Below are 55307 nucleotides of genomic sequence, written 5' to 3'. Positions count from 1 at the left end.
CGTCGAGCAGCCCGCGCACGAGCTGCGCGGCCTCGATCATCGTGCTCCACGGCAGCGCGGGATCCGGATCGAGGTCGAACACGATCCGGTCCGGCCGCTCGATGTTCGACGCGTGCGCGTTCCACGTGTGCAGCTCGATCGTGCCCATCTGCGCGGCGCCGAGCAGCGCGTCGACGCTGTCGAGCGACAGCAGCGGACCATGGCCCGGATCGAGCCCTTCGTGTTGCGTGACGAACGGAATCTCGCGGCGCTCCGCGTGCTTCTGGAAGAACAGCTCGCCGGTGATGTCGCCCGGTGCGCGCACCAGCGACACCGGCCGGCCCTTCAGGTCGCGCAGCAGCCACGGCGCGACCCACTGCCAGTAACGTGCGAGATCGATCTTGCGCGTGCCGCTGTGCGGATCGATCACGCGATCCGGATGCGTGATGCGCACGCGGCCGAGCTGATCGGGGCTGCTGTCGCTCCCCGCGTCGGCCGTGGCCCGTGACGACGTGCGCGACCGCGCGTGCGGCTTGCGGTCGTCCGTGTCGCGAGTCGTGCGCGCGGCGTGCTTGCGCTTGCCGTCATGCGTGGTCTGACGCTGGTCCATCGGTATCTCCGTTTCCGTATGCTTCGGCACTTCGCGCACGATCTGCGACGCGGGCTTGTCTTCGCGCAGCGCGATGAATGCGGCCTGCCGCACGATGCCGTCGCCGGTCCATTCCGCGAATTCGCATTCGGCGACGAGCGTCGGCTCGATCCAGTGCACCGGCGTGCGCGAGCGCTCGCGCGGCGGCGGATCGAACGGCGTCGCCGCGCGCTCGTGCTTGCGCAGGATCGGCGCGAGCTTGTCGAGCATGCGCGTATCGAAGCCCGTGCCGACACGGCCGACGTAGCGCAGCGGCCCCGGCCCGCGCGACCGCTTGCCGCTGCCCGCCGGTTCGTGCACGCCGAGCAGCAGCGCGCCGAAGCCGCTGCGGCTGCCCGACGGCTCGGTATAGCCGCCGATCACGAACTCCTGACGGCGCCGGCACTTGAGCTTGATCCACGCAGGCGAACGGCCTGCGCGATAACGCGAATCGGCGCGCTTGCCGATCAGTCCTTCGAGCCCGGTGTCGCATGCGCTCGCGATCAGCGACGCGACGTCTTCGCCGAGATCGGGCGAGAAGCGCAACCGCGCGGGGTCGCTGTCGGCGAGAAGCGGTTCGAGCAGCGCGCGGCGCGCGGTGAGCGGCGCGTCGCGCAGGTCGTAACCGTCGAGATAGGGCAGATCGAATACGAACAGCGTGACCTCGTCCGAGCGCCCTGCGCCGAGTGCGTTCTGCAGCGCCTGGAAGTCGGGCAGACCGTTCGGTCCGAGCACGACGGCCTCGCCGTCGAGCCATGCGTCGTCGACGTCGAGCGCCGCGAGCGCGTCGCGCTGCGCGCGCAGCTTCGCGGTCCAGTCGCGGCCTTCGCGCGTCATCAGCGTGACGTGCCGCCGCGTGCCCTTCCCCGCAATGCGCGCAAGCATCCGGTAACCGTCGAACTTCAGTTCGTAGCACCAGCCGCCCTGCGTCGGCGGCGCATCGACGAGCGTCGCGAGCTGCGGCGCGACACGTTCGGGCAGCGGCGCGCGCACCGCGCCGTCGACGTCGGACGGCTCGGCGGGTGCGCTCGCGTCGGCATCGGCATCGGCGGCGTGATCGTGGCCGTCGTGCCGCCCGGCGCGCGTACCGCGTTTGCGAGCCGGATCGGCCTTGCCGGCCTTGGCGGCCTTGCCGGCCTGGTCGCCCCGGCCGCGCCGCGCACCGCGCGCGCGCGCCGAGCCGCCGTCCGCGTCCGCCCGTGCCGAAGGCGCGGCACCGTCATGCACGCTGCCCGGCCGCTCGCCGACGACGTCGAATTCGTCCGCGCTGCGCGCAGCGTCGTCGCGCTCCTTGATCAGCAGCCACTGCTCCTGCCGCCCTTCCTGCCGGCCGCTGCGCACGAGCGCCCAGCCGCCGTGCAGCTTGTGGCCGTCGAGCCGGAATGTCAGCTTGCCGGCCCGATAGCCTTCGCGCGCGTGCGCGAGGCCGCCGTCGGGCGTCCACGTGCCTTCGTCCCACACGACGACCGAGCCGGCGCCGTAATGCCCGGCCGGAATCTCGCCTTCGAACGACGCGTATTCGAGCGGATGGTCCTCGACGTGCACCGCGAGGCGCTTCACTGTCGGATCGAAGCTCGGCCCTTTCGGCACGGCCCACGATTTCAGCGTGCCGTCGAGTTCGAGCCGGAAGTCGTAGTGCAGCCGCCGCGCGTGGTGTTCCTGGATCACGAAGCGCAGCGGATGTCCCGTACGCGCGGCCGGCCGCGCCTCGGGCTTCGCGGCCGCCTTCGTGCGGCGCCGGCCGTGCGCGCCTTCGGGCTCCGGCGTCGCGTCGAAGTGGCGCTTGCGGCGATACGGATCGAGCTTGCCGGCCATCGTGTCACCTCGCGTTGCGCGGCGTCATCCGCGCTCAGGCTGCGTGCTTGCGGCGCGCGGCGGTCTTCTTCGCCGCATGCTCGCCGCCGCCCGCACGTTTCGCGGCCGGCCGCTTCGCCGCGGTCCTCGCGGCCGCGCCCTTCGCCGCGGACTTCGCGGCCGGCTTGCGACGCGCGCCGCCGCGCGACGACGCAGACGAGGATTCCGTGTCCTCGTCCTCTTCCGCCTCGCTGCGCGCGTTGCGTTCGTTGCGCAGATCCGCGGCCCGCGCGCCGGCACCGCCCTTCAGGCTGCGCTTCAGCAGCTCGGTCAGGTCGACCACGTTGGTCGCCGCGCGGCCGGTCTGCGGCGGGCGCTCCTCGATTTCCTCGATCTTGCCCGCGCGCACCTTGCGCTCGACGAGTTCGAGGATGTCGTCGCGGAACGTGTCGTGATACTCGTCGGGCGTCCATTTGCCGGACATGTCGTCGATCAGCTTCCTCGCCATCCCGAGTTCGCGCGCCGTCACGCCCGCGCGCTTCGCGTCGTCGGCCGGCACCTGCAGCTCGTCGAGCGGACGCAGCTCCTCCTGCCAGCGCAACGTGTCGAGTGCGAGCATCGGCCCGACCGGGATCAGCGCACCGAGATGCTGCCGATCGCGCATCACGACGAGCGCGATGCCGATCTTGCCGCTGTCCTTCAGCGCGTCGCGCAACAGCGCATAGACCTTCTCGCCCTTGCGGTCCGGCACCAGGTAGTACGGCGTGTCGAGATACAGGAACGACACCGCGTCCTCGTCGACGAACGTCAGGATGTCGACGGTCTGCGTCGACTCGGGGTTCGCGGCGCGAATCTCCTCGTCGGTCAGCACGACGTAGCGCTCCTTCTCGTACTCGTAGCCGCGCACGATGTCCTCGCGCGCGACCTCCTTGCCGGTGCGCTTGTTGATCTGCCGGTAGCCGATCGGGTCCATCGAGCGCTTGTCGAGCATCCGGAACGACGGCTTGACGGTGCGCGTCGCCGGGAACAGCTGCACCGGCACGTGAACGAGCCCGAAGCTGATCGCGCCTTTCCATATCATCCGCGGTGGCATGCCAGTCCTCCTTTGCTGCGGACGCGCCCGCCGCCCGACGCGGCGGGCCGCGCTAGGCCGGCAGCTCGGCTGCCTGCTGCTCGCGCGCCCACACGCGATGCCGGCCGATCTCGCCGGAAAACGCGCCGAGCACCGCGTCGAGATCGACCGCTTGCCCGACGCACACGCCTTCGGCCGGGTCCGGCAGGTGCGCGGCGCTCAACAGTTGGCGCCCCGAGCCGACCGCCGCGATCGGCTTCAGGTGCTTGAACGCCTCGCGCACGAAGTGCCGCGCATCGGCGCTGTGCGTGAGATCGTGTCCGTCGCCGCCGCACACGAACACCGCGTCGAACATCACCGACGGCATCCCGGCGAGCGTCGCCTGCGGCACGAGGCTGCCGATCGGCGCGAGCGTCGGCGCGACGATCGTCAGCACCGCGCCGGCTGCCGTCAGTGCACTGCGCACCTGCTCGACGAGCGCCTGGTTCACGCCCGGCGTCGCGACCAGCGCGATCTTGCGCGAGCGGACGTCCGGCTTCGACCGGCCGATCAGGCTCAGCGACGGCGCGCGCTGCCTGACGGCCGGCGTCGTGGCCGTTTGCGGCGCCGGCAGCCCGAGCCGCTCGGCGACCTGCGCGGCGAGCCCCGCATCGAAGCGCGCGAGGATCTCGTTGACCACGCGCTCGCGGATCTCCGGCTTCGTCACCTTGCCGAGCTCGAAGCAGTACGCATCGCGGATATGCCGCTGCTCGATGTCGGTCATGCTCTGATAGAACATCGCCGGCTGCGAGAAATGATCGGCGAACGATTCGCTGCGCACGCGCACCTTGTCGCCTTCGAGCGGCTCGTGCACGGTCTCGAATCCGCCGCCCGACGGTGCGGGCGGCGTCTCGCGCGGCCAGCCGCCGTTCAATGAATTCGGTTCGTACGACGCCTGCCCGACCGCGATCGTCTGCCGGTGCATCGCGTCGCGCTGGTTGTTCGCGAACGGGCACAGCGGCCGGTTGATCGGCAGCTCGTGGAAGTTCGGGCCGCCGAGCCGGCTCAGCTGCGTGTCGGTGTACGAGAACAGGCGCCCCTGCAGCAGCGGATCGTTCGTGAAGTCGATGCCGGGCACCACGTGCCCCGGATGAAACGCGACCTGCTCGGTTTCCGCGAAGAAGTTGTCGGGGTTGCGGTTCAGCGTCATGCGCCCGATCGGCTTCACCGGCACGAGTTCTTCCGGCACGAGCTTGGTCGGGTCGAGCAGGTCGAAGTCGAACTTGCGCGCGTCGGCCGGATCGATCAGCTGCACGCCGAGTTCGAACTCCGGATAGTCGCCGCGCTCGATCGCCATCCACAGATCGCGCCGGTTGAAGTCGGGATCGTGGCCGGCGATGCGCTGCGCCTCGTCCCACAGCAGCGAATACGCGCCGCTCACGGGCCGCCAGTGGAACTTGACGAAATGCTCGGCGCCGGCCGCGTTGACGAAGCGGAACGTGTGCACGCCGAAGCCGTCCATCGCGCGGTAGCTCGCGGGCAGCGCACGGTCGGACATCAGCCACAGCACGGTGTGGGTGGTCTCCGGCACGAGCGACACGAAGTCCCAGAACGTGTCGTGCGCGGACGCGCCGGTCGGCATCTCGTTCGGCGCCTCGGGCTTCACCGCGTGCACGAAGTCGGGAAACTTGATCGCGTCCTGGATGAAGAACACCGGCATGTTGTTGCCGACCAGATCGTAGTTGCCTTCTTCCGTGTAGAACTTCACCGCGAAGCCGCGCACGTCGCGCACGGTGTCGGCCGAGCCGCGCGGGCCCTGCACGGTGGAAAAGCGCACGTAGACCGGCGTCTCGGCGGCCGGATCCTGCAGGAACGCGGCCTTCGTATAGGCGGCCATCGACTCGTACACGCGGAACACGCCGTGCGCGGCCGAGCCGCGCGCATGCACGACGCGTTCGGGAATCCGCTCGTGATCGAAGTGCGTGATCTTCTCGCGCATGATGAAGTCTTCGAGCAGCGACGGACCGCGCGCGCCGGCGCGCAGCGTGTTCTGGTTGTCGGCGATGCGCACGCCCTGGTTGGTGCGCAGTGCCTGGCCGTCGGGCCGCAGCCGGTTCTCGTCGAGCTGGCGCGACTTCGCGCTGTCGGGTTGCGGCGGATTGGACGGCGGCTGGCCGGATTGAGGGGGATTCGTCATCGGCGAGTCCTCGTTGTCGGTTCGGTGAAGCGCGGCTGCATCGCGACGCGCACGCGTGCCGGCGCGGAAAATGGACGAGCCGGGCGGCGCGCGCAGCCACGGCCCGCCGGTGTCGCCGCAGGCGACTGCGGCGTCAGGGCGCGCGCAATGCGCGCTCGAACTCCGCATGCGTCACGTCAAGCGCGACGCTGCATTCGATCGCGGCATCCTCGACGCGCGGCTTCTGCTCGTCAACCGCGCGCCGCGCGCGGTCGCACAGCTGGGTGCGCACGCGCAGCCGGTCCGCTGCACCGAGCGACGCGTAGCGTTCGAGCACGTCGGGGTCGAACCGCATGTCGACCGCACAGCGCCATGCACGCGCGCTGTCCTCGGCGGGCACGCGCACCCACGACACGTGAATCGTCAGCCGGCCCGACACGTCATCGGCATCGGAAACGACCGTCGACTCGGACGGAAAGCCGTTCGCGAGCGCCCCCTCGAGCTCGGCGATGCGCTGCGAACGGTCGGGCATGGCCGTCATCGGCGCACGACTCCCAGCAGCAACGTGACCAGGAAGATCACGACGAAGATGTAGAACAGGATCTTCGCGATTTCGGCCGCGCCGGCCGCAATGCCGCCGAAGCCGAACACGGCGGCGATGATCGCGATGACGAAGAAGATGAGAGCGTATCGAAGCATGAATTCCTCCTGGAGAACGGTGACCGTCGGCGCCCGTCGCCGGCGATCAAGAATCGTGCTTGTGCCTGGGTTTGCCGTGGGTCGGCGTCGAAGCCATTTTTTCGAGCTCCTTCTCGCTCATCGATTTGGCCATCGACTTCGAAGGCGGCTTCAGGTCCTTCATTTTGGTGTCGCCGCGCTTGGCCGACAGGGCGGCCCCCGCGGCGCGCTGCTGTGCCTGGGACTTGGCTGGCATGGCTTTCCTCCTTTCGGTGACGCGCGCGGGCACCGCGGCTCGCGGGCCGCGCGCGGTTCGAACGGTATCGTCATGCGGCGTCGCGCCGGCGCAGTTCGGCCGGCGGGATCTTCATCGCCTGGCGATACTTGGTGACGGTACGACGCGCAAGAAGGATGCCGCGGCCCGCGAGATTCTGCGCGAGCGCGACGTCCGACAGCGGATCGGTGTGCCGCTCGCTCGCGATCATGTCGCGGATCAGCACCTTCGCGGCGGACGCCGAGCACACGCCCTTGCCGGCCGCCTCGAGCTTGCGCGGGAAAAAGTGCTTGAACTCGAACGTGCCGTGCGGCGTGGCCATGTACTTGTTGCCCGTCGCGCGCGACACCGTCGATTCGTGCAGGTCGAGTTCCTCGGCGATGTCGCGCAGCACCAGCGGCTTCATCGCGATCTCGCCGTAGCGGAAGAAATCGCGCTGCCGCGCGACGATGCATTCGCCGACGCGCTGGATCGTGTCGAAGCGCTTCTGCACGTTGCGGATCAGCCAGCGCGCCTCCTGCAGCTGCTGGCCGAGCGGCGAATCGCGCTCGCCGCTCGACTGCGCGAACAGCGTCGCATAGCGCTCGTGCAGCCGCGCGCGCGGCAGCACCGCCGGGTTGATCGTGACGATCCACTCGTCGCGCACCTGGCGCACGATCACGTCGGGCACGACGTAGTCGCCGCGCGTGCTGCCGTAATGGTTGCCCGGACGCGGATCGAGCCCGCGCACCAGCGCGCACGCGGCCTGCATGGTCGCCTGGCTGCAGCCGACGCGCCGCTGGATCTCGGCCGTCTCGCGGCGCGCGAGCCGTTCGAGATGTTCGCGCGCGATCACCTTCGCTTCCGCGAGCGCCGGCGTGCCGGCCGGGATCGCGTCGAGTTGCAGCCCCAGGCATTCGGACAGCGAACGCGCGGCGATGCCCGGACGATCGAGCATCTGCACGAGCCGCAGCGCGACGGACAGATCCTGCTCGGACAGCAGCAGCGCGGGATCCGCGGCGGCCAGCAGTTCGCCGAGTTCCTGGCGCAGGTAGCCGTCGTCGTCGAGCGCGTCGATCACGAGACGCGCGGCCTCGCGGTCGCGCCGGTTCAGCGGATACAGACGCAGCGCGTCGTGCAGCTGCTGGTGCAGCGACGGCTCGGCGGCCATCCATTCGCCGGGCGACAGGTCGCCGCCGTCCTCGCCCTGACGGCCCGCGCCGCGCGGCGCGGGCGCCGCCGTGTACGACACGTCGGCATCCGGCGGGCGGACGTCGTCGGGTTCCGGCGCCGGCTCGGGCGCCGTTGCTTCGGGCGTCGCCTCTGGCGCATCGGCGACGACTTCGTCGTCGCCCTGGCCATCTTCGAGAAATGGATTCGAGTCGAGCGCCTGCCGCAATTCCTGCTGGAATTCGAGCGAAGACAACTGCAGCAGGCGAAGCGACTGCTGAAGCCTCGGCGTGAGTGCCAGATGCTGTCGCATCTGGAGCGCAAGCGTGACGGACATCGATGCCCTCCTGACAGTGTGCGGAATTCGTATGCAGGAATCGATGCAGCTTCCGTGCCAGCGCGCCGAAGCGCCGTAGGGCGCGGTTCTCCGGAGTTCGGTCCCCGATATGGGCAGCCATTGAAGCCGCTTTTTTACAAGCGCCGGGAAGTTAGGGGGCACGGAATTCGCGCAGCAGCCGGCGGCGCCGCTGCGGCGCGCGCCGTCACGACCGCCGTTGCGCGCGCCAACGTCGCTTCATGCGCCGTGACGCATCGATGCAACCGCCGACTCACCGCTTCGCGTCGCTGCGATCGACCGCCGAGCGGTCGAGAAACGCGGTGGTCAGCGCCGGCAGATGACGCAGCAGCCACGCCGCCATGTCGTGTTCCTCCTTCAGGATCCGTTCGCAGCACGCGCGGATCTCTTCCTCGCCGGCCGCGCGGGCCGCCGCGACCAGCACGGTATAGGCGGCGATCTCGACCTGCTCGAACGCGTAGACCGCCATCGCGCCCTTCACCGCTTCGTCGCTCGCCATCATCTCGCCCGCGACCTGCCCGTATCCGGCGATCCGTGCCGCGAGATCCTTGATCGCGGACGGCGCCGTGCCGAGCCGCTGCAGGCACGCGTCGACGAGCGCCTGCTGACGCCGCGTAGCGTCGAGATGCACGCGCAAGCGATCCTGCAGCGCCGGGTAGTGCGCGACGCGTTGCGCCTGCGCGTCGAGCAGCGCCTCGGCCTGGCGCTCCATCGCATACGCGTCGCGCAGCCAGTCCTCCAGATGGACATGCGGGTTCGCCATCGCGTGCCTCGGGCTCCTGCCGTCACGATGCGGCGGGGCCCGCATCGTGACGGCGGCGTTGCATCAGATCAGTACTGCATCGGCGGCGGCGTGCCCGGCAACGGCTTGTCGCCCTGCGCGCCGTTCGATTGCGGCGGCGGCGCATCGGCTGCCTCGCCGCCGGCCGCGCCGGCCGGCATCGTGGTGTGCGGCGACGGACGCGTGTCGTAGCGCGTGTTCGCGTCCGGCATCGTCGTGGTCGGCGACGCGCCGGTGCCGTCCGGCGGCGGTGGCGGCGCACCGCGCGTACCGTAGGGGCCCTGCGGTTGCGTGCACGCGGCCAGCGCGCACGCGGCCGCGAACGCACACGCGCCCACGCGTATCGTCTGGATCGGTTTCATCGGAATCCTCCGTGGAGTCGGCGGCAACGAGCCGGCCGTCCGGCACGGCTCACAGCCGGTTGAAATGGAAATCGCCCGCATACGCGGTCGGCGCACGGCGCGCCATCATCGTGTCGAACTCGGCGGCCACGCGCGTGAGAGCGCCGCGCTGCCGGCCGATATCGGCGCGTTCGAGCGCCGCGAACGCGTCGGCGTCGAACGTCACGGTCAGCGACGCCGGGTGCCCGTCGACGCGAAAGCCGAAGTGCAGCGCGCCGGCCGGCTGCTCCTCGGCATGAAACGGCATCGCGCGCGCCTCGAAGTGGCGGCCGAGCGTCTCGGCCACGTCGCGCAGCAGGCCGGGTTTCACGCGGATGCTCATCGCAGGCCCTCCTTGAAGCGGGTGAACGCGACGGGCGGCACGCCCGTCGGCACGGCATGGATCGGCGGTTGACGCGCCGGCGGCTCGCGCTCCGGCGGCGGATGGACAGGCGGGTCGCCCTCCGGATCGTGAAACGGCTCGGGCACGCCGGGCGGCACGTCGGCCGGCACGGGCACGTCGGGGTCGGGGTCGACGTCGGGCACCGGCGGCTCGGGCCGGTGCAGCGATCGGGCGGGGTCTCGGTTCATGGCATTCGACCGTCGTTGCGTTGTACTCGCGGCAATCGGACCGGCAGCGCCGCGGGCGCGCCGTCCTCTGCTTCGCGCCTGGATGGCCGCAATGCATGTGCCGCGTTGCCCGTCGCGTTTGCGCGCGGCGACGTACGCAGATGCATCGCGCAGCGCGACGCGCCATGCATTCGCTACACCGCACGCTGCAATTCTTTCAACTGCATCGCATCACGCTTCGTACGCGGCCATCACGAGCCACAGCTCGCGGCCGTCGTCGCGCACGCGAGCGGCAAGCGCGTACGGATCGGCCGGCTCGCATGCGCGCTGCAGCGCGAAGCGCGCCGGCTCGGTCGCGCCGAACGTCTCGTCGAGCGGCCGCACGTCCGCCTTGCCTTCGAACATCCGGCGATCGGGTCGATAGATCAGCGGCTCCTGTTTCCATGCGCTGAAATGGTTCTTCACCGATTCGAACCCGCCGCCGCAGACGTTGACCTCATAGCGCACTCCTGGTTGTCGTTTCGGAATCGTCATCGTGCCTCCCGCTTCGTGTTGGTGGCCGCGCGCGCATGACGCCGCGCCGTGTGGTGTCCATCACAGGCGCACGCGGCAAGTCGCGTGCCGCCGCGCACTGCGGGCACGCTCGTTGCGGCAGTGAACGCGTGATGTCACCGACACGGAGCCCTGCCATGAAGGATTCGACCCGGTCCGGCCGCGACGCGCCGGCGCACGAGCGGCACCCGGACCCGACGCCGCCGCTGAAGGACCAGGACCAGACGAAGACGCGCCATTCGGAGCGTCATATCGACAAGCAGCTCGAGGACACGTTTCCGGCGAGCGACCCGCCGGCGACCGGCGGCGTCACGCGCATCGAGCCCGACACGCCGCCGGGCACGCACGACGGCGGGCCGTGGGAAGACCCGGCGAAGCGCCGCGACGAATGAAGGATGGCGGCCCGGCTCGTGCCGGGACGGCGCGCCAGCGGCACGCCGCTTGCTGAACCGGACGGCCCTGCATTCAACCCGCAAGGAGGACTACATGCATCGCGTCAACGAAATCATGTCGCAGGACGTCGTGCGCATCGCGCCGACCGATTCGATCCGTCATGCGGCGCAGCTGATGGAGCGCTACGACATCGGCGCGCTGCCCGTGTGCGACAACAACCGGTTGATCGGCATGGTCACGGACCGCGACATCGCGGTGCGCGCGATCTCGGCCGGCAAGCCGCCGGAAACGCGGGTTCACGAAGTCGCATCGGGCCCGATCGAATGGTGTTTCGAGGACGATTCGCTGGAAGAGATCCAGCACTACATGGCCGACGCGCAATTGCGCCGCCTGCCCGTCGTCGATCACGACAAGCGCCTGGTCGGCATGCTGTCGCTCGCGGATATCGCGACGCGCACGGCCGGCCCCGCGCGCGACGACGTCGCGAACACGCTCGAGGGCGTGTCGCAACCGAAGCAGACGTGACGGGGCGATCCTCGCTCCGCCCGACAACCCGCGCGACCCCCAGGGCCCCCAGGGCACGGTCGCGCCTCACGCAGCCAGGAGGACAACCATGCAGACTCCCGATCAAGGACAGACCCGCATCGTCGGCAAGGGCGCCGCGACCGCAGCCGGTCCCGGCCCGGACGTGATGGCGGCCGACACGCTGGAAGGCAACAAGGTCTATACGACCGATGGCGACGATGTCGGCAAGATCAAGGACATCATGCTCGACGTGCGTTCGGGTCGCGTCGCGTATGCCGTGCTGTCGAGCGGCGGCCTGCTCGGCATCGGCGACAAGTTGCTCGCGATCCCGTGGAGCGCGCTCACGCTCGATACCGAACGCAAGTGTTTCCTGCTGTCGGTATCGTCCGAGCGCATCCGCAATGCGCCGGGCTTCGACAAGGATCACTGGCCGGCGATGGCCGACCCGCAATGGGCCGCGCCGCTGCACGAGTATTACGGCAGCACGCCGTACTGGAGCGCGGGCGACGAGCTCGGGCTGACCGATCCGACCGAGGACCTGAACGATCCGCGCACGCGCGGCCCTCACTGATCGTTCGACTCATCGCTCACGATTTGCCGGCGTTGTCGTAGCCGACGAGCCCCGCGGAATGCGGGGCTTTTTTTCGACCGGAAGGCATGCGGCACGCGTCAGCGCCGCGGCGGCGGATAGCGCAGCGCGTCGACCAGCAGCGCGAACGCAGGGGTCGGCTGACGGCGGCTCGGGTAATACAGGTGGTAGCCGGAAAACGGTTCGCACCAGTCTTCCAGCACGCGCACCAGCCGGCCGTCGGCGAGGAACGGCTCCAGTTGCCCCTCGGTCAGATACGCGAGCCCGCGCCCGGCGAGCGCAGCCCGCAGAATCAGCGTGCTGCTGTTGAACACGAGCTGGCCGTCGACCCTGACGTTCAGTTTGCGCCCGCGTTTTTCGAACTCCCACGCATAGAGCCCGCCGTGGCTGGACAGGCGCAGGTTGATGCAGCTGTGCTCGGTGAGCGCCTGCGGCGTGCGCGGCGGCTTGCGGGTCGAGAAATACGCCGGCGATCCGGCAACGGCCATCCGCATCGGCGGCCCGATCCGCACCGCGATCATGTCCTTCGCGATGGTTTCGCCCGGCCGCACGCCGGCATCGAAGCGATCCTTCACGATGTCGGTCAGGCCGTAGTCGACCTGCACCTCGACCTTGATGTCCGGATAGTCGTCGACCAGTCGCGCGATGGCCGGCCACAGCACCGCTTCGGCCGCGTACTCGGTGGCGGTGAGGCGGATCACGCCGGACGGCTTGTCGCGCAGTTCGCTGAGCTGCGCGAGTTCGCGCTGGATTTCGTCGATGCGCGGACCGATCGACGCCATCAGGCGCTCGCCCGCTTCGGTCGGCACGACGCTGCGCGTCGTGCGGGTCAGCAGCCGCAGCCCGAGCCGCGCTTCGAGCGCGCGCACCGTCTGGCTCAACGCCGACTGCGACACGCCGAGCCGCTTGCCGGCGCGCGTGAAATTCCGCTCCTGCGCGACGATCAGGAAGGCCGACAGGTCGTTCAGGTTGTCACCGGCCATTAAGAAGCTCCTCTTATCGGTCCAATCTGATTCTAGCAGCTAGTTTCTCATTGCCCGCGCCTTTACATTGACCGGGTGCGCTGGCCGCCGTCCGATCGGGCTGCGGCCGGCAGTCATCGGAGGTCACCATGAAACACGTACTCGCGGCCGTCGCCACGGCGGCCGGCATGACGGCAGCGCCCGTCGCTGCCGACAGCGGCATCGAAATCCGCCATGGCTCGGAAGTGCCGGTCACGGCGGGCCAGCCGCGCAACTTCACCGGCGACGCCGGCGTCCGGCCGCTGCTCGCGCCGAACGATGCGACGCGTGCCAGCGTCGGGCTGGTCGACTTTGCGCCGAGCGCACGCACGGCCTGGCACACCCACCCGGCGGGCCAGTTGCTGATCGTGACGGCCGGCATGGGCTGGATTCAGCAGGACGGCGGCAAGCGTCGCGTGATCGAGTCCGGCGACGTCGTGTGGATTCCGGCCGGCGTCAGGCACTGGCACGGCGCGACGGACACGACATCGATGAGCCACGTCGCACTCACGTACGTGCTGGATGGCAGGAACGTCGACTGGCTCGAGCCCGTGTCGGACGGCCAATATCGCAACGAGGAAGCGAAATGAACGCAACCGCAACGGCAACGACCACGGCAGCCATCGCGCTGGCCCTTTCACTCGGCGCGGCCGACACGCCGGCGGCGCCCGGCTCGCAACGCGGCACGCTGTCGGAAGCGGACGTCCGCTCGGTATCGCCCGCGCTCGACCGCTACGCGACGGACACGCTCGCGAACGACCTGTGGAAGCGGCCCGGCCTGTCCGCGCGCGAGCGCAGCATCGTCACCGTCGCGGCGGTGATCGCGCGCAACCAGGGCGTGCTGATGTCCGAGCAGTTCGCGCTCGCGCTGGACCACGGCGTGACGCCCGCCGAACTGTCGGAAATCATCACGCATCTGGCCTTCTACGCCGGCTGGGGGAACGCGATTGGCGCGACCGCCATCGCCGGCCGGCTGTTTGCCGCGCGCCATATCGCGCAGGACCGGCTTCCGCGCGCGTCGGTCGAGCTGCTGCCGCTCGACGAGCATGCGGAAGCCGACCGCGCCGCACGTGTCGCCGCCAGTGCGGGGCCGGCATCGCCGGGCCTCGTGCGCGACACGAGCGACGTGCTGTTCAAGAACCTGTGGCTGCGCCCCGGCCTCGCGCCGCGCGACCGCAGCCTCGTGACGGTCAGCGCGCTGATCGCCAACGGCCAGGTCGCGCAGATCCCGTTCCATCTGAACAAGGCGATGGACAACGGGCTGACGCGCGAACAAGCCGGCGAGGTCGTGAACCAGCTCGCGTACTACGCGGGCTGGCCGAACGCCTTCTCGGCCGTGCCGGTCGTGCGCGCGGTGTTCGACGAGCGCGGCCTGAAGTAGCCGCATCCAACCCGGAGGAATCGAATCATGTCATCAGGTATCCAAAACAAGGTCGTGGTCATCACGGGCGCCAGCAGCGGCCTGGGCGAGGAAACGGCCCGCCATCTCGCGCAAGCCGGCGCGCGCGTCGTGCTCGGCGCGCGCCGCATCGAGCGGCTGGAGGCGCTCGCGCACGCGCTTCGCCTGGACCCCGCCGCGATCCAGAAAACGGACGTGACCGACCGTGCGCAGGTGCAGTCGCTCGTCGACCGCGCGGTCGCGCTCCACGGCCGCGTCGACGTGCTGCTCAACAATGCCGGCCTGATGCCGAGCTCGATGCTCGACAAGCTGAAGATCGACGAATGGGATCGCATGATCGACGTCAACGTCAAGGGCGTGCTGTACGGCATCGCGGCCGTGCTGCCGCAGATGCAGAAGCAGATGGCCGGGCACATCATCAACGTGTCGTCCGTTGCCGGCCACAAGGTCGGCCCCGGCGGCGCGGTGTACGCCGGCACCAAATGGGCCGTGCGCGCGATCTCGGAAGGGCTGCGCCAGGAGGTCAAGCCTTGGAACATCCGCACGACGATCGTGTCGCCGGGCGCCGTCGCGACGGAGCTCACCAGCACGATCACGGACCCGGACGTCGCCGCCGGCATGGCGAAGACCTATGAAAAGGCCATCGCGCCGACTGCGTTCGCGCGCGTGGTCGAGTTCGCGATCAGCCAGCCGGAAGACGTCGACATCAACGAGGTGCTGTTCCGGCCGACGAGCCAGGCGTATTGATGATGCAACAACCTGCCGCTGCCGGGCCGCCCCGGCCCGCACCAAACCCGTGGAGATCGACGCGATGCCGCATGTGATCGTCAAGGCATGGCCCGGAAAGACCGACGAACAGAAGCGGAAACTGGCGGAGGCGATCACGCGCGACGTGATGTCGATCCTCGGATACGGGCGCGAGTCGGTATCGGTCGCATTCGAGGAAATCGACGCCAGCCGGTGGAAGGACGACGTGTACGTCCCCGACATACAGGGTCGTCCGGACATCCTGTTGAAGAAGCCCGGCTACCGGATGTAGGACGCACTGCCATGTCACGTTCGTATTCGCCCGTCGCGCGGGAAGACGCCGTGCTGCGCGCGCTGATGCCCGTCATCGCGGCCGTGCTCGCCGGCTTCGCGATCATCGGTGTCGCGCTGCCGGTGCTGCCGCTGCACGTGCGCGACGGCCTCGGCTTCGACACGTTCGTCGTCGGGCTCGTCGCGGGCGCGCAGTTCGGTGCGGCGCTGCTGTCGCGGCTCTGGGCGGGCGCGTGCTGCGACCGTCATGGCCCGAAACAGGCTGTCGTCGCAGGGCTCGTCGGCGCGGTCGCGGCCGGGCTGCTGTATCTGCTGTCGCTGGCGTTCGTCGCGAGCCCGGTGCTGTCCGTGTCGATCCTGATCGTCGGACGCGCGATGCTCGGCGCGGCGGAGAGCTTCATCATCACCGGCGCGGTCGCGTGGGGACTCGCGCGCGTCGACGACCGGCACGCGGGCAAGGTCATCGCATGGGTCGGCACGGCCATGTTCGCGTCGATGGCGCTCGGCGGCCCTGCCGGCACGATGCTTTATGCGCGCGGCGGCTTCATCGCCATCGCACTGGTCACGATGCTGCTGCCGCTTGCCGTTCTGCTGTATCTGGTCCGCGTGCCGGCCGTGGCACCGCATCCGCACGCCGCCCGTTCGTCGCCGTGGGCCGTGATGCGCGCCGTCTGGCTGCCCGGCGTCGGCGCCGCGTTCGCGAGCATCGGTTACTGCGCGATCCTCGCGTTCGGTTCGCTGTTCTACACCGACCGGCACTGGCATCCGGTGTGGCTGGCGTTCACCGCATTCGGCCTCGCGCTGATGCTCGCGCGCACGGTAGCCGGCCATCTGCCCGACCGGTTCGGCGGCGCGAGGACCGCGCTCGCATTCGTCGTCATCCAGGTGGCCGGGCTGATCCTGATGGGCGTCGCCGGCACGTCGCGCGTGGCATCGGCCGGCGCCGCGCTGTCGGGCTTCGGCTATTCGCTCGTCTATCCGGGCCTCGGCGTCGAAGCCGTGAGCGGCACGCCGGCCGCGAACCGCGGCCTGGCGATGGGGTTCTACACCGCGTTTCTCGACGTCGCGATGGCGGTCGGCAGCCCGGCGCTCGGCTGGGTCGGCGGCCATGCCGGGCTCGGCGCGATATTCACCGCCGCGGCAGCGGTCGCCGCGTGCACCGCCGGGGTCGCCGGCCGGCTGCTGTACGTGAAGCGGGCGTAGCGCGGCGGCGGTGGTCATCAAGCGATTCCGCGCGGCGGCAGGCGGCCGGCCCCTCGCCGCCACCGAAAGCCGCGCGCCGCACCGCCTGCCGGCTCGCCTGCTTGCTTGCCTACCTGCTTGATTGATAACCAAACAACATCAATCGATCCAAAAATCGCACTTATCGTTTCTCCGTCTCCGGGCGAACATTGCCGAAACGACAAACGACGGCTCCCCGCGCATTTCCCGATTTCCTGGAGACACCCTGATGCACCCCTCGCCCAGCCTTCCGACCGGACGTTCGAAGGCCGCCGCGGTATTCCGCGTGACGGCCGGCAACTTCCTCGAGCAGTTCGACTTCTTCCTGTTCGGCTTCTACGCAACGCAGATCTCGGCCGTGTTCTTCCCCGCCGCGAGCGAGTTCGCGTCGCTGATGATGACGTTCGCCGTGTTCGGCGCCGGCTTCCTGATGCGGCCGCTCGGCGCGATCGTGCTGGGCGCGTACATCGACGACGTCGGCCGCCGCAAGGGCCTGATCGTCACGCTGGCCATCATGGCGAGCGGCACGATCCTGATCGCGTTCGTCCCCGGCCATGCGACGATCGGCCTGCTCGCGCCCGTGCTCGTGCTGGTCGGGCGTCTGCTGCAGGGCTTCTCGGCCGGCGCGGAGCTCGGCGGCGTGTCGGTCTATCTCGCCGAAATGGCCACGCCCGGCCGCAAGGGCTTCTTCACGAGCTGGCAGTCGGCGAGCCAGCAGGTCGCGATCGTGATCGCGGCCGGCCTCGGCTTCGCGCTCAACCATTGGCTCAGCGCCGCGTCGATCGCTGCATGGGGCTGGCGCGTGCCGTTCTTCGTCGGCTGCATGATCGTGCCGTTCATCTTCATGCTGCGTCGCAACCTCGAGGAAACGCAGGAGTTCAAGGCGCGCCGGCATCGCCCGGGCATGAAGGAAGTGTTCGGCACGCTGGCGCGGAACTGGGGCGTCGTGGTCGCCGGCATGATGCTGGTCGCGATGACCACGACGAGCTTCTACCTGATCACGGTCTACGCGCCGACCTTCGGCAAGACCGTGCTGCATCTGAGCACCGCCGACAGCCTGCTCGTGACGCTGTGCGTCGGCGTGTCGAACTTCGTGTGGCTGCCGATTGGCGGCGCACTGTCCGACCGGATCGGCCGCCGGCCGCTGCTCGTCGGGATGACGGTGCTCGCGATCGCGACCGCCTACCCGGCGCTGTCGCTGCTCGCGCACGCGCCGTCGTTCGTCAACATGCTGCTCGTGCTGCTGTGGCTGTCGTTCATGTACGGGATCTACAACGGCGCGATGATCGTCGCGCTGACGGAAGTGATGCCGGTGGAAGTGCGCGTCGCCGGGTTCTCGCTCGCGTACAGCCTCGCGACGGCCGTGTTCGGCGGCTTCACGCCCGCGATCTCGACCGCGCTGATCCACATGACCGGCGACAAGGCCGCACCGGGCTACTGGATGAGCCTCGCCGCGGTGTGCGCGCTGCTCGCGACGTTCGCGCTCTATCGCCGCCACCCGGCGACGCTGACGCCCGCGCACTGACGCATCGCGCACGATCCCGGCCCACTACTCCGATTCCGCACGACCACGACCATGACAATGAAAAGCCTGCTGCTGAAACTGTGCGCGACCGCGCTCGTCGCCACCTCCGCCGTCGCCGCGAACGTCCACGCCGCCGAGCTGCACGTGATGAGCTCGGGCGGTTTCACCGCCGCGTACAAGCTGCTCGGCCCGCGCTACGCGGCGCAGTCGGGCAACACGCTCGACACCGCGCTCGGCCCGTCGATGGGCAAATCGCCCGAAGCGATTCCGAACCGGCTCGCGCGCGGCGAACCGGCAGACGCGGTGATCATGGTCGGCTACGCGCTCGATGAACTGATCAGGCAAGGCAAGGTGATTCCCGGCTCGCGCGTCGAGCTGGCCGATTCGCGGATCGGCATGGTCGTGCGCGAAGGCGCGGCCAAACCCGACATCAGCACGGCCGACGGCCTCAAGGACGCGCTGCTGCATGCGAAGTCGATCGCATACTCGGACAGCGCGAGCGGCGTCTACATCGAGCGCGAGTTGTTCAGGAAGCTCGGCATCGAGGATCAGGTGAAGTCGAAGGCGACGATGATTCCGCGCATTCCGGTGGCATCGGTCGTCGCGAACGGCGACTACGAAATCGGCTTCCAGCAGGTGAGCGAACTGCTGCCCGTGAAGGGCGCGACGTACGTCGGCAAGATTCCCGAAGCGCTGCAGTCCGTCACGCGCTTCGCGGCCGGCATCCCCGTCGGCGCGCAGCATCCGGCCGAAGCGAAGGCGCTGCTCGACTATCTCGCGTCGCCGGACGTGCAGCCGGAAGTGAAGTCGACCGGGCTCGACTCCGTCGCCGCCCATTGAGCGCCCACGACGGGAACGCGTGCGTCAGGCCGCGTTCCCGTCGCGCCCGCTATCGGCCGTGCCATCGGCCCCCGCATCGCCTGCGCCGTTCGGGCACGCAGGCCCGCTCCCGCTCAGCACGCGTGCGAGCTGCGCACGATCGCATGCCCCTTCCCACGACGACACGAAGATCACCGCGCACGCATTGCTGATCACGCTCGTCAGCGCGCGCGCCTCGGACATGAAGCGGTCGATGCCGACCAGCAGCGCGACACCGGCCACCGGCAGGTCGGGCATCACCGCGAGCGTCGCGACGAGCGCGACGAGCCCGCTGCCCGACACGCCGGCCGCCCCCTTCGACGTCAGCAGCATCACGGCGAGCATCGCCGCGATCTGCGGCCCGGACAGCGGCGCGTCGCACGCCTGCGCGATGAACAATGCGGCGAGCGTCAGATAGATCGCGGTGCCGTCCAGGTTGAACGAATAGCCGGCCGGCAGCACGAGGCCGACGACGCCCTTGTCGCAGCCGAGCGCCTCGAGCTTGACGATCAGCCGCGGCAGCACCGGCTCCGTGGACGACGTCGCGAGCACGATCAGCAGTTCCTCGCGGATGTAGCGCAACAGCCGCCACAGCGCGAAGCCGTGCACGCGCGCGAGCGGCGCCAGCACCAGCGCGACGAACAGCACGCACGCGACGTAGAACGACGCGATCAGCCGCGCGAGCGAGCCGACCGAGCCGATGCCGAAGCGGCCCACGGTGAACGCCATCGCGCCGAACGCGCCGAGCGGCGCGAGCCGCATGATCATCGCGAGCACACGAAAGACGACCTGCGCGACGCCGTCGATCAGCGCGAGCACGGGCCGGCCGGCCTGCGGATACGCGTTCAGCGAAAACCCGAACAGCAGCGACAGCAGCAGCACCGGCAGCACCTCGCCCTTCTGGAACGCGCCGAGCATCGTGTCCGGGATCACGCTCAGCGCGAATTCGACGAACCCGTGCGGCTGCGCATGCCGCACATATTGCGCGAGCAGGCTCGCATCGAGATGGCGCACGTCGACGTGCATGCCGGCGCCGGGCCGCAGCACGAACGCGGCGGCGAGCCCGAACGCGAGCGCGGCGGCGGTCAGCAGATAGAACAGCACCAGCGCGCGGACGATCGTGCGCCCGATCGCTTTTCCGTTCGCGAGCGACGTGATGCCGGAGACGATCGTGCAGAACACGACCGGCGCGATCATCATCCGCACGAGGCCGACGAACGCATCGCCGAGCGGCTTCAGCATCGCGCCGATGGACGGCCAGAAGTGGCCGACGCTCACGCCGAGCGCCATCGCGAGCAGCACCTGCACGTACAGCGAACGCAGCGGTCTTGCGAGCGTCACGATGCGGCCGTCCGCGAGGTGCGGGTTCCGATCCGAGTGCGCGTGCGGCTCGTCATCGTCGGGTTCGTCGCGTGCGTCATTTCGCTGCGGCGCGGGTGGCGGCGGTGGCGGCGGCGCCGCGCTTCGCGTCGACGATCGCCTGGTGGAACGCTTCCGCGGCCGGCGTCAGCGTGCGCCCGCGCCGCTTCACGATGCCCACGCGGCGCTTGACCACCGGCTCGACGAGCGGCACGCTCGTCAGCAGCGGATGGTCGTGGCCGGGCATCGCCATCGACGGCACCGCGGCGACGCCGAGGCCCGCTTCGACGAGCCCGAGCATCGTCGTCACGTGGCGCGTCTCGCACACGCTCGGCGTGCGCGGCGCGACGGCCGTCAGCGCCTGGTCGAGCAGCAGGCGGTTGCCGGACGTCTTGTCCACCGACACGTACTCGTACGCGTAAAGTTCGTCCCACGTCACGCGCTTCTTGCGCGCGAGCGGATGATCGCGCCGGCACGCGGCGACGAACCGTTCCTGCAGCAGCAGCCTGAAGTCGATCTCGGGCTCCTGGCTGCCCATGAAGCTCACGCCGAAATCGGCCTCGCCGCTGATCACGGCGCTCAGCACCTCGTTCGCGCCCGCATCGAGCAGCTTCACGCGGATGCGCGGAAAGCGGCGGTGATAGCTCGCGATCACGTTCGGCAGGAAGTAATACGCGACCGACGGCACGCACGCGATCGTCACATGGCCGAGGCGGCTCGACGACACGTCGCGGATGCCGAGCAGCGCGACGTCGAGATCGTCGAGCAGCTGCTCCGCGCTCGGCGCGAACACGCGGCCGACGGTGGTCAGCGTGACGCTGCGCGTCGTGCGCTCGAACAGGCGCACGCCGAGCGCTTCCTCGAGCTTGTCGATCCGGCGACTCAACGCGGGCTGCGAGATGCTGATCGACTCGGCGGCCTTGCGGAAGCTGCCGAGCTCCACCACCGCGCGAAACGCCTGCAAGTCGGTCAAATCGAAGTTGATTCCCACGGGCCCCGTCTCCGCATGTCAGATGGCCGGTATTGTGCATGATTCGACGCGGCGGACCCAGCCGGGAAGATACGGGCGCGGGCGCCGGGCGCCGGGCACCGGGCACCGGGCGCCGGGCACCACACGCCGCTAAGCCCGATGCCGCAACGCGTCGATCACGATCGAGAACGCGCGCGACGCCTGGCGGCGGCTCGGGTAATACGCGTGATAGCCGGGAAACACCGGGCACCAGTCGGGCATCACGATCCGTAGCCGGCCGCGGCGCACGTGTTCCAGCACGATGTCCTCGGTGACGAACGCGATCCCGAATCCGTCGAGCGCCGCCTGCAGCAGATGCGGCTGCGTATTGCAGGTGATGCGGCCGTTCACGCGTGCCTGGATCGCGTTCCTGCCTTTCTTCAGTTCCCACGCATAGATGCCCTTCGCGGTCGCGAGCCGCAGCGTCACGCAGTCGTGATCGAGCAGGTCCTGCGGCGTCTTCGGCGGCTTGCGGCCGTCGAGATACGCGGGCGACGCGACCATCGCCATCCGGATGTCCGGGCTGATGCGCACCGCGATCATGTCCTTCGCGACCTGGTCGCCGTAGCGCACGCCGATGTCGTAGCGCTCCTCGACGATGTTCGACAGCCCGTAGTCGACCGACAGCTCGACGCGGATGTCCGGGTAAGCCGGCAGCACCTGCCTGAGCTTCGGCCAGATGATCGTGTCGATCGGATGCTCGGTGGCCGTGATCCGCACGACGCCGGCCGGCTTGTCGCGGAAGTCGGACACCGCCGCGAGCTTCATCTCGATCTCGTCGATGCGCGGCGCGACCGCCTGGAACAGTTCCTCGCCGGCTTCGGTCGTCGACACGCTGCGCGTCGTGCGCGTCAGCAGCCGCACGCCGAGCCGCGCTTCGAGATCGCGCACGGTCTGGCTCAGCGCCGACTGCGACACGCCGAGCCGCGCCGCCGCACGCGTGAAGCTGCGCTCACGCGCCACCGCGATAAACACCAGCAGATCGTTGAGGTTTTCGCGCGGCATGTCGGCGGCTCCAGTCGAAACGGACGCTCATCGTAGCATCGGCGGCGGCGCGTACCGCCCCGCGCGACGCCGTGCCGATTCATCACTCCAGCTTATCAGTCCAAGCGTGCCGCACTACTTAATCGATCGGCTGCACACCGATAGACTGCGAAGCCTTCAGGTTCCCGCGCGCCCGTGGCCGGTGTCGGGAATCGCCCACGCATGCTTTCTGGAGCCCACCCGATGAAATCCGTTGTTCGCCTGTTCGCCGTCGCCGCCGCCCTCTCCACGCCGTTGTTCGCCCATGCACAAGGCCTCACGCGCGAGCAGGTCCGCGACGACATGGTCCGCTACGAAGCCGCCGGCTTCAATCCTGCGCGCGCCAATCCGCGCACGTGGGTCGAGGACCTGCAAGCCGCGTCGGTACGCGTGACCGCCGCGCACGACGGCGACCGCCGCACGCATCTCGCCGACCGCGGCACGGTTGCCGCGCGCTGCGACTGACGCACGCGCCGCCGTCGCCACCCACCCGCACCCATCCGATTCAACGATGCACGCTGCTGCTCCTTCCCGTCGCGGGCCCGCGCCCGTTCACACCGCCGCCTGGGGTGCCGTCCTCGCGATGGCGCTCGGCGCGTTCGCGCTCGTCGCGTCCGAATTCATGCCGGTCAGCCTGCTGACGCCGATCGCCGGCGACCTGCGCATCAGCGAAGGCCAGGCCGGGCAGGCCATTTCCGTGTCCGGCGCATTCGCGCTGGTGACGAGCCTCGTGATCGCGTCGCTGGCCGGGCGGCGCGACCGCAAGCGGCTGCTGCTCGCGCTGACGCTGCTGATGATCGCTTCCGGCACGGTGGTCGCGTTCGCGCCGAACTACGCGGCCTTCATCGCGGGACGCGCGCTGATCGGCGTCGCGATCGGCGGCTTCTGGTCGATGTCGGCCGCGACGGCGATGCGGCTCGTGCCCGACAACCAGGTGCCGCGCGCGCTCGCGATCGTCAACGGCGGCAACGCGCTCGCGACGGTCGTGGCCGCGCCGCTCGGCAGCTTTCTCGGCGGCATCGTCGGCTGGCGCTGGGCGTTCTTCTGCGTGGTGCCGGTCGCCGCGATCGCATTCGGCTGGAAACTCGTGAGCCTGCCGTCGATGAAAGCCGTGCCGCACGCGGCGACCCGCAACGCGCTGAAGCTGCTCGCGCACGCGCCGGTCGCACTCGGGATGGCGGCCGTCAGCGTGTTCTTCATGGGACAGTTCGCGCTGTTCACGTACCTGCGGCCGTTCCTCGAGACGGTCACGCAGGTCGGCACGACCGCGCTGTCGCTGATGCTGCTCGCGATCGGCGTGGCCGGGCTCGCCGGCACCGTGCTGATCGGCGCGTTCCTGAAGAACGGGCTCTACCGGACGCTGGTCGTCACGCCGCTGCTGATGGCCGCGATCGCGGTCGCGCTCGTGTGGTGCGGCGCATCCGTCGCGGCGACCACGGCGCTGCTCGCGCTGTGGGGACTGACCGGCACGGCGGCACCCGTCGGCTGGTGGACGTGGCTCGCGCGCACGCTGCCGCACGACGCCGAGAGCGGCGGCGGGCTGATGGTCGCGGTCGTGCAGCTCGCGATCGCACTGGGCGCGACGACGGGCGGCCTGCTGTACGACCTGCACGGCTACCGCGCCACGTTCGCGATGAGCGCGGCGCTGCTCGTGTGCGCCGCCGCGCTCGCGTTCGTGGCCGGACGCGCGGCCACGCGGCCCGCGTCGCACGGTTGAGCGCGGCGTCACACCGCGCGGCACCGTTTTACAAGCGTCGTGTAATGCCCGTGCGGCGCGCATCATCGCGCGCCGCCGCAAGCCGATTCCAGATAACGCAGCAGCCGGTGCGGCGTCAGCGGCTTCGCGCAATGCGCGTCGAAGCCTGCTTCGCGCGCACGCTCGCGATCGCGCTGCGACGCGAACGCGCTGCACGCGATGAGCAGCATGTCGCCGGTGCGCGGATCGCTGCGCAGCCGCGTCGCGAGCTGCAGTCCGTCGAGGCCCGACATGGCGATGTCGAGCACGATCGCGAACGGCTGCCAGTCGCGCGCGAGATCGCAGACGACGAACGGGTCGTCGGCGACGCGGCATTCGAAGCCGCGCGCCTGCAGCAGCAGCTGCAACGCGTCGGCCGCATCGCGATAGTCGTCGACAACCAGCACGCGGCGCGGCCGTAGCGGCACGCTATCGGGTGCGCGCCACAGCAACACGTCGTCGGCGGCCGGATCGTCGCCGGGGTCGGTATGCATCGTGTTTCTCCTGGTGAAATGGATGCGGCCCCGACGCAAACTGCGCGCCCATATTGACTGCATCCGGCATGCCGGTTGCTGCATGTGAGCGATATCGCGATATGGGAGCCGTCGATGCGTGCACCGCAGATGTTCCGGCCCGCCGGGGCCTTCGATCCGCTTGCCGGACATGCCGCGTGCACGCGGGCGCGCCGCGCCGCACGCGCCCGCGCGGACGGGCCGCCGGCATGCGCGGGAGGTGCAGCATGACGCGCGCGACACACGCACCGCCCTCGCAGCCCTCCACGTCTTCGACGCCGTCGAAACGCGCGAAGCCCGCGACGGCCGCCCCGGAACCCGACGACGACGCGCCCGCGACGCTCGACGCATGCCGCCGCTGCTCGCTGTGGGAGCACGCGACGCAGCCGGTGCCCGGTGCGGGGCCGACGAACGCGCGGATCATGCTGGTCGGCGAACAGCCGGGCGACCAGGAGGACCGCACGGGCATCCCGTTCGTCGGCGCGGCGGGGCGCATGCTCGATCGCGCGCTGGACGAAGCCGGGATCGACCGCAAGCACGTGTACCTGACCAACGCGGTCAAGCACTTCAAATGGGAGCCGCGCGGCAAGCGCCGGCTGCACAAGACGCCCGCGCAGCGCGAGGTCGCCGCGTGCCGCTACTGGCTGCAGCGCGAACTCGATACGCTCGCGCCGCGCGTGATCGTCGCGCTCGGCGCGACGGCGCTGCGCGCGGTGCTGCAGGACAACGACGCGACGCTGGAGCGCATGCGCAAGCCGGTGCGCGCGCCCGGCGGCAGCGTCGTCGTCGCGACCTATCACCCGTCGTACGTGTTGCGCACGCGCGGCGCCGATTCGCGCGAGCACGCGTACCGGACGCTCGTCGACGCGCTGCGCACCGCGTCGCGCCTCGCGCGCGACACCGGCGACGCGCCGGGAGCCGCCGAATGAGCGACCTGCGCAGCGACGATGCCGCGCGCGACACGGCTGCCGCCGCCCCCGCCGCGAAACCGTGGTACCGGCGGCTCGGTCCCGGTCTGCTGGCCGGCGCGTCCGACGCCGACCCGAGCAACGTCGCGGTCTATGCGCAGGCCGGCAGCCAGTTCGGTTTCCACATGCTGTGGATGATCGTCGTCACGCTGCCGATGATGGTCGTCGTGCAGCTCGCGTCGGCGTTCGTGGCCCGCACCAATCGCAAAGGCCTCGTCGCGGGCATCCGCGAGCACTTCTCCGTCCGGCTCGCCCAGATGCTGGTCGTGATGGTCGTGATCGTCAACGTCGTGAACGTCGGCGCGGATCTCGCCGCGATGGGCGACGCGACGGCCCTCGTCGCCGGCGGCCGCAGCTACTGGTATGCGCCCGTCTACGGGATCGCGTCGCTCGCGCTGCAGGTGCTGATGTCCTACGAACGCTACGCGCGCTGGCTCAAATGGATGACGCTCGGCCTGCTCGCGTACGTGATCGAACTCGCGTTCGTGCACGTCGACTGGGGCAGCGTGCTGCGTGCGATCGTGCTGCCGCACATCGCGTTCACGCACGACTATGCGACGACGGCGGTCGCGGTGCTCGGCACGACGCTGAGCCCGTACCTGTTCGTGTGGCAGGCCGCGCTGGAGGTCGAGGAGACGCAGGCCGAGCGCCGCAACGGCGACGCCGCCTGTGCGCCGGGGGCGCGCCGCGCGACCGAGCGGCGCATCACGATCGATACGTGGACCGGGATGATCGTGACCAATGCGGTGTCGTTCTGCATCATGGTGATCGGCGCGGCCGTGTTCTTCGCGCACGGCAAGCACGACATCGGTTCGACCGCGCAAGCCGCCGAAGCGCTGCGGCCGATCGCCGGCGAAGCGGCGTTTCTCGTGTTCGCGTTCGGCATCGTCGGCTGCGGGCTGCTCGCGATTCCCGCGTTCGCCGGCAGCGCCGCATATGGCTGTGCCGAGGCGTGGCGGTTCCGCGAAGGGCTGAACGAGCCGGTACGGCGCGCGCCGGCGTTCTACACGGTGCTCGCGCTGTGCGTGCTCGTCGGCATCGCGATCTGCTTCAGCCCGATCAACCCGATCAAGGCGCTGTACTGGAGCGCGGTGCTCAACGGCATCGCGGCGGTGCCGATGCTCGTGCTCGTGATGCTGCTGTCGCAGCGCCGCGATGCCGAAGGTCAGCCGGGCACCGGCGTCGTATCGAAATGCTTCGGATGGCTGGCGGTCGTGCTGATGGCGGCGTCGGTGGTCGTGATGGCGGTGGACTTGCTGACCTGACGAAGCGAGCGGAAACCCGTTGCGCACGCAACCTATCAGGAAAACGCGAGGGAACGGACAGCAAAAGGCCGGGCCGCCGCACAAGCGGCACGGCCCGGCCTGCGGGCACCAATCGTTACATCATCTTGCCGCGCGATTTCTCGGCCCGCGCCGCATCGGCGGCCGACTCGACCTTCTTCACTTCCTCCGGCGGCGGCAGCACGGCCTTGAAGCCCATCGACTCGATCCACATCTCGCGCGCCCAGCCGCGGGTGTGATACAGGTGATGATCCTCGTCGGCCTCGACTTCATCGTGTGCGGCCTTCAGCGCCTTCGCCGCGTCGCCGGCCGGCAGCTGGTCCGCCGCATAGCCGATCAGTTCCCAGTTCAGGTGGTCCTTGGTCTCGGCGAGCACCACGCATTCGGCCGCGACGACCTGCGCGACCGCCGGGTCGGCCTGCTTCTTCGCCTGCTCGATCACCTGGACGAGCGACTTGCCGGTCGCCGCGACCGCGGCGCGCCCCGGCGACTGCGTATTCGGATCGAGGCCGAGCGTTTCGAATACCTTGCGCAGCACCTCCTGGTGATGCATCGTTTCGCGGTGGTACTTCTCCCATTCCTTGTGCAGGTCCTCGTCGGTCGCGCACTGGAGCGCGGCCTCGTAGATCTTCGCGCCGCCAAGCTCGGTCTCGTATGCCTGGCAGAGCAGTTCGAGGATGCCTTCGTGCTTCGATTGCCGTTGGGCCATGACTGCTTCTCCGAAAAAGCGGGCCGCACGTGCGGCCCTGGGGTTGAACCGGGCACGCGTTATTGCGCGCCCACCTTGCGTGCGACCGTCTCCGCCATGCTCAGGTGATGCTTGAGCGTCGGCAGCGTGGATTTCGCGAACGCGCGCAATTGCGCGTCCTTGCCGTCGCGCGCCTCGTCTTCGAACAACGCAACCGCCTTCTTGTGCGCATCGGGGCCGGCCGCCGCGAGATACGCGGTGTCGAAGTCGTGCCCGCTCTTGCCGCGCAGCGCTTCCACGTCGGGATCCGAAATCTGTTCGACCTGCGGCTTCATGCCCTTGCGCGCGGCGATCTCGTCGAGCTTCGCGTTCGCCTTGCCGTGGTCGGCGACCATCCGCTTCGCGAACGCGCGCACGTCGGCCGACTGCGCCTGCTTCAGCGCGAGCTGGCTCGCCTGCACTTCCGCCTTGCCGGCCATCGCGGCCTTGTCGACGAACTCCGCGTCGGCGCCCTTCGGCGCTTTCGCGATGCCGGCGTCGCCTGCGCTGGCGGCGCCCGACGACGGGTTGATCACGCCGCCCGGCACATGCGAATTCGACGCAGGCGGCTCGCTCGGCATCTGTGCCCGCGCGAGCCCCGACACGGCCAGCACGCCGGCTGCGAGCGCCGCGATCGTCCAGTTGGGTTGTTTCATGCGCTTTCTCCTTCCGTGGGGGTAGCCATCAACCGCCGACGATCGAGCCGCCGTTCGGATGCAACGTCTGTCCCGTCATGTAGCTCGCGCCTTCCGATGCGAGCAGCACGTAGCAGCCGATCAGTTCGTCCGGCTGGCCGGGGCGCTTCAGCGGCACGTTCGAGCCGAACTTCGCCACCTGTTCGGGCGTGAAGGTCGACGGAATCAACGGCGTCCAGATCGGCCCCGGCGCGACCGCATTCACGCGGATGTCACGCTCGGCCAGCTCGATCGACAGCGAGCGCGTGAACGCGACGATCGCGCCCTTGGTCGCCGAGTAGTCGGGCAGCTTCGGATTGCCGTGATACGCGGTCACCGACGCGGTGTTGACGATGCGGCCGCCCTCCTTCATGTGCGGCAGCGCGGCCTGCGTGCAGAAGAACATCCCGTAGATGTTCGTCCGGAACGTGCGCTCGAGCTGCTCCTCGGTGACGTCCTCGATACCCGGCTGCGGATGCTGTTCGCCCGCGTTGTTCACCAGCACGTCGAGCCGGCCGAGCCGCTCGACCGTGCGCGCCACCGCGTCGCGCGCCTGCGTGCGATCGCCGACGTCGCACGCGATCGCCTCGCAGCGGCGGCCGGCCTGCTCGATCAGGCGCTTGGTGTGCGCGGCATCGTCCGATTCGTTCAGGTAGACGATCGCGACGTCCGCGCCCTCCTTCGCGAAGCCGATCGCGACCGCGCGGCCGATCCCGCTGTCGCCGCCCGTCACGAGCGCGACCTTGCCGGCCAGCTTGCCGCTGCCGACGTAATCGGCCGCCTCGTCGCGCGGCTTCGGATGCATGTCCCGCTCGGTGCCCGGCTGCTGCGTCTGCTTCTGGGGCGGCGGGGTCTTTGCCGTAGTCATGGTTTCCTCCTTGGACGGGTGCCGGATGCGCAGCGCAAACGGCATGCCACGCGGCGTTGCGCCCGCGCACGGTTGCGCGCGCAGGACGCCACACGCCGCGTTGCAAGCCCATGCAGAAACGGCATGCTCAGCGCGGGCTGCCTTGCGTGGTGCCGTCAGGCCGGCGTACCGGATCGAAGTCGCGCCATTCGCCGTCCTGCCAGTCGCCTTCGACGCGCTCGATCGACTGCGCGCCGGTCGCGCGCAGCACGTCCTCGGCGGCGGCCGCGGTCGTCGGCGTCACGCGCGCGGCGAGGATCACGCCGGTCTCGGTCTTCGCGAGCGTGCCCTTCCCTTCGGCCTGCTCGCCGCGCATGCGGCCGAGCGCGCCGCCGAACGCACCGAGATACGCGCCGGCGAGTGCGCCGGCGGCCGGCACGAACCAGTAGCGCAGGCCCAGTGCATAGATGATCAAACCGACGACCACGCCGATCAGCAGCCCGCGCATCGCGCCGACCATCGCGCCGCGGCCGCCCGGCTTCGCGGCCGTGTCGGCGTAGACGTCGCCGCCGATCGGAAAGCGCGCGTGCTGGCCACCGGGGTTCAGGAAGAAGATCGACACGTCGTCCGGGCCGAACGCGCGCTCGTAAAGGTGGCGCGCTCCACCTTCCGCTTCATCGAACGTCGTGAAGCGGCCTGCGACGATCATCGCCATGCTCGTCCTCCTCGTGACGGTAACGCGCCGCGCATGCCGACGCGCGCGCGGCGCGATGCGGCGGCGCTCACATCAGCCGCCCGAGCTCCTTCGACACCGAGGCCGGTGTCGTGTATTCGCGGTCGGGAATCTGGCGGAGCATGTCCAGCACCTCCTTGTCCGCATGCGAGCGTTCGGCGCACTCGACGACGTCGGCCTTGCTGGCCGGGTAGTCCATCCCCTTCAGCGCCTTCTGCACGTCGACCGGGCTCGGCACCTTGCCGTGGCCGGCCTGGTGGCCGCCCTTGTCGTGGTCCTGCTGCGTGCGCTCGCCTTCGTGAGCGCGCGAGTGGCTGTATTCGTGGCCCGTATGTTGTCGGGATGACATGAAAACCTCCTTCGATTGAAAAACGGTAAGGAATGCGCTTACGTCGACACGCGACGCGCGCGCGCAAGCGCGGCGAACACCAGCGCGGCCGCGCCGAGCGCCACCGCGCCCGCGACCTTCGGACGCTGCACCACCGCGTTGTACGCACACCCGCGCAGCACGGGCCCTTCCATCCCTTCGCGCTCGTGCAGTGCGTGGCGCGATTCGTACAGCGCGTTGTCGTCGCGCGGCCGCGCCGGACGCACCGTGCGCTGGCCGCGCGAGAACAGCGTGGCCGCGACGCGATCGAACAGGTGCGGCGCGTGATACGCGCTGGCCGACGTGAGCTTCGCGGCGCCGCCGACGAACAGCGTGCGGCGCGGATGCGCGGCCGCGTACAGGATCGCGTCGGCGACGAGTTCGGGGTCGTAGATCGGCGGCGGCAGCTTCGCCTCGACGTTCATGTAGTTCTTCGCGTGCATCACGAACATCGTGTCCATCGCGGCCGGCTTGATCAGCGTGACCGACACCGGCAGATGGTCCGACTCGAGCTCGAGCCGCAGCGAATCGGTGAAGCCCTTCACCGCGTGCTTCGACGCGACGTATGCGCTTTGCAGCGGCACCGGCGCATCCGACACCTCGCTGCCCATGTTGATGATCGCGCCGCCGTGGAAATCGCTCTTGCGCCGGAAATGATCGGACGCGACGAGCGAGCCGTGCACGACGCCCCAGTAGTTGGTGTCGAACAGCCGGCGCTGATCCTCGAGCGGCACGGCTGCCGCCGTGCCGAAGATCGACACGCCCGCGTTGTTGACCCACGTGTCGAAGCCGCCGTAGGTCTCGGCCGCCTTCGCGGCCGCGCGCTGCAGGTCCTCGATGTTGCCGACGTCGCCGGCAACCGGCACCGCGAGACCGCCGTGCTGACGGATTTCGTCGCACAGCGTGTTCAGCGCGTCCTCGTTGCGCGCGAACAGCACCAGCTTCGCACCGCGCCGCGCTGCCTTGCGCGCGGTGACGAGGCCGATGCCGCTCGTGGCGCCCGTGATCACGATCGTCTGTTCGCCGACCGGTTTGAGCATGCACTTCATCGGGGGACTCCTTTTACGGGGCCGCGGTTATTTCGGGCGGATGGTCAGCTGGTCGCGCACGTCCTGCACGCCGTCGATCTTCCGGACGACGTCGACCGCCTGCGTGCGCTGCGCTTCGTCGGGCACGCTGCCGGTGAGCATCACGACGCCGTGGCGGGTCTTCACGTGGATGTCCCCGGCCGACAGGCCGCTCGTGCCGACCAGTTCGGCTTTCGCCTTGGTCGTGATGGTCGCGTCGCGGATCTTGGTGCCGGTGCTCGAATGCGTCGACGACGACATGGACGACGATGACGCGTCGTCGCCGGCGGCGAACACGTTCGGCGCGACGACCGTGCAGGCGGCGGCCGCGGCGATCGCGATCGCCATGCCGACACGCTTGGCGGGATGACGGCGGAATCGCGGTGCGCGGGCTTGCAGCGGGAATACCTTCATCGTGACCTCCTTTCGTGGTGCCGGCATGGCCGGCGGGTATCCCGGGCGGCGCAAACCGCGTGCCGCGCCCGGCACGCCGCGCGCGCGCGCGGGACCGCGATCAGACGCCCTTTCATCCAACGCGTTGTAATTTTTTCGGCGCACCGGAGGGCCGTTTCCCCCGCAAAGTGCCGGGCATGCCGTTTGCCGGACAGGGACGCAACGGGGCCCATCGGCGCGGCCCCGACCTCGGGAGCAACACCATGCAAAGAATTGCGTTGATCAGTGAACATGCGTCGCCGCTGGGGGTGATCGGCGGCGTGGATGCGGGCGGCCAGAACATCTACGTCGCGAACGTCGCGAAGCAGCTGGCCGAGCGCGGCCTCGACGTGGACGTGTACACGCGCTGCGACAATCCGCACCTGCCCGAAGTCGTGCAGATCGGCCCGCACATGCGCGTGATCCACGTACCGGCCGGGCCGCCCACCGACGTGCCGAAGGAGCGGCTGCTGCCGTACATGGGCGCGTTCGCCGACTACATGGTCGCGCGCATGCGGCGCGAGCCCGATCCGGTCGACGTGATGCACGCGAACTTTTTCATGTCCGGCGAGGCCGGCCTGCGCGTGAAGCGGCGCCTCGGCATCCCGCTCGTCACGACGTTCCATGCGCTCGGCCGCGTGCGGCGGCTGCACCAGGGCGCCGCCGACGGCTTCCCGGACGAACGCTTCGCGATCGAGGACACGCTCGCGCGCCGCTCGGACAAGCTGATCGCCGAATGCCCGCAGGACGCGCTCGACCTGACCACGCACTATCACGCGGACGCCGCGCGCATCGAGATCGTGCCGTGCGGATTCGACGCGCGCGAATTCCGGCCGGTGCCGCGCGTCGATGCGCGTGCGCGGCTCGGCTGGCCGCAGGACGCGTTCATCGTGCTGCAACTCGGGCGGCTGGTGCCGCGCAAGGGAATCGACAACGTGATCGACGCCGTGGCCCGGATGCCGCGCGACCCGCAACGGCCGACGCGGCTCTACGTCGTCGGCGGCAGCCAGGCGGACCCCGACCCGTCGCGCGATCCCGAGCTCGCGCGGCTCGCCGCGCTTGCGCACGACACCGGCATCGCCGACCGTGTGATCTTCGTCGGGCGCCGCGAGCGCGACGCGCTGCACCTGTACTACAGCGCGGCCGACGTGTTCGTGACGACGCCGTGGTACGAGCCGTTCGGCATCACGCCGGTGGAGGCGATGGCGTGCGCGGCGCCGGTGATCGGCAGCGACGTCGGCGGCATCCGCACGACGGTCGACGACGGCACGACCGGCTACCTGGTGCCGCCGCGCGATCCGGCCGCGCTTGCCGCGCGGCTGCTGCAGCTGCGCGCGCAGCCCGATCTGTGCACCGCGCTCGGCCGCGCCGGCTATCTGCGCGCGCACCGCTTCTACACGTGGCGCGGCGTGGCCGACCGCCTCGTCGACATCTACCGCGACGTCGCGCAGCCGCAGCGTGCCGGCACCGCGCCCAGCCGCCGCACGCCCGTCGCGACCACGCCGGGTGTCCTCGCGAACCGCAAGGAGAATGCATGATGAAGGGCTACGATCGCAAACGCGTACTCGTGACCGGCGGCGCCGGGTTTCTCGGCTCGCACCTGTGCGAACGGCTCGTGACGGCCGGCCACGACGTGCTGTGCGTGGACAATTTCTACACGGGAACCAAGGACAACATCGCGCACCTGCTCGATGCGCCGAACTTCGAGCTGATGCGGCACGACGTGACGTTCCCGCTGTACGTCGAGGTCGACGAGATATACAACCTCGCGTGCCCGGCGTCGCCCGTGCACTACCAGCGCGACCCGGTGCAGACGACCAAGACCAGCGTACATGGCGCGATCAACCTGCTCGGCCTCGCGAAGCGCGTGAAGGCACGCATCCTGCAGGCATCGACGAGCGAGGTGTACGGCGACCCCGACGTGCATCCGCAGGACGAGCGCTACTGCGGCCGCGTGAACCCGATCGGCGTGCGCGCGTGCTACGACGAGGGCAAGCGCTGCGCGGAAACGCTGTTCATGGACTATCACCGCCAGTACGGGACCGACGTGCGGATCGCGCGGATCTTCAACACGTACGGGCCGCGCATGCACCCGGCCGACGGGCGCGTCGTGTCGAACTTCATCACGCAGGCGCTGGCCGGCGAGCCGCTCACCGTCTACGGCGACGGCAAGCAGACGCGCTCGTTCTGCTACGTCGACGACATGGTCGACGCGCTGATCCGGCTGATGGACGAGTCGGGCGACGCGTGCGAACCGGTGAACCTCGGCAGCGACGACGAGATCGCGATGATCGACGTCGCGCGCGAAGTCGTGAGGATCGTCGGCACGCCGGTCGCGATCGAGTTCTGCCCGCTGCCGTCCGACGATCCACGCCAGCGGCGGCCCGATCTCGAGGCCGCGCAGCGGCGCCTCGGCTGGCGCGCGACGACGCCGCTCGCGAGCGGGCTCGCGCACACCGCGCGGTATTTCATCCATCGGCAGGCGGTGCATCACACGCCTGGCGATCTCGTGCGCAGCACGCAGATCGCGTCGCACATGCTCGCACAGATCAGCACGCAGAACCGGCCGACGACGGCGACGTGACGGCGACGACGCGGCGACGGCCGGTGCGCACCGCGCATCAGCCGTCGCGCTTCGTCACGCGCGCGATCTCGTGCACCAGCTCGCGCACGTCGACCGGCTTGCACAGGTAGCCGTCGAAACCCGCGTCGAGCACGCGGCGCTCGTCGGCCGTGCCGGCGTGCGCGGTCACGGCGAGCACGCGCAGGTCGGGCGGCACGCCGCCGTTCGCATCGCCGCGCCGCAGCGCATCGAGCAGCCAGAAGCCGTCGCCATCGGGCATCGCGAGATCGGACAGCACGACGGTCGGCTGCAGGTCGGCGAGCACGGCGAGCGCTTCGCGGCCCGATTTCGCGATCGCGACGGCCGCGCCGAACGTCGTCAGTGCGGCGGTCAGGCTCGCGCGCGTGGTCGCGTCGTCGTCGACGATCAGGATCCGCTGCGTGTCGAGCGACACGCGGTCGCGCGGCAGGTCCGCCTGCGCGACATTCCACGCCATCGTGCCTGCGGGTTGCCAGCCGGTCGGCAGCGTCACGGTAAACGTGGTGCCGCGATTGCGCCCCGCACTGTGGACGTCGACCGTGCCGCCATGCAGCTGCGCGATGTGCCGCACGATCGACAGGCCGAGCCCGAGCCCGCGCCGCGGCGACGCCGGCGAATCGTCCGCGCGGCGGAACATGTCGAACACGTGCGGAATGAATTCGGGTGCGATGCCCTGCCCGGTGTCGGCGACGACCAGCGCCGCGTGCGCGTCGTCGCGCGACAGCGTGACGGTCACCGCGCCGCCGGCCGGCGTGAACTTCAGCGCGTTGGACACGAGGTTCCACAGCATCTGCCGCAAGCGCTCCGCGTCGCCGGAGATCACGCACGTGCTCGCCGTGCAGTCGAATTCGAGCACGATCCCGGCCGACGATGCGGCCGTCTGGAACGCGGCCGACGCATCGGAGAAGAGCCGCACGATATCGACCGGCCTCGCGTCGAGCTGCAGCTTGCCGGTCGCGAGCGACGATGCATCGAGGATGTCGCCGACCATCCGCGTGAGCGAGCGCGCGCTGCGGTCGATCGCGTCGATCGCCTGCTGCTGCAGCGCGTCGTCGCGGGAGTTGCGCAGCACCTCGATCCAGCCGTAGATCACGTTCAGCGGCGTACGCAGTTCATGCGACACGGTCGCGAGCAGTTCGTCCTTCAGGCGGTTCGACGTATCGGCCTGTTCGCGGGCGTTGCGCGCGCCCTGCAGCGAGCGCAGTGCGCGCAGTTCGCGGCGGCGCTGCGCGCCCGTCTCGCGCAGCGTCAGCGACAGCGCGACGCAGCTGCGCGCGTCGCCTTTCACCGGGCATGCGGACACGGCCGCGCGAAAGCGCCGGCCGTCGCGCCGGATGCACAGCAGTTCGAGCGGGCCCACCGCGTCGCGCATCCCGTCGAACGCGTCGACGAGCGGATGGCGCCGCAGCCAGCGCGCCGCGACCAGCGTGTCGAGCGCACGCCCGTGCGCTTCCGTTTCGTCATACCCGAAGATCCGTTGCGCGGCCGCGTTCCAGCTGACGATGCGGCCGTCGCGGCCGATCCCGACGATTGCGTCCGGCGATGCGTCGACGACGGCGTGCAGCAGGCGCGACGCATCGGCAAGCGCCCGCTCCGCGCTCCCGTCGCGCAGCAGCATCACCGCGCCGTCGACGTTGCCGTGCGCATCGGCGATCGGCGACGCGACCTCGACGATCGGTACCGGCGCACTGCCCGGCGCACCGTGCAGCCAGTGACGATCGGATCGCGCATGCGCGCCGCCGAGTGCGCGATCGAGCGGCGTCGTCTCCACGCGCCGGTCGTCGCGGTCCAGCACGTGCAGCACGTCGCGGACCGGCCGGCCCGTCGCGTCGTCCGCGGCGCAGCCGGCCAGTTCGGCGGCCGCTGCATTCACGTAGGTCACGCGGCCGTGCACATCGGTCGCGATCACGCCGTGCGGCAGCGCCTGCAGCACGGCTTCGAGCTGGCGCCGCGCGGCGGCTTCGCGCCGGCGCGCGACATCGCTCGTGAGTCGCGTGTGGCGCAGCACCGCCGTGATCGCACACACCAGCACGCCGGCCACGATAAAGATACCGAGTCGCACGAGCCGGTCCGGCAGCGGGCCGCTATAGGCCTCCGGGTCGGACAGGAACAGCGTCCACACCAGCAGCCCGCTGACCGCGGTCGACGCGATCCCGAACCGGAACGACGTGGCCCACGTCGCACCGGCCAGCATCGGGTAATACAGGACGAGCGGCAGGTTCAGGCCGCCGAAGCGGATCGCGAGCGCATGCAGCACGGTCGCGATCGCGACGAGCATCACGGCGGTTGCGTAATTTCCGGCCGGCGGCCGTGCAATCTGGATCATCGGAGACGCTCCTGCCGCAAGCCTCGGCGGCGGCCGGCCACGGGTGGACAGGCAGGCACGCCGCATGCTCGCCGGTCGGCACCGCCGGCTCGGCCGCTTACGCTCGTTACCACGGAGACTTTCGAAACATGACCGTTCCGACACGCTGGCTCGTCATCTCGCCGCATCTCGACGATGCCGTCTTCAGTTGCGGGCAGGTGCTCGCGCAGGCGCCGGGCTCGGTAGTCGTCACGGTGTTCGCGGGCATTCCGGCGCGCGATACGGCCGCGCCGCCGTGGGATCGGCGCGCGGGCTTTCGCACGGCCGACGAAGCGATGCGCAGCCGCCGCGACGAGGACCGCCGCGCGCTCGACATGCTCGATGCGCGCCCCCTGTGGCTCGACTTCCTCGACGACCAGTACGGCGCGCCTGCCGCGACGACCGCGATCGCCGCGCGGCTGGCCGACACCATCGATGCGTATCCGGGGTTCGGCGTGCTCGCGCCGGCCGGCCTGTTCCATCGCGATCACCTGCAGGTGCAACAGGCCGTACTGTCGCTGCTGCGCGAGCACGAACGCGCGGGCGATGCGTCGCGCGTGTGGCGCTTCTACGAAGACGTTCCGTATCGACGCATCGAAGGGCTGATGGCCAGGCGCGTGATCGGCTGGCGCGAGAACGGATGGATCGGCCATCCGGTCGGCGCGCCGGCCGGCAACCGCACCGACGGCGCGGCAGCGAAGGCCGCCGCGGTCGAAGCGTATGCGAGTCAGATTGCGCTGTTCGAGGGTCATATGCGCACCGATCTCCGTGAACCCGAATCGTACTGGCGGCTCGAATGCGGCAGCACGTCCGCGTAACGCCGCCGCGCGTGCGGCTGCCGCCGCGCGAGGCGCGCGTGACCGCGGTCGTGCTGACCTACCGGCGCCCGGCGGAACTGGCACGCACGCTCGCGCGGCTCACCGAGCTGCCCGACCGGCCGGCGATCGTCGTCGTCGACAACGGCGCCGACGACGCGACCGCCGCGTTCGTGCGCGAGCGCTTTCCGCATGCGGCGCTCGTGCATGCGCCGGGTAACGCCGGCGCAGCCGGCCGCAACCTCGGCGTGGCCGTCGCGCGCACGCCGCATGTCGCGTTCTGCGACGACGACACGTGGTGGGCGCCGGGCTCGCTCGCCGCGGCCGCGAACCTGCTCGACGATTATCCGCACGTCGCGGCCGTCACCGCGCGCGTGCTGGTCGGTCCGGACCAACGCGAAGACCCGACCTGCCGGCTGATGGCCGACAGCCCGCTCGACGCGCCCGTCGCGCTGCCGGGCCGCCCGATTCTCGGGCTGCTGGCCGGCGCGACCGCGTTCCGGCGCGATGCGTTCCTGAACGCGGGCGGCTATCACCCGCGCTATTTCCTCGGCGGCGAGGAAGCGCTGCTCGCGCTCGATCTCTATCGCGCGGGCATGTGGCTCGTCTATGCACCGCACCTGACGGTTCATCATTACCCTTCGATGCAGCGCGACGTGAAGACGCGCGTGAGTGTGTCGACCCGCAATGCGGTATGGACGGCGTGGCTGCGCTGGCCGGCCGGCGCCGCGCTCGCGCACACCGTGCGCATGCTGCCGCAGCTGGGGCGCGAACGCGCGATCGTCCGCACGTTCGCCGGCCTGCCGTGGATCCTGCGCGAGCGGCGCACGATTCCGCCGCACGTCGAGCGCATGCGCCGGCAGCTCGACGGCGAGCGGCGCCGCCGTGCGGGCGGGCACGCGTGAGCGCCACGCGCGGCATCAGGAATCCGGTTTTTCCGCTTCGCCTTCTTCCAGTTGCGCGAGCCGGTTGTAGATCGTTTTCAGGCTGACGTCGAGCACCTCGGCTGCTTGCGCCTTCACGCCGCCGCATTGCGCGATCGTGCCGAGGATCAGCTTGCGGTCGACTTCCTCGAGCGGCGTGCCGAACGGCACCGTCACGCGATCTTCGTGCGAGTCGACCATGCTCGACAGTTCGTCCATGATCGGCGGCGGCAGCGTGTCGATCACGTCCGCGTCGCTGAAGATGCTCGCGCGCTGCACGAAGTTGCGCAGCTCGCGCACGTTGCCCGGCCATGCATAGGTCTTCAGCGCCTCGCGGGCGGCCGGCGAGAAGCGCAGGTTGCGCCTGCTGTCGTCGTTGTAGCGCTGCAGGAACGCGTCGGCGAGCATCGGGATGTCGTCGCCGCGCTCGCGCAGCGACGGCAGCGGAATCGGAAACACGTTGATCCGGTGATAGAGGTCGGGCCGCAGCTTGCCTTCCGCCATCGCGGCTTCCGGGTCGCGGTTGGTCGCGGCGACGATCCGCACGTCGACGTCGATCTCGCGCGTGGAGCCGAGCCGCGTGAGCCGGCCGGTTTCGAGCACGCGCAGCAGCTTGACCTGCGATTCGACCGGCATCTCGGTGATTTCGTCGAGGAACAGCGTGCCGCCGTCCGCGCGTTCGAAGAAGCCCTTGTGCTGCCGCTCGGCGCCGGTGAAGCTGCCGCGGTCGTGGCCGAACATCTCGCTCTCGACGAGGTTCGCCGCGATCGCGCCGCAATTCACCGCGAGGAACGGGCCGCGGCGGCGCAGGCTCAGGTCGTGAACCGTTTGCGCGGCGAGCTCCTTGCCGGTGCCTGATTCGCCGGTGAGCAGCACCGACGCCTCGGTGCGCGCGACGCGGCCGATCGCGTCGTACACGGCCTGCATCGCGGGCGAGCTGCCGAGCATGCGGCCGAAGCGGCCGAGACGCTGCAGTTCGGAGCGCAGCTCCGCGATTTCCTCGTGCAGCGCGGTGGTGCGCGGCACGCGCGCGAAGATGCTGTTCAGCCGCTGCATGTTCAGCGGCTTCACCAGATAGTCGGTCGCGCCGCGCCGCAATGCATCGATCGCGGTTTCGAGGCTCGCGTGACCGGTGGTCAATACCATTTCGCAATGTCCGCGTTTGGGCAACGCGTCGAACAGATCCATCCCGTTGCCGTCCGGCAAAACGAGATCGCACAACACGAGATCCGGGGTATTCGTCGTAACGAGCGTGCGCGCTTCTTCGAGCGTCGCGGCCGTGTCGCACGCAAGCTGCTGGGCTTGCGCGAGCGCCGCGAGCATCGCGCGCGTGTCGGCATCGTCTTCGACGATCAGGACGTAAGGCATCGAAGCTCCTTGTGATGCGGCCCGGCGCATGGTTCGACCGAGGCCGCGGCGGGCATGCGGTGCGGGGTACGACGCCGGGCACGGGCGCCGCACGGCACTGCATGCGAATGAGCAGACAAGCTGTCCTGCCATGACAAACGCGTGCTTAGCAGTATAGAAGAAGCGTGTCGTGCGGTTGCGCTTCATCGAATAAATCTATCTGCGCGCGAAGGTCGCATTGCGAGATTCAATCTTGCGGCGCGCGTATAGACGGTATGCTTTCCATGCAAAAAACGACGTTTAGCGCGTCATTTTTTCATCTAGTCTCGACGGTTTCGGTCAAAACTTCCCAACTCGGTCATACCCATGTCGAAATCCGACGATGACGGCACGCGACTGTTCGGCCGCTCGCGAACAATCCAGAATTTGCTGCAGAAAATATCGCGCGTGGCCGCGACCCGCGTGAGTGTGCTGGTGGTCGGCGAAAGCGGCGCCGGCAAGGACATCGTCGCGCGGCTCATTCACGACATGAGTCCGCGTCGGCGCGGCCCGTTCGTTCCGGTCAATTGCGGCGCGATTCCGCAAGACATCGCGGAATCACATTTGTTCGGTCATGAAAAGGGCAGCTTCACCGGCGCCGTTGCACAACATGTGGGCATGTTCGAAGCCGCGCGCGGCGGCACGCTGTTTCTCGACGAAATCGCGGAAATGCCCGCGGAACTGCAGGTGAAACTGCTGCGCACGCTCGAGTCGAACACGATCATCCGCGTCGGCGGCCATGAAGCGATTCCGCTCGACGTGCGGATCGTCGCGGCCACCCATCACGATCCGGTCGAGGCCGTGCGCAGCGGCCGGCTGCGCGAAGATCTGTTCTACCGGATCGCGACGATCGCGCTGCACGTGCCCGCGCTGCGACAGCGCGAGGACGACGTCGGCGACATCGCGCTGCAGATCGTCGAGCGACTGAACGCACGCCACCGCACGCGCAAGCGCCTGTCGATGCAGGCGATGAAGGCCCTGCGCGCGTACACGTGGCCCGGCAACGTGCGCGAGCTGCGCAACGCGCTCGAGCGCGCGTTCATCCTCGCGGACGAACAGATCGAACTGCAGCTGCCGCGCCGCCAGCCGCCGCGCGAGGAAGTGCGACACAACGCGATGACGCTGCATATCGGCACGACGCTCGCGCATACGCAACAGCGCTTCATCGTCGCGTCGCTGCGGCACTTCAACGGCGACAAGCCGCGCACCGCGAAGGCGCTCGGCATCAGCCTGAAGACGCTGTACAACCGGCTCGCGCTGCTGCCCGAGCACGAGCGCAACGCGACGAACGGCGCGGCCGCGACGGGTGCGGGCAACGGCGGTGCGGCCGGTGCGTCGAGCACCACGGGCGCCACGGGCTCCGCAAGCGCGGCCACGCCGCCGAGTCCGCCGAATCCGTGAACGCGCCGCGTGGCCGCGTCGGCGCCCACGCGGCCTACGACGTCACGTCACGGAATGCGCTGTCCCAGTCGCGCGCGAACCGGTCGATCGCGAAACGCTCGCACGCGTCGCGCTTCGCCGCCGCGCCCCACTCGCGCGCGAGTTCCGGCTCGCGGATCAGCATCCGCATCGCATCGATCAGCACCGCGGGCCGCGTGTCGGCCACGCCGTTGTGGCCGCTGCGCACGAGCTGCGCCATCTCCGTCGTTGCGAGCGCAACGATCGGCATGCCGATCATCATCGCCTCGATCACCGCGAGCCCGAGGCTCGTGTAGCGGATCGGGTTGAAGAAGAACCGGTAGTGCGCGAGGAACTGCGGCAGCGCCGGGTTCGGCACCTCGCCGATCCCGCCCAGTTCGGTCGAGCCCATCCCGACCAGATCGAGCGGCACGCTGCGACGCACGTCCTCGAACAGGTCCGCGCCGAGCCGCCTGCCGCGCCGCGCGAGGTTGTTCACGACCGTCACGCCCTTCGGCAGCGTGCCGTGATAGTCGACGTCGCCCGGCACCAGCACGCCATGCTCGATCACGCGCATCGGCGTGACGCCGTTGTCCCACATCAGCGCGTTGAACGGCGTCACGTGCACCAGCAACACGTTCGGATCCTGCACCGGATGCAGCGTGTCGGTCGGATGCTCGCGCGGCGGATCGTGTTCGACGAACAGCGTCGGCAGCGCGCGCTGCGCTTCGCTCAGCAAACGCATCCGATCGTGCTCGTAGTGGCTGTGATGCTGGTACAGCACGCAGTCGAATTCGGTGTCGCGCACGCATTCGGCCGGCACCTCGATGACGTTGTCGCCCCACGGCAGGTGGCCGACCCGCCCCGCATAGCCGGGCGGATGCTTGGGCTTCGTCACGAGGTAGAAATCGTGCGGCGCCTGCGACAGGTAGTACAGATAGTTGCCATGCACGTGCCAGGTGAGCACGCGCAACCGCTTACGTGACATGACGTCTCTCCTCCACGAGCAGCTCGCCTGCCCGGTCGATCACGTCGCCGACGCCGATCGCCGTCGCGCACTCGTGTCCGTACGGGCAGGTATCGAACATGCACGGCCGGCAGGCCGGGTAGTTCGCGAGCACGCGATGGCGTTCGGCGTCGAGCGGCGCCCAGCGGGCCGTGTCGCTGCCGCACGCGACGACGATGCTCGGCGTACCGAGCGCCGCCGCGACGTGCGACACGCCCGTGTCGTTGCACAACAGCAGCCGCGCGCGGCCGATCAGCGCGGCCAGCGCGCCGAGCGGCGTGCGGCCGCACAGGTTCACGCACGGCCGCCCGAGCTGCTCGGCGAACGCATTGGCGAGCGCGAGTTCGCCGCGCGTGCCGGTCAGCACGATCTGCCAGCCGTCGTCGGCGAGCTGCCGCGCGGCACTCGCGAAACGTTCGACCGGCCAGCGTCGCGACGCCATGCGCGCGCCCGGATGGACGATCACGTAGCGGCCGGGGTCGAGCGCGTGCTCGTCGCAGAGCACATGCCACAGCGCGTAGTCGAGGCCGCCGAGCGGGAATTCGAGGTAGTCGCCCCAGTCCGGGTAGCCGAGCTTGCGCGTGAGCGACAGATAGCGCGTGACTTCGGGCTCGCTGTCGCGCCACACGACCGAGCAGTCGAGCGCGGTCGTGCCGCCGCCGGGCGGCACGAAGCCGGCCGTGCGCGTCGCGCCGAGCGACGCGACGATCGCGTTGGTCTGCGCGCCGCTGCCGTGCAGCTGGATCGCGAGATCGAAATCGCGCGCGCGGCATTCGGCGATGAACGCCTCGCGCGCGGCCGGGTCGGCATCCGGTTGTTCGCCGAGACCCGGCGCCCCGGGAAACGCGATGAAGTTGTCGATGTAATCCGAGAAGCGCGACGCGAATTCGCGCGCCCACGGCAGTCCGATCAGCGTGATGCGCGCGTCGGGCTCGCCGCGCCGCAACGCGCGCAGCGCGGGGACCGCGCACAGCATGTCGCCGAGTTGCAGCGCGCGAAAGACCGCGATGCGCATCGGGCCGGACGATGAAGCGGAATCGAGCATCATAGGAAGAACACCCGGAAGTGAAGCGCGCCGCGCACGCGCCAGTACAGCGATACCGGCGGAATCGCGATCGACGTGACGATCATCTCGGCGACGTGCGACGGCGTGAGCCGCGTGCCGCGCAGCCGCTTCACGCAGAACGCCGCCGTAATCACGGCCCATGCCGCCGCGCACGCGATGCCCGCGTCGCGCAAGCCGGCCGCGAAGCAGCCGAGCGCGCCGAGCGCGAACAGCACGGCCGCGTAGTAGTTCCACGGCGGCATCGGCCGGATATGGCGCCGGTAGGTCGCGCGATGCTTCTTGTACAACAGCGCATCGAAATACACCTTCGATTGCGCGCCGATGCTCGAGCCCCAGCGCGCGGGCCGCACCGGATGCACGATCCGCGCGGCATCGACTTCGACGATCGGTCCCGCATGCTCGCGCAGCGCGAACATCAGGTCCGCATCCTCGCGCCACGCGCGCGTGAAGCGCTCGTCGAAGCCGCCGACGCGTTCGAGCGCGGTGCGCCGCACGAAGCAGTTCGCGGTCGCGAATTCCGCATGCGCAAGGCCGGCCGCGTCGCGCTCGTAATCGGTCGGGCGCGGCCGCAGCGGCACGTCGATGCGCCCCGCCGCCGCCACGGCCGCCGGCTCGGCGAGCAGCGCGGCCGCGCCATGCTTCAGCCAGGTCGGGTCGGGAATCGTGTCGTCGTCGGTGAATGCGATCAGCGCGCCGCGCGCGCTGCGCCAGCCGACGTTGCGCGCGCCGGCGGGCCCCTGCGTGTCGGGCGCGGTCATGTAGCGGATTGCCGGCACGTCGGCCACGCGCGTGCGACAGCTGTCGACGACGGCCCGCGCGCTGCCGGCCGGATCGTCGTCGACGACGACGATCTCGTACGTCGTCGGATCGAATGCCTGCACGCACAGCGCGTCGAGGCAGCGTTCGAGCAGGTCGGGCCGCCGGTAGGTCGGCACGACGACCGACACCACCGGCGGCAATTGCGTGTCACGCATGTTCATGTCGCGGCTTCTCCAGCAGGAACGAACCGATCACGAGCGCGTCGAGCGGGGACGTCCAGAAGCATTCGATCGCGTCGCGCGGCGAACAGACGATCGGCTCGCCGCGCGTGTTGAACGACGTGTTGACGAGCACCGGTACGCCGGTCAGCGCATCGAACTCGGACAGCAGCGCATGCAGCAGCGGATGCTGGTGCTCGTCGACGGTCTGCACGCGCGCGGTGCCGTCGATGTGGCGCACGGCCGGGATCGTGGTTTCGGTCCCGGGCGCGACGTCGTATACGAACAGCATGAACGGCGCGCGCAGCGGCGTGCGCTTGCCGCCGTTGAACCAGTGGTGCGCCTTGCTTTCGAGCACGACCGGCGCGACGGGCCGGAAGTCCTCGCGATCCTTGATCCGGTTCAGCTTGTGCTGCATCTGCGGATCGGTCGGCGACGCGAGGATCGAACGGGCGCCGAGCGCACGCGGCCCGAACTCCATGCGGCCCTGGAACCAGCCGATCACGCGGTTCGCGGCGAGCAGCGCGGCCGTCTGCGCGGCGACGTCGTCGAGCCGCCGGTACGGCAGCTGCGCTTCCTTCAGGAACGCCTCGATCGTGTCGTCGCTGTACGACGGCCCGAGATACGCATGGTCCATCCGCCAGTCGCCGCGCATCCCGCGCATCCGGAAGTCGGTCCACAGCGCGGCGCCGAGCGCGGTGCCCGCGTCGCCCGCGGCTGGTTGCACCCACACGTCGTCGAACGGGCCGCGATCGCGGATCTTCGCGTTCATCACGCAGTTCAGCGCGACGCCGCCCGCCATCGCGAGCTGCTTCTCGCCGCTTTCGGCCGCGAGCCAGTCGACCGCCTGCAGCGTCGTTTCCTCGAGCACGAGCTGCAGCGCGTGCGCGATGTCGCAGTGATGCGGCTCGATCGGGCCGCCGCGTTCGCGCGCCGGGCCGAACAGCGCGACGAGATCGCCGTCGCTGACTTCGTAGCGGCCTTCGCCGCCGTAGCGCACCAGCTTGCGCATCTCGTCGGCGAACACCGGCTTGCCGTACGACGCGAGCGCCATCACCTTGTACTCGTCGGACGAATGCAGGAAGCCGAGGTAGCTCGTCACGCGCTCGTACAGCAGCCCGAGCGAATGCGGCATGTTGACCTGGCCGAGCCGGCGGTACGACTGCCCGTCGAACACGCCGTAGCTCGTGGTCGCGCGTTCGCCGCGGCCGTCCATCGTCATCACCGCGCAATGCTCGAACGGCGCCGCGAGAAACGCGCTCGCCTCGTGCGCGAGATGGTGCTCGATGAAGTGCCAGCGGAACGGCCCGTCGTACGCGACGCCGCGAAAGCGCCGCTGCAGGTGATGCGGCGCGCCGCCCGCGAGCTGGCGCGGCGCGTTCACGATCGACGACAGGAACAGCGGATGCCACGGCGACGCGCCGTCGGCGCGCGGCGCGTGCGCGGACGGCGCCATCGGCAGCGTCAGCTCGGCCGCATCGCCGTGACGATCGAGCTCGAGCCACGGGTCGTACGAATACGCGACGTGGTCGACGTCCGCGAGCACGATGCCGGCTTCCGCGAGACAGTAGTCGATCGCGTGAAACGGCAGCTCCCACGTCGAGAACGGCACCGGCCGCTTCGCATGCTTCACGTGCGTGAAGCGTTCGTCTTCCGCCGCTGCGACCACGACGCCGTCGCGCACGAGACAGGCGGCGCTGTCGTGAAACGCGGCGTTGATGCCCAGCGTATAAATCGGTTCGGCCATGCGTCAGCTCCTGGTGGTGACGTGCGCGAAGGGAATCACGTTCGACGCGTTCACCGCGGCCGGCTCGCCGCCAGCGGTGGCGGCCCGCGCGGCCGCGCGCTGCGCATGGCGTTCGCTGCCGCGCAGCAGCGCGTGCGTCGCCGCGACGACGTCGTCGACACCCACGCCGAGCAGGCACGGATGGCCCGGCTGGTTGCAGACGCTGCGATAGCAGTTGCGGCACGGCACGTCGACGTTCAACGCGCGATGCGGCACACGCCACGGCGTGTGCTGCGGGTTGGTCAGTGCGTACAGGTCGACGACCGGCGTGCCGAGCGCGGCCGCGAGATGCACGGGGCCGCTGTTGTTCGACAGCAGCAGGTCGGCCGTCTCGATCAGCGCGCCCAGTTCGCCGAGCGGCAGCGCGCCGGCGAGCGGCACCGCGCGCGGCCCGGCGCGTTCGCACACCGCTTCGACGAGCGCGCGCTCGCCGGCGCTGCCGGTCACGGCGATTCCGTCGAACAGCGGCGCGAGCCGCGCGGCCGCATCGCCGAAGCGTTCGGCCGGCCAGCGTCGCGACGCCGCGCTCGCGCCCGGATGCACGACCAGCCAGCGCCCGTGCGCAGGCCCCGGCCGGCGCGCGCCGCCGATGCGCTGCAACGCGCCGCGCAAGCGTGCATGCAGCGCGCGCCGCGCGGTAGCGCCGGGCTCGAATGCCATGCGCCAGTCGGACGTCTTCGCGCCGACCGTGCGCACCAGCGCGAGCTGGCGCGCGACCTCGTGGCGCACGTGCGAATCCGGCTCGGTTTCCGGCACGCGGTCGGTCAGCAGTTCGTACGGATTCTCGCGGCAATGCGCGAGCCGCAGCGGAATGCCCGCGAGCCAGCACATCATCGCGGCCGGCAGCGGACTCTGGCTGTACACGGTGAAGATCACGGCCGCGTCGAAGCGGCCGGCGAGCAGCTGGTCGATCATGTCGAGATCCGCGACCGGATCGCCGCGCGCATCGGGATGCTTGACCCACGGCGCATCGTAGGTCCACACGTCGTCGACCATCGGCAGGTGGTTCGCGAGCGCGGCGCCGGTGCGCGACGTGAGCAGCGTGAGCCGGCGGCCCTGGCCGCTCTCCTTCAGCGCGCGCATCGCGGGCGTCGTCATCAGCACGTCGCCGAGGCTGTCGAGCCGCACGCACAGGATGCGGCGCGCACGCTCCCACGCGGCGCTCATCGCCGCCCCCACAAACCATGGCGGCGGGCGGCCTCGCGCGCGACGATGTCGGCGGCCGCATCGAGGCGGTGGACCACGTGATGCGGCGTGCGCGCCGCATCGAGCCGCCATTCCGTCTCGTTGCCGCAGTCGACGAGAATCGTGCTGCAGCGCGCGCGGCGCCCGGCCTCGACGTCATCGAGAATGTCGCCGATCATCCAGCTCCATTCGGCAACGGCGCCCAATGCGTTGAGCGCGCGGCGCACCATCCCGGGGCGCGGCTTGCGGCACACGCAGTCGCACGTATAGCGCGGCACGCTGCCCGCCGGGTGATGCGGGCAGTAAAAAAAATCCGCCAGCGCCGCGCCGTTTGCTTCGAACAGTTCGGCCAGACGCTGGCGGACCGCGCCAAGCATGGGTTCGGTAAAGTAGCCGAGCGCGACGCCCGGCTGGTTCGACACGACCGCGATCGGCATGCCGGTCGCGCCGAGCGTGCGCAACGCGCGCGCGGCGCCGGGCGCGAGCCGGATCTGCTCGGGGTCGACGTTGTACGGCACGTTCTCGAGCAGCGTGCCGTCCTTGTCGAGCAGCACCGCGCCGGGCAGCCGTCGTTCGCGTCTCAGGGCCATGACGTCTCCTTCATCGGCAGCACCATCACCTCCGGCACGACGGTGCCGGGCGGCTGCGTCAGCACGAAACGCACGGCGGCCGCGACGTGTTCGGGCGGCTGCAGCGTGTCCTCGTCGATGTCGGGGAAGCGGTCGAGCAGGAACGGCGTGCGCATCCCGCCGGCGACGATCGCCGACACGCTCACGCCGGCCGGCCGCAGTTCCGCGTGCAGCGCGTGCGACAGGCCGAGCAACCCCCACTTCGTCGCGTGATACGCGGATGCATTCGGCCATGCGCGCTTGGCGGCGGTCGACGCGATGTTCACGATGTGTCCGCTGCCGCGCGCCTTCATCATCGGCACGGCGGCATGGCACATCAGGTACGGGCCGAACAGGTTGGTCATCATCACCTGCTGCCACGCGGCGACGCTGACGTCGTCGATCGGCGCGGTCACGTCGATCGCCGCGTTGTTGACGATGATGTCGAGATCGCCGAGCGCCTCGCGCGCATCGTGCACGACCTGCAGCACCGACGCCTCGTCGCGCACGTCGAGCGGCCGGCCGACCGCCTGGCCGCCGTGCCGTTCGAGCCGCTGCGCGACGGCCGCCGCACGATCGCCGTCGAGATCGGCGACGATCACGTGCGCGCCGTGTTGCGCCAGTTCCTCGCAGATGGCCTCGCCGAGGCCGCGGCCGCCGCCCGTGACGAGTGCGGTACGGCCGGCGAGCGGCGGTCGGGCGGGATCGTGAGTCGCGTTCACATGCACCTCCTGTTAGCGTCCGAAGAATCGTGGCGATGACACTTGTCGTGACAAGCGTCCTACAGGGGTACAGCGAAAAGCATGCCACTCGGCGGAAGCCCGCGCCGCAGCGCGCGCCGGCGCGCGCCCGCTGGCTTTTTTATAACCGGCTGTAAAAACGTGCCCGCGCGCCCGCGCTCAGATCGCGAGGCCGTCCGGCGTCGCCTGCGCGCGGTGCTTCGCGAGCGCGCGCAGGCAGTGCGCGATGCAGCCCGCGAACGCCTCGTCGAACCACGGCTGCGCGCCCGATACGCCGACCACGATCCCGTGCTGCGCGACGGCGCCCCACAGGTTCGTGTCGCCCGCGCGCAGCCGGTACGGCTCCAGCGCCTGCACGACATGGCCGTCGCGGCCGGTCTCCCACGACAGCCGCGCCTTCGCGCGCGCGTACGCGCGATAGTCGGCGTCCCAGTCCTTCGGGTCGGGCAGCGAGAACTCGTACAGGATCGCGTCCTCGAACGCCGCATCGCGCGGCCCGAGCGCGGGATCCATGATCACGATGTGCAGGCAGCCGCTGTCGCCGACGAAGTCGCTCTGCAACGCGGCCGACAACGTCGGCAGCAGCAGCTCGACGGCCGCGACCGCGGCCTGGCGGTCGGCGAACGCGCTACCGCCGCGACGCTCGGTCAGGGCTTCGGTGGTCGTCGGGTTCAGAAGGTTCGGCATGGATCTCTCCGGAAGAAAAAGCGAGCGCGCGCAGCGCCGCGATCAGGTCGGCCGCTACCGCGGGCTTGGTCAGGTAGGCATGGAAACCCGCTTCGACCGCGCGCGTGCGGTCGCGGTCGCGCGCGTGGCCGGACAGCGCGAGCGCCTCGAGCGGCGCGCGGCCCTCGCGCGCACGCGCGGCGTCGAGCTGGCGCACGCGGCTCATCACCGCATAGCCGTCGTCCTCGTTGTCGCCGAGATCGATGTCGCACACGAGCAGCGCCGGCCAGTCGACGCGCCGCGTGCGCCACAACTCGTCGAGCAGTGCCTGGCCGGACGCGAACGCCTGGACCTCGGCGCCGGCGACCTGCAGCAGCGCGGTAAGCGCTTCACGCGCTTCGTCGTGATCGTCGACACATGCGATGCGTAGCCCGCCGAGCGGCTGCGCCCCGGCGGACGCGGTGGCGCCGGCAGCGGACGCCGGTACGCCGGGGCCCGGCAGTTGCGCCGATGCCGGCGCCACCGCGCACATCGGTAGCGACAGGTGCAACGTCACGCCGGCGTCATCGCGTTCGCGCAGGATGTAGCCGCCCGCTTCCTCGATCGCGCGCTGCAGCAGTTCGAGATCGACCAGCGACAGTTCCGGCGCCTCGACACCCGCACACGTGATCGTGATCCGCGCGTCGGGATCGTGGCGAGCGGTGCGCACCTCGACCTGCCCGCCGCCGCTCACGTCGATCCCGCCGCTGCACAGCTCCCAGATGAAACGCCGCAGCGCGGCCGGATCGGCCTTGACGACGAGATCCTCGTCCGACAGCTGGCGGAACACCGGCACGCCGCGCTGCGCGGCGGCGTCCGCGAGCGAATCGAGCACCTGCGCAACGAGCGGGTTGATCCGCACCGGCTGCCGCGCGAACTTCGCTTCGGTGCGCTCCAGTTCGCGCTGCTTGGCCTGCAACGACCACATCTGCGCATACACGCCGTCGTTCGCGAGCAGCTCGTCGTGCGTGCCCTGCTCGACGAGGCGGCCGTGCTCCATCACGAGGATCCGGTCCGCGTCGACGATGGTCGACAGCCGGTGCGCGATGATGAGGCTCGTGCGGTGCTGCGCGACGCGCATCAGTTCCTGCTGGATCGCGCGCTCGGAGCGCGTGTCGAGCGCCGACGTCGCCTCGTCGAACACGACGATCGGCGGGGCCTTCAGCAGCGCACGCGCGATCGCGACGCGCTGCCGCTCGCCGCCGGACAGCCGCACGCCGCGCTCGCCGACGCGCGTGTCGTACGCGTCGGGCAGCCGTTCGATGAACGCGTCGAGCTGCGCGCCGCGCGCGGCCGCGACCACGTCGGCGCGCGTCGCGTCGCGCCTGCCGTACGCGATGTTGTACGCCAGCGTGTCGTTGAACAGGATCGTGTCCTGCGGCACGATGCCGAGCGCGTCGCGCAGGCTGCGCTCGGTCACGAGGCGAAGATCCTGCCCGTCGATCCGGATCGTGCCCGCATCGGGCTGGTACAGGCGGAACAAGAGCCGCGCGAGCGTCGACTTTCCCGAACCGCTGCCGCCGACCACCGCGACCGACTGCCCGGGCTCGATGCGAAACGACACGTCCCACAGGATCTGCCGGCTCGGCTCGTAGCCGAAGTCGACATGCTCGAACTCGATCGCGCCGCCGCGCACCGCGAGCGGGTGTGCGCCCGGCGCGTCGCCGTCCTCGCCCGGCTTGCCGCGCGCATCGAGCAGCCCGAACAGGCGCTCGATGTTCGTCATCGCGTCGTTCGCCTCGCGAAACACGAAGCCGAGCGCGTTCAGCGGCAGGCTGATCTGGATGATGTACGCGTTGATCAGCACGAGATCGCCGACCGTCATCGTGCCGCGCGCGACATGCTGGCCGGCGAGCAGCATCACCGCCGCGATCCCCGCGCCGATGCACGCGCTCTGCCCGATGTGCAGCGCCGACAGCGCGTACTGGTTGTCGACGCCGGCGTCGCGCCATTCGTCGAGCACGCGCTCGAGCCGGTCGCGCTCGACGTCCTCGCGCGCGAAGTACTTCACCGTGTCGACGTTGAGCAGGCTGTCGACCACGCGCGAATTCGATTCGGCCTCGAGCGCGTTCACGCGGCGCTGATAACGCATGCGCCGGCGCGTGAAGACCACCGTGTATGCCGCATAGACGGCGAACGTGATCAGGATGATCGCGGTGAACCCGCCGCCGTACTTGCTGATCACGATCACCAGCACGGAGCCGATCTCGAGCGCGGTCGGCACCACCGTGAACACCGCGACGCCGAGCAGGTAGCCGATCCCGGCCGTGCCTTTCTCGAGATCGCGCACGACCGCGCCGGTCTCGCGCTGCGAGTGGAAGCGCGCACCGAGCCGGTGCAGGTGGCCGAACGTGCGGACGGTAAACGTGGCGACCGTGTGCTGCGTGACCTGCACGAAGGTCATGTCGCGCACTTCGTTCAGCGCATTCGCCGCGAAGCGCACGACCGCATACGCGAACAGCAGCAGCACCGGCAGCGCGATCGGCTGGCCGGCCGCGCGGCCGAGCCCGTCGACGATCTCCTTCAGCAGCAGCGGCACCGAGACGGCCGCGGCTTTCGCCATGATCAGCAGCACGATCGCCGCGAGCACGCGCGCGCGGTAATGCCAGATCGCGCGCCACAACTCGCCCGCGATGCGCAGGCGCAGGCCGCGCTTCGGATCGTCGAAGGATGCGGTGCGGGCGCCGCCGGCGGGGCGGCGGGCGCGATCGCCGCGTGAATCTCGATCGTCGCGGTCTTCGCGCTCGCCGCGCGTCGGGTCGTCAGTGCCGGTCGTCATGCGCGCGATGGCTGATTCCTGGGTGGTCGGGTCGTCCCGCGCATTGGCCGTCAATGGCGCGATTCGCGGCCGGAGCCGCTTTCGTTCGCAGTGCCGCTTGCGGATGCAGCGCCGGTGCCCGTGCCGGTGCCGCCTCCGGCGCCGCTGCCGGGTTCCGGATCGCGCGCGGGCGGCTGCGTCGGTGTGACGGTGCGTTGCGACGGATGGAGCACCATGCCGGTGTCGTGCTCGCCGTCGCGGCGCACGCGTACGCGGTTCTCGACGTCGCGCACGCACATGCAGCTGTCGGCGATGTCCTCGATGTCGTGCTTCATCCAGCGCGACGGCACCGTGCCGTCGAGTTCTACGCGGCCGTCGCGCACCTGCACGGTGACGTCGCTCACGTCGATTTCGAGCGCATGCGCAAGCCGCTCGCAAACGTCCTCGCGGATCCGCTCGTCCGAGCGCGTATAGCCTTTCGGGCCGCGCGGCTGATGCATTGCCTCGCGCCGCGGATCGCCGCCGAAACGCGACAGGTCGGGCGCGTCGGCGCGGCGCGGATCGTAGTCGCGTTCGCCGCCGTACCAGCCCATCCGGTGATGGCCGCGCAAACCCGGCCGGTCGCCGCCGTAGCGGCCTTCCTCGCCGTAGCGCCCTTCGCCGCCGTAACGGCCTTCGCCGCCGTAGCGCGCTTCACCGCCATACCGACCTTCGCCGCTTGCGCGCGCCAGGTCCGCGCTGCCGCGATTGCCATAGCCGCGCTCGGCTTCCCACGCGGCGTCGCGTGCACCGGTCGGCGCATCGCGCCACTCGGGCGCGCCGCGCAGGCGCTGCTCGGCCGCCGAGCGCGCCGAGCGCTCGCTCCATTCGCTGCCCCAATCTTCCGGGCCGACGTCTTCGCTCGCGAAGCGCCGATAGGCGGACTCGTAATCAGCGTCATGCCGCTCGGATTCGCCGCCCCGGAAGTCGCGCTCGCCGGCGTCGCGGTATCCGCGTGCGCCGCGTTCCTGCCAGTCCGGCGGGCCGCCACGTTCGCCCTGCCGTCCGGGATATCGTCGTTGCATCGTCGTGTCCCTCCTTGATCGCGCCTGTGCCGCGTACGGCCCCATGTCGCGACGCGGTGTGCGTTCGTCGAATCATTGCAAATCGCGTGCCGCGTTCGCAGCCGGTACAGCCGCGCGCAAACCGGCACGGCGCCGTGAGCCGACGCGTCGAATGCGCGGTTCCGCACACTTCCCGTCGACGCGGCGGCCGGGATATCAAGCACGGGCACGACAGGAGCACGCGCGGGGCCTGCGCAGCCGAACCTCGTCCCTATCTGCAACGCGATTGCAGTTTTTGCCCTGCCGGCCCGGTATCGGGCGCCTAGGCACCACCCGCGCCCGGTTCCTCCGGTGCATCCGGGTCTTCCGTGCTGCCCGGCTCGCTCAGCCGCTCGGTGCGGTCGGGCTCGATGTCGGCCCCTTCCTCCAGCCCCGCATCGCCGTCCGCGGATGCGCGTTCGCCGGTGCCCGCGCGGTCCGTATCGCTGTCGAGCGACGCGTCGCCGCGCTCCAGCGCGTGTTCGTCGAGCGGCGAATCGACGTCGAACGGATGACGCCGGGCGCCCGCCGTGTCGCTGCCGCTGTCGGACGAGTCGCTGGGCCCCAGCGCGCGGCCGTCGCGGCCGCGCCGCGCGTTGTCGTCGTCCGGGCCGGCCGGTTCGTTGTCGGGGTTCAGGGTGCTGTTCATGTCGATGTCCTCGTGTAGCGCCGGGTCGCCGCCGCGACGGGCATGCCGCCCGGTAGGCCGCGGCCTGCGGACAGGCCTGCGATGCAATCGGCGTGCCACGTCGTCGCCGCGCAGCCGGCGTGAACGGGCATTCCGGCACGACGGCCGGCGAGGCACGCGCAATGCGCACCCATTGATCAGGTGAATTGAGTTCCCGTATCCTTTCGAGGGAGTCAATCCGGTTCGAATTGCCGCCGCCGGCCCGGCTGGCGGGCGGCGGAGCGGCTCCCGTCCGCTCCCCTTCGACTTGCCGCCGATGACAAAAGACGACGCCATTACCGATCCGCACCCGCCGCTCGGCCCAGCCGATGCGCGCGACCTGCTGCACCGCTTCGCCGAATTCCGCTTCGAGACGGTCGTCGGCGCGATCACCGACTATGCGGTATTCATGCTCGACCCGCACGGCAACATCGCGACGTGGAACCGCGGCGCCGAGCGCATCAAGGGTTACAGCGCCGCCGAAATCGTCGGCCATCACTTTTCGCGTTTCTATCCGCCCGACGCGATCGCCGCCGGCCGCCCCGCGTTCGGGCTCCAGGAGGCCGTCGCGCACGGTCACTTCGAGGACGAAGGCTGGCGCGTGCGCAAGGACGGCACGCTGTTCTGGGCGAGCGTGACGATCACGGCCGTGCGCGACGCGACGGGCCAACTGGCCGGCTTCATCAAGATCACGCGCGACATGACGGAGCGCAAGCGGCTCGCGGAGCTCGAAGCGTCGACGCACCGGCTCAGCGTGTTCCTCGCGATGCTCGCGCATGAACTGCGCAATCATCTCGCGCCGCTGCGCCACTCGGTCGGGGTGCTGCAAAGCCTGCCCGATCCGGCGCCGGCGCTCGCGCAGTGCCGCGACGCCGTGCATCGCCAGGTCGGGCAGCTGACGCGCCTCGTCGACGATCTGCTCGACGTCGGCCGGATCACGGCCGGCAAGATCCAGCTCGATAACGCGCCGGTGACCGTGCGCGACCTCGTGTGCCGCGGCGTCGAGAGTATCCAGCCGAAGCTGGCCGCGCGCGAACAGCACATCCGCGTCGACCTGCCGGCCGACCCGGTCGTCGTGCGCGGCGATGCGACGCGGCTCGTCCAGGTGCTGCACAACCTGCTCGACAACGCATCGAAATTCTCGCCGCGCGGCGCGCGCATCGACGTCGGCGCGAGCGTCGAGGATTCCATCGTGTCGATTCGCGTGAGCGATCAGGGCGTCGGGATCGCCTCCGGGTCGCTCGAAACGATCTTCGACCTGTTCGAGCAGGGAAGCGCGCCGGGACGGCGCCCGTCCGACGGCTTCGGGCTCGGCCTCGCGATCTGCCGGTCGTTCGTCGAACTGCACGGCGGAATGATCTCCGCGGAAAGCGACGGCCCCGGCCTGGGCTCGACGTTTACCGTGCGGCTGCCGGTCGATCACACCCCGCACGTCGACGCGCCCGCACCGCGCAAGCCCGAACAGCCGGCGTTCGCACCGCTGCGCGTCGTCGTCGTGGACGACAACCGCGATTCGGCCGACACGCTCGCCGTGCTGCTGCAGGTGAAGGGACACGCGGCGCGCGTCGCCTACGATGCCGACGAAGCGCTCGCGGTCGCACGCGACA

At 70.0% G+C, this 55307-nt stretch carries 57 protein-coding genes (2 of these 57 cut by a window edge); 20 read left to right on the top strand and 37 right to left on the bottom strand.

Annotated elements, in window-relative coordinates:
• The 12 genes from ligD to Q3A80_RS24965 form a co-directional block, all read right to left on the bottom strand.
• On the bottom strand, positions 1-2422 hold the 5' portion of the coding sequence (ligD, locus tag Q3A80_RS25020) for a DNA ligase D (RefSeq protein ID WP_446331547.1). The gene continues 440 nt to the left of window position 1, outside the view; the window shows 2422 of its 2862 coding nt (coding positions 1-2422); its start codon is at positions 2420-2422; the stop codon falls past the left edge of the window.
• Positions 2423-2456: 34 nt separating this feature from the next.
• Positions 2457-3494: a non-homologous end joining protein Ku gene (gene ku, locus Q3A80_RS25015; RefSeq protein ID WP_446331546.1), complete on the bottom strand. Its 1038-nt coding sequence runs from the start codon at positions 3492-3494 to the stop codon at positions 2457-2459.
• Positions 3495-3546: 52 nt separating this feature from the next.
• Complete coding sequence (gene katE / locus Q3A80_RS25010) at positions 3547-5721, bottom strand: catalase HPII (RefSeq protein WP_446331554.1); 2175 nt, start codon at positions 5719-5721, stop codon at positions 3547-3549.
• A 61-nt stretch (positions 5722-5782) separates the two neighbouring features.
• The gene (locus Q3A80_RS25005; protein ID WP_446331545.1) at positions 5783-6169 is read right to left on the bottom strand and encodes a DUF3022 domain-containing protein; all 387 of its coding nucleotides are present in this window, start codon (positions 6167-6169) and stop codon (positions 5783-5785) included.
• Positions 6166-6327, bottom strand: coding sequence for a DUF1328 domain-containing protein (locus Q3A80_RS25000; RefSeq protein WP_006398937.1), 162 nt, complete (start codon positions 6325-6327; stop codon positions 6166-6168). The genes Q3A80_RS25005 and Q3A80_RS25000 overlap by 4 nt, the downstream gene beginning before the upstream one ends.
• A 46-nt stretch (positions 6328-6373) precedes the next feature.
• Complete coding sequence (locus Q3A80_RS24995; protein WP_038572123.1) at positions 6374-6562, bottom strand: DUF3008 family protein; 189 nt, start codon at positions 6560-6562, stop codon at positions 6374-6376.
• 70 nt (positions 6563-6632) lie between these two features.
• Entirely contained in the window at positions 6633-8066 is a 1434-nt protein-coding gene (gene rpoN, locus Q3A80_RS24990; protein WP_446331544.1) for an RNA polymerase factor sigma-54, read from the bottom strand.
• Between the two features lie 271 nt (positions 8067-8337).
• The gene (locus Q3A80_RS24985; RefSeq protein ID WP_446331543.1) at positions 8338-8847 is read right to left on the bottom strand and encodes a ferritin-like domain-containing protein; all 510 of its coding nucleotides are present in this window, start codon (positions 8845-8847) and stop codon (positions 8338-8340) included.
• Positions 8848-8915: 68 nt separating this feature from the next.
• On the bottom strand, positions 8916-9227 hold the full coding sequence (locus Q3A80_RS24980) for a hypothetical protein (protein ID WP_446331542.1): 312 nt from the start codon (positions 9225-9227) through the stop codon (positions 8916-8918).
• Between the two features lie 49 nt (positions 9228-9276).
• Positions 9277-9588 carry a hypothetical protein gene (locus Q3A80_RS24975; protein WP_446331541.1) on the bottom strand — a complete coding sequence of 104 codons (312 nt, stop codon included), beginning with the start codon at positions 9586-9588 and terminating at the stop codon, positions 9277-9279.
• Complete coding sequence (locus Q3A80_RS24970; protein ID WP_446331540.1) at positions 9585-9836, bottom strand: hypothetical protein; 252 nt, start codon at positions 9834-9836, stop codon at positions 9585-9587. Before Q3A80_RS24970 ends, Q3A80_RS24975 begins: the two co-directional genes overlap by 4 nt.
• Positions 9837-10046: 210 nt before the next feature.
• Positions 10047-10349 (bottom strand): hypothetical protein, encoded by a 303-nt coding sequence (locus Q3A80_RS24965; RefSeq protein ID WP_446331539.1) that lies wholly within the window; start codon positions 10347-10349, stop codon positions 10047-10049.
• Positions 10350-10504: 155 nt separating this feature from the next.
• Here Q3A80_RS24965 and Q3A80_RS24960 point away from each other — a divergent pair, with 155 nt between their 5' ends.
• The 3 genes from Q3A80_RS24960 (at position 10505) to Q3A80_RS24950 (ending at position 11856) form a co-directional block, all read left to right on the top strand.
• Positions 10505-10759, top strand: coding sequence for a hypothetical protein (locus tag Q3A80_RS24960; protein WP_446331538.1), 255 nt, complete (start codon positions 10505-10507; stop codon positions 10757-10759).
• A 94-nt stretch (positions 10760-10853) separates the two neighbouring features.
• On the top strand, positions 10854-11285 hold the full coding sequence (locus Q3A80_RS24955) for a CBS domain-containing protein (RefSeq protein WP_038570437.1): 432 nt from the start codon (positions 10854-10856) through the stop codon (positions 11283-11285).
• Between the two features lie 88 nt (positions 11286-11373).
• Complete coding sequence (locus Q3A80_RS24950) at positions 11374-11856, top strand: PRC-barrel domain-containing protein (protein WP_446331537.1); 483 nt, start codon at positions 11374-11376, stop codon at positions 11854-11856.
• Between the two features lie 98 nt (positions 11857-11954).
• On the opposite strand, the gene Q3A80_RS24945 is transcribed toward Q3A80_RS24950, so the two are convergent.
• The gene (locus Q3A80_RS24945; RefSeq protein WP_446331536.1) at positions 11955-12857 is read right to left on the bottom strand and encodes a LysR family transcriptional regulator; all 903 of its coding nucleotides are present in this window, start codon (positions 12855-12857) and stop codon (positions 11955-11957) included.
• 128 nt (positions 12858-12985) lie between these two features.
• Here Q3A80_RS24945 and Q3A80_RS24940 point away from each other — a divergent pair, with 128 nt between their 5' ends.
• From Q3A80_RS24940 to Q3A80_RS24910, 7 genes are all read left to right on the top strand, one after another.
• Positions 12986-13465: a (R)-mandelonitrile lyase gene (locus Q3A80_RS24940; RefSeq protein WP_446331535.1), complete on the top strand. Its 480-nt coding sequence runs from the start codon at positions 12986-12988 to the stop codon at positions 13463-13465.
• Positions 13462-14256 carry a carboxymuconolactone decarboxylase family protein gene (locus Q3A80_RS24935; RefSeq protein WP_446331534.1) on the top strand — a complete coding sequence of 265 codons (795 nt, stop codon included), beginning with the start codon at positions 13462-13464 and terminating at the stop codon, positions 14254-14256. Before Q3A80_RS24940 ends, Q3A80_RS24935 begins: the two co-directional genes overlap by 4 nt.
• Before the next feature lie 27 nt (positions 14257-14283).
• Positions 14284-15021, top strand: coding sequence for an SDR family oxidoreductase (locus tag Q3A80_RS24930; RefSeq protein WP_446331533.1), 738 nt, complete (start codon positions 14284-14286; stop codon positions 15019-15021).
• Positions 15022-15085: 64 nt separating this feature from the next.
• Positions 15086-15313 carry a tautomerase family protein gene (locus Q3A80_RS24925; protein WP_446331532.1) on the top strand — a complete coding sequence of 76 codons (228 nt, stop codon included), beginning with the start codon at positions 15086-15088 and terminating at the stop codon, positions 15311-15313.
• Positions 15314-15324: 11 nt separating this feature from the next.
• Entirely contained in the window at positions 15325-16515 is a 1191-nt protein-coding gene (locus tag Q3A80_RS24920; RefSeq protein ID WP_446331531.1) for an arabinose transporter, read from the top strand.
• Between the two features lie 247 nt (positions 16516-16762).
• Entirely contained in the window at positions 16763-18058 is a 1296-nt protein-coding gene (tcuC, locus tag Q3A80_RS24915) for a tricarballylate/proton symporter TcuC (RefSeq protein ID WP_446331530.1), read from the top strand.
• A gap of 57 nt (positions 18059-18115) precedes the next feature.
• On the top strand, positions 18116-18898 hold the full coding sequence (locus Q3A80_RS24910; protein ID WP_446331553.1) for a substrate-binding domain-containing protein: 783 nt from the start codon (positions 18116-18118) through the stop codon (positions 18896-18898).
• A gap of 24 nt (positions 18899-18922) precedes the next feature.
• On the opposite strand, the gene dctA is transcribed toward Q3A80_RS24910, so the two are convergent.
• The 3 genes from dctA to Q3A80_RS24895 form a co-directional block, all read right to left on the bottom strand.
• Positions 18923-20257, bottom strand: a complete 1335-nt coding sequence (dctA, locus tag Q3A80_RS24905; RefSeq protein WP_446331529.1) for a C4-dicarboxylate transporter DctA — start codon at positions 20255-20257, stop codon at positions 18923-18925.
• Positions 20258-20333: 76 nt separating this feature from the next.
• Complete coding sequence (locus Q3A80_RS24900) at positions 20334-21266, bottom strand: LysR family transcriptional regulator (RefSeq protein ID WP_446331528.1); 933 nt, start codon at positions 21264-21266, stop codon at positions 20334-20336.
• Positions 21267-21395: 129 nt separating this feature from the next.
• Positions 21396-22289: a LysR family transcriptional regulator gene (locus tag Q3A80_RS24895; RefSeq protein ID WP_446331527.1), complete on the bottom strand. Its 894-nt coding sequence runs from the start codon at positions 22287-22289 to the stop codon at positions 21396-21398.
• Positions 22290-22511: 222 nt separating this feature from the next.
• Here Q3A80_RS24895 and Q3A80_RS24890 point away from each other — a divergent pair, with 222 nt between their 5' ends.
• A complete protein-coding gene (locus tag Q3A80_RS24890; RefSeq protein ID WP_446331526.1) occupies positions 22512-22772 on the top strand; it encodes a DUF4148 domain-containing protein in 261 nt (86 codons plus the stop codon).
• Positions 22773-22818: 46 nt separating this feature from the next.
• Entirely contained in the window at positions 22819-24024 is a 1206-nt protein-coding gene (locus Q3A80_RS24885) for an MFS transporter (protein WP_446331525.1), read from the top strand.
• Positions 24025-24086: 62 nt separating this feature from the next.
• Here the strand turns inward: Q3A80_RS24885 and Q3A80_RS24880 are convergent, their stop codons facing one another.
• Complete coding sequence (locus tag Q3A80_RS24880) at positions 24087-24536, bottom strand: response regulator (protein ID WP_446331524.1); 450 nt, start codon at positions 24534-24536, stop codon at positions 24087-24089.
• A 245-nt stretch (positions 24537-24781) separates the two neighbouring features.
• On the opposite strand from Q3A80_RS24880, the gene Q3A80_RS24875 reads away from it, so the two are divergent.
• Positions 24782-25483, top strand: a complete 702-nt coding sequence (locus tag Q3A80_RS24875) for a UdgX family uracil-DNA binding protein (RefSeq protein ID WP_446331523.1) — start codon at positions 24782-24784, stop codon at positions 25481-25483.
• Positions 25480-26787, top strand: a complete 1308-nt coding sequence (locus Q3A80_RS24870; protein WP_446331522.1) for an NRAMP family divalent metal transporter — start codon at positions 25480-25482, stop codon at positions 26785-26787. Before Q3A80_RS24875 ends, Q3A80_RS24870 begins: the two co-directional genes overlap by 4 nt.
• 115 nt (positions 26788-26902) lie before the next feature.
• On the opposite strand, the gene Q3A80_RS24865 is transcribed toward Q3A80_RS24870, so the two are convergent.
• From Q3A80_RS24865 to Q3A80_RS24835, 7 genes are all read right to left on the bottom strand, one after another.
• Positions 26903-27514, bottom strand: coding sequence for a DUF892 family protein (locus tag Q3A80_RS24865; RefSeq protein WP_446331521.1), 612 nt, complete (start codon positions 27512-27514; stop codon positions 26903-26905).
• A gap of 59 nt (positions 27515-27573) precedes the next feature.
• Positions 27574-28188, bottom strand: a complete 615-nt coding sequence (locus tag Q3A80_RS24860; protein ID WP_446331520.1) for a DUF4142 domain-containing protein — start codon at positions 28186-28188, stop codon at positions 27574-27576.
• Between the two features lie 28 nt (positions 28189-28216).
• On the bottom strand, positions 28217-29074 hold the full coding sequence (locus Q3A80_RS24855) for an SDR family oxidoreductase (protein ID WP_446331519.1): 858 nt from the start codon (positions 29072-29074) through the stop codon (positions 28217-28219).
• 127 nt (positions 29075-29201) lie between these two features.
• Positions 29202-29768: a hypothetical protein gene (locus Q3A80_RS24850; protein ID WP_446331518.1), complete on the bottom strand. Its 567-nt coding sequence runs from the start codon at positions 29766-29768 to the stop codon at positions 29202-29204.
• Positions 29769-29835: 67 nt separating this feature from the next.
• A complete protein-coding gene (locus tag Q3A80_RS24845) occupies positions 29836-30135 on the bottom strand; it encodes a DUF2795 domain-containing protein (RefSeq protein WP_446331517.1) in 300 nt (99 codons plus the stop codon).
• A gap of 38 nt (positions 30136-30173) precedes the next feature.
• Positions 30174-31202 carry an SDR family oxidoreductase gene (locus tag Q3A80_RS24840; RefSeq protein WP_446331516.1) on the bottom strand — a complete coding sequence of 343 codons (1029 nt, stop codon included), beginning with the start codon at positions 31200-31202 and terminating at the stop codon, positions 30174-30176.
• A gap of 27 nt (positions 31203-31229) precedes the next feature.
• Positions 31230-31634: a BON domain-containing protein gene (locus tag Q3A80_RS24835; RefSeq protein WP_446331515.1), complete on the bottom strand. Its 405-nt coding sequence runs from the start codon at positions 31632-31634 to the stop codon at positions 31230-31232.
• Between the two features lie 242 nt (positions 31635-31876).
• Between Q3A80_RS24835 and Q3A80_RS24830 the strand changes: the two genes are divergently transcribed.
• Both Q3A80_RS24830 and Q3A80_RS24825 read left to right on the top strand, forming a co-directional pair.
• Complete coding sequence (locus tag Q3A80_RS24830) at positions 31877-33190, top strand: glycosyltransferase family 4 protein (RefSeq protein WP_446331514.1); 1314 nt, start codon at positions 31877-31879, stop codon at positions 33188-33190.
• Positions 33190-34236, top strand: a complete 1047-nt coding sequence (locus Q3A80_RS24825; RefSeq protein ID WP_446331552.1) for a UDP-glucuronic acid decarboxylase family protein — start codon at positions 33190-33192, stop codon at positions 34234-34236. Before Q3A80_RS24830 ends, Q3A80_RS24825 begins: the two co-directional genes overlap by 1 nt.
• Before the next feature lie 37 nt (positions 34237-34273).
• On the opposite strand, the gene Q3A80_RS24820 is transcribed toward Q3A80_RS24825, so the two are convergent.
• A complete protein-coding gene (locus Q3A80_RS24820) occupies positions 34274-36580 on the bottom strand; it encodes an ATP-binding protein (RefSeq protein ID WP_446331513.1) in 2307 nt (768 codons plus the stop codon).
• A gap of 128 nt (positions 36581-36708) precedes the next feature.
• Between Q3A80_RS24820 and Q3A80_RS24815 the strand changes: the two genes are divergently transcribed.
• The gene (locus Q3A80_RS24815) at positions 36709-37416 is read left to right on the top strand and encodes a PIG-L deacetylase family protein (protein ID WP_446331512.1); all 708 of its coding nucleotides are present in this window, start codon (positions 36709-36711) and stop codon (positions 37414-37416) included.
• Positions 37395-38318 carry a glycosyltransferase family 2 protein gene (locus tag Q3A80_RS24810; protein WP_446331511.1) on the top strand — a complete coding sequence of 308 codons (924 nt, stop codon included), beginning with the start codon at positions 37395-37397 and terminating at the stop codon, positions 38316-38318. Before Q3A80_RS24815 ends, Q3A80_RS24810 begins: the two co-directional genes overlap by 22 nt.
• A gap of 15 nt (positions 38319-38333) precedes the next feature.
• Here the strand turns inward: Q3A80_RS24810 and Q3A80_RS24805 are convergent, their stop codons facing one another.
• Positions 38334-39704: a sigma-54-dependent transcriptional regulator gene (locus tag Q3A80_RS24805; protein ID WP_446331510.1), complete on the bottom strand. Its 1371-nt coding sequence runs from the start codon at positions 39702-39704 to the stop codon at positions 38334-38336.
• A 345-nt stretch (positions 39705-40049) separates the two neighbouring features.
• Between Q3A80_RS24805 and Q3A80_RS24800 the strand changes: the two genes are divergently transcribed.
• Positions 40050-41123, top strand: coding sequence for a sigma-54 interaction domain-containing protein (locus Q3A80_RS24800; RefSeq protein WP_446331509.1), 1074 nt, complete (start codon positions 40050-40052; stop codon positions 41121-41123).
• Between the two features lie 34 nt (positions 41124-41157).
• On the opposite strand, the gene Q3A80_RS24795 is transcribed toward Q3A80_RS24800, so the two are convergent.
• The 11 genes from Q3A80_RS24795 to Q3A80_RS24745 form a co-directional block, all read right to left on the bottom strand.
• Positions 41158-42108 carry a glycosyltransferase gene (locus tag Q3A80_RS24795; protein WP_446331508.1) on the bottom strand — a complete coding sequence of 317 codons (951 nt, stop codon included), beginning with the start codon at positions 42106-42108 and terminating at the stop codon, positions 41158-41160.
• Positions 42098-43174, bottom strand: a complete 1077-nt coding sequence (locus tag Q3A80_RS24790; protein WP_446331507.1) for a glycosyltransferase family 9 protein — start codon at positions 43172-43174, stop codon at positions 42098-42100. The genes Q3A80_RS24795 and Q3A80_RS24790 overlap by 11 nt, the downstream gene beginning before the upstream one ends.
• Positions 43171-44172 carry a glycosyltransferase family 2 protein gene (locus tag Q3A80_RS24785; protein ID WP_446331506.1) on the bottom strand — a complete coding sequence of 334 codons (1002 nt, stop codon included), beginning with the start codon at positions 44170-44172 and terminating at the stop codon, positions 43171-43173. Before Q3A80_RS24785 ends, Q3A80_RS24790 begins: the two co-directional genes overlap by 4 nt.
• Positions 44159-45916, bottom strand: a complete 1758-nt coding sequence (locus Q3A80_RS24780; RefSeq protein ID WP_446331505.1) for a carbamoyltransferase family protein — start codon at positions 45914-45916, stop codon at positions 44159-44161. The genes Q3A80_RS24785 and Q3A80_RS24780 overlap by 14 nt, the downstream gene beginning before the upstream one ends.
• A gap of 3 nt (positions 45917-45919) precedes the next feature.
• Complete coding sequence (locus Q3A80_RS24775) at positions 45920-47122, bottom strand: glycosyltransferase family 9 protein (protein ID WP_446331504.1); 1203 nt, start codon at positions 47120-47122, stop codon at positions 45920-45922.
• Complete coding sequence (locus Q3A80_RS24770) at positions 47119-47730, bottom strand: D-glycero-alpha-D-manno-heptose-1,7-bisphosphate 7-phosphatase (protein WP_446331503.1); 612 nt, start codon at positions 47728-47730, stop codon at positions 47119-47121. The genes Q3A80_RS24775 and Q3A80_RS24770 overlap by 4 nt, the downstream gene beginning before the upstream one ends.
• Positions 47721-48470 (bottom strand): SDR family oxidoreductase, encoded by a 750-nt coding sequence (locus Q3A80_RS24765; RefSeq protein ID WP_446331502.1) that lies wholly within the window; start codon positions 48468-48470, stop codon positions 47721-47723. The genes Q3A80_RS24770 and Q3A80_RS24765 overlap by 10 nt, the downstream gene beginning before the upstream one ends.
• A 177-nt stretch (positions 48471-48647) precedes the next feature.
• Entirely contained in the window at positions 48648-49175 is a 528-nt protein-coding gene (locus tag Q3A80_RS24760) for a hypothetical protein (protein ID WP_446331501.1), read from the bottom strand.
• On the bottom strand, positions 49117-51972 hold the full coding sequence (locus tag Q3A80_RS24755; protein ID WP_446331500.1) for an ABC transporter transmembrane domain-containing protein: 2856 nt from the start codon (positions 51970-51972) through the stop codon (positions 49117-49119). Before Q3A80_RS24755 ends, Q3A80_RS24760 begins: the two co-directional genes overlap by 59 nt.
• 50 nt (positions 51973-52022) lie before the next feature.
• Complete coding sequence (locus tag Q3A80_RS24750; protein WP_446331499.1) at positions 52023-53015, bottom strand: BON domain-containing protein; 993 nt, start codon at positions 53013-53015, stop codon at positions 52023-52025.
• Between the two features lie 301 nt (positions 53016-53316).
• Positions 53317-53682, bottom strand: coding sequence for a chemotaxis protein (locus tag Q3A80_RS24745; RefSeq protein ID WP_446331498.1), 366 nt, complete (start codon positions 53680-53682; stop codon positions 53317-53319).
• 295 nt (positions 53683-53977) lie between these two features.
• On the opposite strand from Q3A80_RS24745, the gene Q3A80_RS24740 reads away from it, so the two are divergent.
• On the top strand, positions 53978-55307 hold the 5' portion of the coding sequence (locus tag Q3A80_RS24740) for a PAS domain-containing hybrid sensor histidine kinase/response regulator (RefSeq protein ID WP_446331497.1). 251 nt of this gene lie beyond the right edge of the window; only the first 1330 of its 1581 coding nucleotides appear in the window; its start codon is at positions 53978-53980; its stop codon lies off the right edge, out of view.

It is taken from the genome of Burkholderia sp. SR8 (genome assembly GCF_052851275.1).
The sequence above is the reverse complement of the archived record's forward strand: the minus strand, read 5'-3'. Positions and strand labels throughout refer to the sequence as shown.

Excerpts from the sequence above, each read along its gene's own strand:
- ku (WP_446331546.1), bottom strand. The coding sequence starts at position 3,494 with ATGCCACCGCGGATGATATGGAAAGGCGCGATCAGCTTCGGGCTCGTT.
- Q3A80_RS25005 (WP_446331545.1), bottom strand. The coding sequence starts at position 6,169 with ATGACGGCCATGCCCGACCGTTCGCAGCGCATCGCCGAGCTCGAGGGG.
- Q3A80_RS25000 (WP_006398937.1), bottom strand. The coding sequence starts at position 6,327 with ATGCTTCGATACGCTCTCATCTTCTTCGTCATCGCGATCATCGCCGCC.
- Q3A80_RS24995 (WP_038572123.1), bottom strand. The coding sequence starts at position 6,562 with ATGCCAGCCAAGTCCCAGGCACAGCAGCGCGCCGCGGGGGCCGCCCTG.
- rpoN (WP_446331544.1), bottom strand. The coding sequence starts at position 8,066 with ATGTCCGTCACGCTTGCGCTCCAGATGCGACAGCATCTGGCACTCACG.
- Q3A80_RS24985 (WP_446331543.1), bottom strand. The coding sequence starts at position 8,847 with ATGGCGAACCCGCATGTCCATCTGGAGGACTGGCTGCGCGACGCGTAT.
- Q3A80_RS24980 (WP_446331542.1), bottom strand. The coding sequence starts at position 9,227 with ATGAAACCGATCCAGACGATACGCGTGGGCGCGTGTGCGTTCGCGGCC.
- Q3A80_RS24975 (WP_446331541.1), bottom strand. The coding sequence starts at position 9,588 with ATGAGCATCCGCGTGAAACCCGGCCTGCTGCGCGACGTGGCCGAGACG.
- Q3A80_RS24970 (WP_446331540.1), bottom strand. The coding sequence starts at position 9,836 with ATGAACCGAGACCCCGCCCGATCGCTGCACCGGCCCGAGCCGCCGGTG.
- Q3A80_RS24965 (WP_446331539.1), bottom strand. The coding sequence starts at position 10,349 with ATGACGATTCCGAAACGACAACCAGGAGTGCGCTATGAGGTCAACGTC.
- Q3A80_RS24960 (WP_446331538.1), top strand. The coding sequence starts at position 10,505 with ATGAAGGATTCGACCCGGTCCGGCCGCGACGCGCCGGCGCACGAGCGG.
- Q3A80_RS24955 (WP_038570437.1), top strand. The coding sequence starts at position 10,854 with ATGCATCGCGTCAACGAAATCATGTCGCAGGACGTCGTGCGCATCGCG.
- Q3A80_RS24950 (WP_446331537.1), top strand. The coding sequence starts at position 11,374 with ATGCAGACTCCCGATCAAGGACAGACCCGCATCGTCGGCAAGGGCGCC.
- Q3A80_RS24945 (WP_446331536.1), bottom strand. The coding sequence starts at position 12,857 with ATGGCCGGTGACAACCTGAACGACCTGTCGGCCTTCCTGATCGTCGCG.
- Q3A80_RS24940 (WP_446331535.1), top strand. The coding sequence starts at position 12,986 with ATGAAACACGTACTCGCGGCCGTCGCCACGGCGGCCGGCATGACGGCA.
- Q3A80_RS24935 (WP_446331534.1), top strand. The coding sequence starts at position 13,462 with ATGAACGCAACCGCAACGGCAACGACCACGGCAGCCATCGCGCTGGCC.
- Q3A80_RS24930 (WP_446331533.1), top strand. The coding sequence starts at position 14,284 with ATGTCATCAGGTATCCAAAACAAGGTCGTGGTCATCACGGGCGCCAGC.
- Q3A80_RS24925 (WP_446331532.1), top strand. The coding sequence starts at position 15,086 with ATGCCGCATGTGATCGTCAAGGCATGGCCCGGAAAGACCGACGAACAG.
- Q3A80_RS24920 (WP_446331531.1), top strand. The coding sequence starts at position 15,325 with ATGTCACGTTCGTATTCGCCCGTCGCGCGGGAAGACGCCGTGCTGCGC.
- tcuC (WP_446331530.1), top strand. The coding sequence starts at position 16,763 with ATGCACCCCTCGCCCAGCCTTCCGACCGGACGTTCGAAGGCCGCCGCG.
- Q3A80_RS24910 (WP_446331553.1), top strand. The coding sequence starts at position 18,116 with ATGAAAAGCCTGCTGCTGAAACTGTGCGCGACCGCGCTCGTCGCCACC.
- Q3A80_RS24895 (WP_446331527.1), bottom strand. The coding sequence starts at position 22,289 with ATGCCGCGCGAAAACCTCAACGATCTGCTGGTGTTTATCGCGGTGGCG.
- Q3A80_RS24890 (WP_446331526.1), top strand. The coding sequence starts at position 22,512 with ATGAAATCCGTTGTTCGCCTGTTCGCCGTCGCCGCCGCCCTCTCCACG.
- Q3A80_RS24885 (WP_446331525.1), top strand. The coding sequence starts at position 22,819 with ATGCACGCTGCTGCTCCTTCCCGTCGCGGGCCCGCGCCCGTTCACACC.
- Q3A80_RS24880 (WP_446331524.1), bottom strand. The coding sequence starts at position 24,536 with ATGCATACCGACCCCGGCGACGATCCGGCCGCCGACGACGTGTTGCTG.
- Q3A80_RS24875 (WP_446331523.1), top strand. The coding sequence starts at position 24,782 with ATGACGCGCGCGACACACGCACCGCCCTCGCAGCCCTCCACGTCTTCG.
- Q3A80_RS24870 (WP_446331522.1), top strand. The coding sequence starts at position 25,480 with ATGAGCGACCTGCGCAGCGACGATGCCGCGCGCGACACGGCTGCCGCC.
- Q3A80_RS24865 (WP_446331521.1), bottom strand. The coding sequence starts at position 27,514 with ATGGCCCAACGGCAATCGAAGCACGAAGGCATCCTCGAACTGCTCTGC.
- Q3A80_RS24860 (WP_446331520.1), bottom strand. The coding sequence starts at position 28,188 with ATGAAACAACCCAACTGGACGATCGCGGCGCTCGCAGCCGGCGTGCTG.
- Q3A80_RS24855 (WP_446331519.1), bottom strand. The coding sequence starts at position 29,074 with ATGACTACGGCAAAGACCCCGCCGCCCCAGAAGCAGACGCAGCAGCCG.
- Q3A80_RS24850 (WP_446331518.1), bottom strand. The coding sequence starts at position 29,768 with ATGGCGATGATCGTCGCAGGCCGCTTCACGACGTTCGATGAAGCGGAA.
- Q3A80_RS24845 (WP_446331517.1), bottom strand. The coding sequence starts at position 30,135 with ATGTCATCCCGACAACATACGGGCCACGAATACAGCCACTCGCGCGCT.
- Q3A80_RS24840 (WP_446331516.1), bottom strand. The coding sequence starts at position 31,202 with ATGAAGTGCATGCTCAAACCGGTCGGCGAACAGACGATCGTGATCACG.
- Q3A80_RS24835 (WP_446331515.1), bottom strand. The coding sequence starts at position 31,634 with ATGAAGGTATTCCCGCTGCAAGCCCGCGCACCGCGATTCCGCCGTCAT.
- Q3A80_RS24830 (WP_446331514.1), top strand. The coding sequence starts at position 31,877 with ATGCAAAGAATTGCGTTGATCAGTGAACATGCGTCGCCGCTGGGGGTG.
- Q3A80_RS24825 (WP_446331552.1), top strand. The coding sequence starts at position 33,190 with ATGAAGGGCTACGATCGCAAACGCGTACTCGTGACCGGCGGCGCCGGG.
- Q3A80_RS24820 (WP_446331513.1), bottom strand. The coding sequence starts at position 36,580 with ATGATCCAGATTGCACGGCCGCCGGCCGGAAATTACGCAACCGCCGTG.
- Q3A80_RS24815 (WP_446331512.1), top strand. The coding sequence starts at position 36,709 with ATGACCGTTCCGACACGCTGGCTCGTCATCTCGCCGCATCTCGACGAT.
- Q3A80_RS24810 (WP_446331511.1), top strand. The coding sequence starts at position 37,395 with ATGCGGCAGCACGTCCGCGTAACGCCGCCGCGCGTGCGGCTGCCGCCG.
- Q3A80_RS24805 (WP_446331510.1), bottom strand. The coding sequence starts at position 39,704 with ATGCCTTACGTCCTGATCGTCGAAGACGATGCCGACACGCGCGCGATG.
- Q3A80_RS24800 (WP_446331509.1), top strand. The coding sequence starts at position 40,050 with ATGTCGAAATCCGACGATGACGGCACGCGACTGTTCGGCCGCTCGCGA.
- Q3A80_RS24795 (WP_446331508.1), bottom strand. The coding sequence starts at position 42,108 with ATGTCACGTAAGCGGTTGCGCGTGCTCACCTGGCACGTGCATGGCAAC.
- Q3A80_RS24790 (WP_446331507.1), bottom strand. The coding sequence starts at position 43,174 with ATGATGCTCGATTCCGCTTCATCGTCCGGCCCGATGCGCATCGCGGTC.
- Q3A80_RS24785 (WP_446331506.1), bottom strand. The coding sequence starts at position 44,172 with ATGAACATGCGTGACACGCAATTGCCGCCGGTGGTGTCGGTCGTCGTG.
- Q3A80_RS24780 (WP_446331505.1), bottom strand. The coding sequence starts at position 45,916 with ATGGCCGAACCGATTTATACGCTGGGCATCAACGCCGCGTTTCACGAC.
- Q3A80_RS24775 (WP_446331504.1), bottom strand. The coding sequence starts at position 47,122 with ATGAGCGCCGCGTGGGAGCGTGCGCGCCGCATCCTGTGCGTGCGGCTC.
- Q3A80_RS24770 (WP_446331503.1), bottom strand. The coding sequence starts at position 47,730 with ATGGCCCTGAGACGCGAACGACGGCTGCCCGGCGCGGTGCTGCTCGAC.
- Q3A80_RS24760 (WP_446331501.1), bottom strand. The coding sequence starts at position 49,175 with ATGCCGAACCTTCTGAACCCGACGACCACCGAAGCCCTGACCGAGCGT.
- Q3A80_RS24755 (WP_446331500.1), bottom strand. The coding sequence starts at position 51,972 with ATGACGACCGGCACTGACGACCCGACGCGCGGCGAGCGCGAAGACCGC.
- Q3A80_RS24750 (WP_446331499.1), bottom strand. The coding sequence starts at position 53,015 with ATGCAACGACGATATCCCGGACGGCAGGGCGAACGTGGCGGCCCGCCG.
- Q3A80_RS24745 (WP_446331498.1), bottom strand. The coding sequence starts at position 53,682 with ATGAACAGCACCCTGAACCCCGACAACGAACCGGCCGGCCCGGACGAC.